56 protein-coding genes and 1 tRNA gene (2 of these 57 only partly in view) are annotated in these 54,852 nt (G+C 64.4%); 14 read left to right on the forward strand and 43 right to left on the reverse strand.

What is annotated here, in order from left to right; translation table 11 throughout:
• On the forward strand, positions 1 to 883 hold the 3' portion of the coding sequence (locus tag SIN08_RS17990; RefSeq protein WP_322452980.1) for a diacylglycerol kinase family protein. It extends 29 nt beyond the left edge of the window; only the last 883 of its 912 coding nucleotides appear in the window; the start codon falls outside the window, past its left edge; the stop codon is at positions 881 to 883.
• Positions 884 to 902: 19 nt separating this feature from the next.
• On the opposite strand, the gene SIN08_RS17995 is transcribed toward SIN08_RS17990, so the two are convergent.
• The 4 genes from SIN08_RS17995 to SIN08_RS18010 are packed head-to-tail and all read right to left on the reverse strand — an operon-like array spanning position 903 to position 2,440.
• A complete protein-coding gene (locus SIN08_RS17995; RefSeq protein WP_322452981.1) occupies positions 903 to 1,406 on the reverse strand; it encodes a DNA starvation/stationary phase protection protein in 504 nt (167 codons plus the stop codon).
• Between the two features lie 28 nt (positions 1,407 to 1,434).
• Positions 1,435 to 1,647, reverse strand: a complete 213-nt coding sequence (locus SIN08_RS18000; RefSeq protein WP_322452982.1) for a hypothetical protein — start codon at positions 1,645 to 1,647, stop codon at positions 1,435 to 1,437.
• A gap of 36 nt (positions 1,648 to 1,683) precedes the next feature.
• Entirely contained in the window at positions 1,684 to 2,124 is a 441-nt protein-coding gene (locus SIN08_RS18005; RefSeq protein WP_322452983.1) for a hypothetical protein, read from the reverse strand.
• Between the two features lie 10 nt (positions 2,125 to 2,134).
• Positions 2,135 to 2,440 carry a DUF883 C-terminal domain-containing protein gene (locus SIN08_RS18010; protein ID WP_322452984.1) on the reverse strand — a complete coding sequence of 102 codons (306 nt, stop codon included), beginning with the start codon at positions 2,438 to 2,440 and terminating at the stop codon, positions 2,135 to 2,137.
• Between the two features lie 126 nt (positions 2,441 to 2,566).
• Here SIN08_RS18010 and SIN08_RS18015 point away from each other — a divergent pair, with 126 nt between their 5' ends.
• Entirely contained in the window at positions 2,567 to 3,688 is a 1,122-nt protein-coding gene (locus SIN08_RS18015) for an AI-2E family transporter (RefSeq protein WP_322452985.1), read from the forward strand.
• Between the two features lie 205 nt (positions 3,689 to 3,893).
• Positions 3,894 to 4,223, forward strand: coding sequence for a response regulator (locus SIN08_RS18020; protein WP_322452986.1), 330 nt, complete (start codon positions 3,894 to 3,896; stop codon positions 4,221 to 4,223).
• Here SIN08_RS18020 and SIN08_RS18025 read toward each other — a convergent pair.
• The gene (locus tag SIN08_RS18025) at positions 4,209 to 4,757 is read right to left on the reverse strand and encodes a sigma-70 family RNA polymerase sigma factor (protein WP_322452987.1); all 549 of its coding nucleotides are present in this window, start codon (positions 4,755 to 4,757) and stop codon (positions 4,209 to 4,211) included. The two genes, SIN08_RS18020 and SIN08_RS18025, sit on opposite strands and share 15 nt — an antisense overlap.
• 2 nt (positions 4,758 to 4,759) lie before the next feature.
• Entirely contained in the window at positions 4,760 to 4,966 is a 207-nt protein-coding gene (locus SIN08_RS18030; protein WP_322453292.1) for a NepR family anti-sigma factor, read from the reverse strand.
• 205 nt (positions 4,967 to 5,171) lie between these two features.
• On the opposite strand from SIN08_RS18030, the gene SIN08_RS18035 reads away from it, so the two are divergent.
• From SIN08_RS18035 to SIN08_RS18050, 4 genes are all read left to right on the forward strand, one after another.
• On the forward strand, positions 5,172 to 5,966 hold the full coding sequence (locus tag SIN08_RS18035) for a response regulator (RefSeq protein ID WP_322453293.1): 795 nt from the start codon (positions 5,172 to 5,174) through the stop codon (positions 5,964 to 5,966).
• Positions 5,967 to 6,085: 119 nt separating this feature from the next.
• Positions 6,086 to 6,253 (forward strand): DUF1328 domain-containing protein, encoded by a 168-nt coding sequence (locus SIN08_RS18040; protein WP_322452988.1) that lies wholly within the window; start codon positions 6,086 to 6,088, stop codon positions 6,251 to 6,253.
• A 24-nt stretch (positions 6,254 to 6,277) separates the two neighbouring features.
• Positions 6,278 to 6,451 (forward strand): hypothetical protein, encoded by a 174-nt coding sequence (locus SIN08_RS18045; protein ID WP_322452989.1) that lies wholly within the window; start codon positions 6,278 to 6,280, stop codon positions 6,449 to 6,451.
• A 74-nt stretch (positions 6,452 to 6,525) separates the two neighbouring features.
• On the forward strand, positions 6,526 to 6,831 hold the full coding sequence (locus tag SIN08_RS18050) for a hypothetical protein (RefSeq protein ID WP_322452990.1): 306 nt from the start codon (positions 6,526 to 6,528) through the stop codon (positions 6,829 to 6,831).
• A gap of 69 nt (positions 6,832 to 6,900) precedes the next feature.
• Here the strand turns inward: SIN08_RS18050 and SIN08_RS18055 are convergent, their stop codons facing one another.
• The 3 genes from SIN08_RS18055 to xylF all read right to left on the reverse strand — a co-directional run bounded on the left by SIN08_RS18055 (position 6,901) and on the right by xylF (position 10,154).
• The gene (locus tag SIN08_RS18055; RefSeq protein WP_322452991.1) at positions 6,901 to 7,686 is read right to left on the reverse strand and encodes an ATP-binding cassette domain-containing protein; all 786 of its coding nucleotides are present in this window, start codon (positions 7,684 to 7,686) and stop codon (positions 6,901 to 6,903) included.
• 10 nt (positions 7,687 to 7,696) lie between these two features.
• Positions 7,697 to 9,010, reverse strand: coding sequence for a sugar ABC transporter permease (locus SIN08_RS18060; protein WP_322452992.1), 1,314 nt, complete (start codon positions 9,008 to 9,010; stop codon positions 7,697 to 7,699).
• Positions 9,011 to 9,110: 100 nt separating this feature from the next.
• A complete protein-coding gene (xylF, locus tag SIN08_RS18065; protein ID WP_322452993.1) occupies positions 9,111 to 10,154 on the reverse strand; it encodes a D-xylose ABC transporter substrate-binding protein in 1,044 nt (347 codons plus the stop codon).
• 170 nt (positions 10,155 to 10,324) lie between these two features.
• On the opposite strand from xylF, the gene SIN08_RS18070 reads away from it, so the two are divergent.
• Positions 10,325 to 11,551, forward strand: a complete 1,227-nt coding sequence (locus SIN08_RS18070) for an ROK family protein (RefSeq protein ID WP_322452994.1) — start codon at positions 10,325 to 10,327, stop codon at positions 11,549 to 11,551.
• Between the two features lie 198 nt (positions 11,552 to 11,749).
• On the opposite strand, the gene phoB is transcribed toward SIN08_RS18070, so the two are convergent.
• The 10 genes from phoB to SIN08_RS18120 all read right to left on the reverse strand — a co-directional run bounded on the left by phoB (position 11,750) and on the right by SIN08_RS18120 (position 22,467).
• Positions 11,750 to 12,439 (reverse strand): phosphate regulon transcriptional regulator PhoB, encoded by a 690-nt coding sequence (phoB, locus tag SIN08_RS18075; protein WP_378621265.1) that lies wholly within the window; start codon positions 12,437 to 12,439, stop codon positions 11,750 to 11,752.
• Between the two features lie 18 nt (positions 12,440 to 12,457).
• Positions 12,458 to 13,162 (reverse strand): phosphate signaling complex protein PhoU, encoded by a 705-nt coding sequence (gene phoU / locus SIN08_RS18080; protein WP_322452995.1) that lies wholly within the window; start codon positions 13,160 to 13,162, stop codon positions 12,458 to 12,460.
• A 40-nt stretch (positions 13,163 to 13,202) separates the two neighbouring features.
• Complete coding sequence (gene pstB / locus SIN08_RS18085; RefSeq protein ID WP_322452996.1) at positions 13,203 to 14,018, reverse strand: phosphate ABC transporter ATP-binding protein PstB; 816 nt, start codon at positions 14,016 to 14,018, stop codon at positions 13,203 to 13,205.
• A 13-nt stretch (positions 14,019 to 14,031) separates the two neighbouring features.
• The gene (gene pstA / locus SIN08_RS18090; protein ID WP_322452997.1) at positions 14,032 to 15,324 is read right to left on the reverse strand and encodes a phosphate ABC transporter permease PstA; all 1,293 of its coding nucleotides are present in this window, start codon (positions 15,322 to 15,324) and stop codon (positions 14,032 to 14,034) included.
• A 4-nt stretch (positions 15,325 to 15,328) separates the two neighbouring features.
• Positions 15,329 to 16,708 (reverse strand): phosphate ABC transporter permease subunit PstC, encoded by a 1,380-nt coding sequence (gene pstC / locus SIN08_RS18095; protein ID WP_322452999.1) that lies wholly within the window; start codon positions 16,706 to 16,708, stop codon positions 15,329 to 15,331.
• 89 nt (positions 16,709 to 16,797) lie between these two features.
• Positions 16,798 to 17,832 (reverse strand): substrate-binding domain-containing protein, encoded by a 1,035-nt coding sequence (locus SIN08_RS18100; RefSeq protein WP_322453000.1) that lies wholly within the window; start codon positions 17,830 to 17,832, stop codon positions 16,798 to 16,800.
• Positions 17,833 to 18,017: 185 nt separating this feature from the next.
• On the reverse strand, positions 18,018 to 21,263 hold the full coding sequence (locus SIN08_RS18105) for a PAS-domain containing protein (RefSeq protein WP_322453001.1): 3,246 nt from the start codon (positions 21,261 to 21,263) through the stop codon (positions 18,018 to 18,020).
• A gap of 263 nt (positions 21,264 to 21,526) precedes the next feature.
• A tRNA-Glu gene (locus SIN08_RS18110) sits at positions 21,527 to 21,602 on the reverse strand.
• A gap of 77 nt (positions 21,603 to 21,679) precedes the next feature.
• The gene (locus SIN08_RS18115) at positions 21,680 to 22,081 is read right to left on the reverse strand and encodes a VOC family protein (protein ID WP_322453002.1); all 402 of its coding nucleotides are present in this window, start codon (positions 22,079 to 22,081) and stop codon (positions 21,680 to 21,682) included.
• Complete coding sequence (locus SIN08_RS18120; RefSeq protein ID WP_322453003.1) at positions 22,078 to 22,467, reverse strand: fimbrial protein; 390 nt, start codon at positions 22,465 to 22,467, stop codon at positions 22,078 to 22,080. The genes SIN08_RS18115 and SIN08_RS18120 overlap by 4 nt, the downstream gene beginning before the upstream one ends.
• 29 nt (positions 22,468 to 22,496) lie before the next feature.
• Here SIN08_RS18120 and SIN08_RS18125 point away from each other — a divergent pair, with 29 nt between their 5' ends.
• Positions 22,497 to 23,531 (forward strand): RluA family pseudouridine synthase, encoded by a 1,035-nt coding sequence (locus SIN08_RS18125; protein ID WP_322453004.1) that lies wholly within the window; start codon positions 22,497 to 22,499, stop codon positions 23,529 to 23,531.
• Positions 23,532 to 23,702: 171 nt separating this feature from the next.
• Complete coding sequence (rpoH, locus tag SIN08_RS18130) at positions 23,703 to 24,623, forward strand: RNA polymerase sigma factor RpoH (RefSeq protein WP_322453005.1); 921 nt, start codon at positions 23,703 to 23,705, stop codon at positions 24,621 to 24,623.
• Between the two features lie 215 nt (positions 24,624 to 24,838).
• Here rpoH and SIN08_RS18135 read toward each other — a convergent pair whose 3' ends face one another.
• From SIN08_RS18135 to SIN08_RS18145, 3 genes are all read right to left on the reverse strand, one after another.
• Positions 24,839 to 25,879 (reverse strand): endonuclease/exonuclease/phosphatase family protein, encoded by a 1,041-nt coding sequence (locus tag SIN08_RS18135; protein WP_322453006.1) that lies wholly within the window; start codon positions 25,877 to 25,879, stop codon positions 24,839 to 24,841.
• A gap of 202 nt (positions 25,880 to 26,081) precedes the next feature.
• Complete coding sequence (locus SIN08_RS18140; protein WP_322453007.1) at positions 26,082 to 27,695, reverse strand: hypothetical protein; 1,614 nt, start codon at positions 27,693 to 27,695, stop codon at positions 26,082 to 26,084.
• A gap of 146 nt (positions 27,696 to 27,841) precedes the next feature.
• Positions 27,842 to 29,140: an adenylosuccinate synthase gene (locus SIN08_RS18145; RefSeq protein WP_322453295.1), complete on the reverse strand. Its 1,299-nt coding sequence runs from the start codon at positions 29,138 to 29,140 to the stop codon at positions 27,842 to 27,844.
• A 210-nt stretch (positions 29,141 to 29,350) separates the two neighbouring features.
• Between SIN08_RS18145 and SIN08_RS18150 the strand changes: the two genes are divergently transcribed.
• Entirely contained in the window at positions 29,351 to 30,277 is a 927-nt protein-coding gene (locus SIN08_RS18150) for a DMT family transporter (protein ID WP_322453008.1), read from the forward strand.
• 65 nt (positions 30,278 to 30,342) lie between these two features.
• Here the strand turns inward: SIN08_RS18150 and serA are convergent, their stop codons facing one another.
• Entirely contained in the window at positions 30,343 to 31,941 is a 1,599-nt protein-coding gene (serA, locus tag SIN08_RS18155; protein WP_322453009.1) for a phosphoglycerate dehydrogenase, read from the reverse strand.
• Between the two features lie 73 nt (positions 31,942 to 32,014).
• Positions 32,015 to 33,187 (reverse strand): phosphoserine transaminase, encoded by a 1,173-nt coding sequence (locus SIN08_RS18160; protein ID WP_322453010.1) that lies wholly within the window; start codon positions 33,185 to 33,187, stop codon positions 32,015 to 32,017.
• A gap of 339 nt (positions 33,188 to 33,526) precedes the next feature.
• Between SIN08_RS18160 and SIN08_RS18165 the strand changes: the two genes are divergently transcribed.
• Positions 33,527 to 34,114 carry an acyloxyacyl hydrolase gene (locus tag SIN08_RS18165; RefSeq protein WP_322453011.1) on the forward strand — a complete coding sequence of 196 codons (588 nt, stop codon included), beginning with the start codon at positions 33,527 to 33,529 and terminating at the stop codon, positions 34,112 to 34,114.
• A 105-nt stretch (positions 34,115 to 34,219) separates the two neighbouring features.
• Here the strand turns inward: SIN08_RS18165 and SIN08_RS18170 are convergent, their stop codons facing one another.
• The 19 genes from SIN08_RS18170 to SIN08_RS18260 all read right to left on the reverse strand — a co-directional run bounded on the left by SIN08_RS18170 (position 34,220) and on the right by SIN08_RS18260 (position 53,514).
• Positions 34,220 to 34,915, reverse strand: coding sequence for an outer membrane protein (locus SIN08_RS18170; RefSeq protein WP_322453012.1), 696 nt, complete (start codon positions 34,913 to 34,915; stop codon positions 34,220 to 34,222).
• Between the two features lie 212 nt (positions 34,916 to 35,127).
• Positions 35,128 to 36,000: an outer membrane protein gene (locus tag SIN08_RS18175; RefSeq protein WP_322453013.1), complete on the reverse strand. Its 873-nt coding sequence runs from the start codon at positions 35,998 to 36,000 to the stop codon at positions 35,128 to 35,130.
• A gap of 189 nt (positions 36,001 to 36,189) precedes the next feature.
• A complete protein-coding gene (gene glmM / locus SIN08_RS18180) occupies positions 36,190 to 37,545 on the reverse strand; it encodes a phosphoglucosamine mutase (protein WP_322453014.1) in 1,356 nt (451 codons plus the stop codon).
• A gap of 482 nt (positions 37,546 to 38,027) precedes the next feature.
• Entirely contained in the window at positions 38,028 to 39,965 is a 1,938-nt protein-coding gene (gene ftsH, locus SIN08_RS18185) for an ATP-dependent zinc metalloprotease FtsH (RefSeq protein WP_322453015.1), read from the reverse strand.
• 121 nt (positions 39,966 to 40,086) lie between these two features.
• The gene (tilS, locus tag SIN08_RS18190) at positions 40,087 to 41,430 is read right to left on the reverse strand and encodes a tRNA lysidine(34) synthetase TilS (protein ID WP_322453016.1); all 1,344 of its coding nucleotides are present in this window, start codon (positions 41,428 to 41,430) and stop codon (positions 40,087 to 40,089) included.
• The gene (gene ybgF / locus SIN08_RS18195; protein WP_322453017.1) at positions 41,424 to 42,389 is read right to left on the reverse strand and encodes a tol-pal system protein YbgF; all 966 of its coding nucleotides are present in this window, start codon (positions 42,387 to 42,389) and stop codon (positions 41,424 to 41,426) included. Before ybgF ends, tilS begins: the two co-directional genes overlap by 7 nt.
• 124 nt (positions 42,390 to 42,513) lie before the next feature.
• Positions 42,514 to 43,029, reverse strand: a complete 516-nt coding sequence (gene pal / locus SIN08_RS18200; protein WP_378625269.1) for a peptidoglycan-associated lipoprotein Pal — start codon at positions 43,027 to 43,029, stop codon at positions 42,514 to 42,516.
• Between the two features lie 173 nt (positions 43,030 to 43,202).
• Positions 43,203 to 44,519 carry a Tol-Pal system beta propeller repeat protein TolB gene (tolB, locus tag SIN08_RS18205; protein WP_322453019.1) on the reverse strand — a complete coding sequence of 439 codons (1,317 nt, stop codon included), beginning with the start codon at positions 44,517 to 44,519 and terminating at the stop codon, positions 43,203 to 43,205.
• Between the two features lie 37 nt (positions 44,520 to 44,556).
• Positions 44,557 to 45,606, reverse strand: a complete 1,050-nt coding sequence (locus SIN08_RS18210; RefSeq protein ID WP_322453020.1) for a hypothetical protein — start codon at positions 45,604 to 45,606, stop codon at positions 44,557 to 44,559.
• Positions 45,607 to 45,611: 5 nt separating this feature from the next.
• On the reverse strand, positions 45,612 to 46,064 hold the full coding sequence (tolR, locus tag SIN08_RS18215) for a protein TolR (protein WP_322453021.1): 453 nt from the start codon (positions 46,062 to 46,064) through the stop codon (positions 45,612 to 45,614).
• On the reverse strand, positions 46,064 to 46,792 hold the full coding sequence (tolQ, locus tag SIN08_RS18220; protein WP_322453022.1) for a protein TolQ: 729 nt from the start codon (positions 46,790 to 46,792) through the stop codon (positions 46,064 to 46,066). The genes tolR and tolQ overlap by 1 nt, the downstream gene beginning before the upstream one ends.
• A 232-nt stretch (positions 46,793 to 47,024) precedes the next feature.
• The gene (gene ybgC / locus SIN08_RS18225) at positions 47,025 to 47,489 is read right to left on the reverse strand and encodes a tol-pal system-associated acyl-CoA thioesterase (protein ID WP_322453023.1); all 465 of its coding nucleotides are present in this window, start codon (positions 47,487 to 47,489) and stop codon (positions 47,025 to 47,027) included.
• A 109-nt stretch (positions 47,490 to 47,598) separates the two neighbouring features.
• Complete coding sequence (gene ruvB / locus SIN08_RS18230) at positions 47,599 to 48,639, reverse strand: Holliday junction branch migration DNA helicase RuvB (protein ID WP_322453024.1); 1,041 nt, start codon at positions 48,637 to 48,639, stop codon at positions 47,599 to 47,601.
• A 66-nt stretch (positions 48,640 to 48,705) separates the two neighbouring features.
• Positions 48,706 to 48,930 (reverse strand): hypothetical protein, encoded by a 225-nt coding sequence (locus tag SIN08_RS18235; protein ID WP_322453025.1) that lies wholly within the window; start codon positions 48,928 to 48,930, stop codon positions 48,706 to 48,708.
• A gap of 53 nt (positions 48,931 to 48,983) precedes the next feature.
• Complete coding sequence (gene ruvA, locus SIN08_RS18240) at positions 48,984 to 49,604, reverse strand: Holliday junction branch migration protein RuvA (protein WP_322453026.1); 621 nt, start codon at positions 49,602 to 49,604, stop codon at positions 48,984 to 48,986.
• Entirely contained in the window at positions 49,601 to 50,116 is a 516-nt protein-coding gene (gene ruvC / locus SIN08_RS18245) for a crossover junction endodeoxyribonuclease RuvC (RefSeq protein WP_322453028.1), read from the reverse strand. Before ruvC ends, ruvA begins: the two co-directional genes overlap by 4 nt.
• Before the next feature lie 66 nt (positions 50,117 to 50,182).
• Positions 50,183 to 50,716, reverse strand: coding sequence for a DUF1465 family protein (locus tag SIN08_RS18250; RefSeq protein ID WP_322453029.1), 534 nt, complete (start codon positions 50,714 to 50,716; stop codon positions 50,183 to 50,185).
• 329 nt (positions 50,717 to 51,045) lie between these two features.
• Entirely contained in the window at positions 51,046 to 52,689 is a 1,644-nt protein-coding gene (locus tag SIN08_RS18255; protein ID WP_322453030.1) for an acyl-CoA synthetase, read from the reverse strand.
• A gap of 51 nt (positions 52,690 to 52,740) precedes the next feature.
• Positions 52,741 to 53,514: a sulfite exporter TauE/SafE family protein gene (locus SIN08_RS18260; protein ID WP_322453296.1), complete on the reverse strand. Its 774-nt coding sequence runs from the start codon at positions 53,512 to 53,514 to the stop codon at positions 52,741 to 52,743.
• 162 nt (positions 53,515 to 53,676) lie between these two features.
• Here SIN08_RS18260 and SIN08_RS18265 point away from each other — a divergent pair, with 162 nt between their 5' ends.
• Complete coding sequence (locus SIN08_RS18265; protein ID WP_322453031.1) at positions 53,677 to 54,360, forward strand: hypothetical protein; 684 nt, start codon at positions 53,677 to 53,679, stop codon at positions 54,358 to 54,360.
• A gap of 158 nt (positions 54,361 to 54,518) precedes the next feature.
• Positions 54,519 to 54,852, forward strand: the 5' portion of a protein-coding gene (locus SIN08_RS18270) for a thiamine phosphate synthase (RefSeq protein WP_322453032.1). Its footprint extends 329 nt past the window's final position; 334 of the gene's 663 nt are visible here — the first part of the coding sequence; the start codon lies at positions 54,519 to 54,521; its stop codon lies beyond the right edge, outside the window.

Here is a 54,852-nt window from a genome sequence, read left to right on the forward strand (position 1 = left end):
CGGCGGCACGTTCAGCACCATGAATCTGGACCGTTTCACAGAAGAGATCGTCCAGGCCTTCACCGAAACCGGCCATTGCGTTGCGGCACGACAGGTCGACGGCCACGAAATCGAGGAAGCCCTGCGCGCGGCTTGCCGGGATGATGGCGTGGATGCGGTGCTGGTGGGCGGCGGAGACGGGACGATTTCGCTGGCGGCGGGGCTTGTTGCTGAAAGCGGCAAGATCCTCGCCGTACTGCCGGCGGGCACGATGAACCTGTTTGCCCGCAGCATTGCGATCCCGCTGGACCTCGAGGCCGCTGTAACCGCGCTGGCGAAAGGCCATGTGCGCGAGGTCGACATCGCACGCCTCAACGGACGCCCCTTCGTGCACCAATTCTCGATCGGCATGCACCCGCAGCTCATCAGACTGCGCACTCAGATGCCGTTCCGCGGTCGCCTTGGCAAGATCGCCGCATCGGCCCGGGCCGCGATCACAACCCTTCTCAACCCGCAGAACCTGCGAGTCTCGCTCACCATGGGTGAATCCGAACTCCTGGCGGAGACCGCCAGCATCAGTGTGACCAACAATCTCTACGGCGAGGGTCATCTGCCCTATACCGACAGTCCCGACGGCGGCGTGCTGGGCATCTATATCACGCGCGCTCGGCGACGCTCCGACCTCATCGTGCACTTTCTCAACATGGCGATCGGGCGGTGGCGGCAGAACGAGCAGGTGGAAATCCACGAGGCCGGAGAGGTGCGGCTGAGGGTTCTCGCTCCGCGGCGCGAGCTCAAATGCTCGATCGACGGCGAACTCTGTCCGCTGGACCGGGACATTCATATTCGCCAGCACCCGAGGGCGCTGCGCGTTCTTGTGCCGACGGAGTCTCAAGAGAGTTAGGCGTCGAAGCGGTGGACACTTACTCCGCCACCGTCGCACGCAGCATCCATAGCGCCTTTTCGTGAAAGGTCATGCGTTCCGTCAACATGTCGGTAGTGACGAGGTCGCCTTTCTCATCGGCCGCGGTCGCGACGGTCCGCATCTTCTTCACCGCTTCCTCGTGGTCCACGATCAGGTCCTCGACCATCTCCATGGCCGAGCGACCCGGCGCGTCGAGTTCGATCGCGGTATCGACGCCGCGGCCGGCGGGCGCATGATGGCCGAGCGCCCGGACCCGCTCGGCAATCACGTCCGTGGCGTTGAAGAGCGCGTTGTACTGCTCCTCGGTCAAGACATGAACCGCGTGAAAGAGCGGCCCGACGACGTTCCAGTGATAGATATGCGTCTTGATCAGCAGCCTGTAGGTGTCGACGAGGATTTCCGACAGGCCGCCGGCAAGCTCCTTTCTGTCCGTAGCGGACAGACCGACATCCATTCTCTCGGCATGCATGCGCGGCTTCAGTACATCTGCAGCCTTGCTCATGGTTCCGGTCCTTCCTTTCGCCGACGCGTCAGTCTTGTGGCTCCATGGATTGCGGCTCGTCGATCGGAATCTCCGTCGATTGCGGCGTCTCGACAGGCTGTTGTTCGTCGATGAAAATGCCATAGATCTCGACGCCCACCCAGACGACGCCCGCCAGAATGATTCCGCCAAGAAGAACCAGAAGAACGGGAAAGCCCTCGCGTCCCTGCCTGGCCTTTTTCGGTGGCACCTTGTCGTTCATGCCTGCACTCCATGTCTTCGGTCGAAGCGGGACCGATCATCGCTCGCGCTTCGACCGACGCTCATACTCGCGGTAGGCCGCAAAACCGGCGAGGCCGGCCAATGCGGTAAGCACTGCAGCCGCGCCGCCCTTCTTGCTCATCAAGGCGGGCAGCATGGCCATTGCCGATGCGCCGGCAAGAGTGCTGGCGTCCGCCGCACGCCGGCGCTGCTGGGCCCGCCGCTGCGCACCGGCGACGATCTTGTAGACGGCAAAGACAATCGCGGTCAGGACGGCAAATCCGACCGCGAAACCTATCGCCGCGTCTATGGCGCCCCAACGAATGGCGGCCGCCAGATAACCGGCGAGGATGACAAAGACGAGCGCGAGAAGTGCCGCGATCCCCGCGATCGTATAGGCGACCACGGCGATCTTGATGCGCCGCTTCAAGACATCGGCTTCGCCGGTGGCGAGCAGCGCGAACAATCGGGCAAGCATAGTTGCCCCGCTAGCGTCGCATGATCATGGCAAAGAGAAAGCCCACCCCGGCCGCCAGCGCAAGCGCGGTAAGTGGCTTCTCCCGCACAGCCTCCGTGAGGTCATGCTGCATTTCCTCCGCACTCCCCCGGAACTGTTCGGCGCTTTCCTTCGCGACTTTGCGCGCCCGCCACATCGAGCGGTTCCCCGTCTCCCGCAAATGCTCGGTGAGCTGGGCGATATCCTCGCGCAGCTGCTGAATGTCGGCGTTGATCGTCTGCGCATCGCCCTGCGCGGTGTCGCTATCCTTCGATCCCTTTGCGCCCGTTGTTGCCATTGTCCTCTCCTTTCATTTTCAACCGAAACGCACAATCCATGGCGAAGTTCCGGGATCCTTGCAACCGCCTCTGGGAACCTTCGCACCCCAGGCCCGTTTTATGTCGTTCAATCCCGCCGGAGCACCATGAGAGCCACCGAGAGGAAAAGGCCTGGCGCCGCGCCCAGCCCACCGAGGCCGGGTTTCGAGGTGTGGCTCGCGCGAAGCGCGCAGGCGGCGTTGGTCTTCCTCGGCGTCACGGCCTTTTTCTTTATCCTCCAGGCCGGCAGCTTCCTGCTTGTCCCCGTCGCCCTCGCAGTGGTTGTCGGCCTCATGCTCTCGCCGATCGCCCTGCGGATGGAAAGGCGCGGTATTCCGCCCGCTTTTTCCGCGACGGCATCGGTGCTGTTGTTCGTCCTGGTGATCGGGTTCCTGGTTGCCGCGCTTGCCGCTCCCCTGACCTCCTGGGCCGGGCGGGTTCCGCAGATATGGAACGAACTGCAGTTTCGGTTGACGAGTCTTTCCGAACCGCTCGCGACGATGCGCAGCCTGCGCGAAGAGATCCGCAACGTCACCGGGGAAGCCGAGGTCACGGTCTCCGTGGAGGAAGGCTCGGCGATGGAGAGCTTCGCGATCCTGGCGCCCACGGTGCTTGCCCAGGTGGTGATCTTCTTCGCCAGCCTCTACTTCTTCATCGCCACCCGGCACGACACGCGCCTGTCCATTCTGAAAATGTGCTCCGGGCGCAACCTGCGCTGGCGCGCCTCTCACATCTTTCGCGATGTCGAGGAGCTTGTCTCCAATTATCTGCTTTCCATAACGATCATCAATATCTGTCTCGGTCTGGCCGTCACCCTAGCGCTGTGGCTGATCGGCGTACCCTCCGCACCCCTTTGGGGCGCGATGGCAGGCATTCTCAACTTCATCATCTATATCGGACCGGCGATCATGGCCGCAATCCTGTTCGGGGTGGGACTGGCCAGCTTCCAGAGTTTCGCGGGCAGCCTGCTGCCGCCGCTGGTCTATCTGATGTTGAACGCCATAGAAGCACAGTTCGTCACGCCCACCGTTATCGGCAAGCGACTGACGCTCAACCCTTTCCTCGTCTTTCTCGCCATTGCCTTCTGGATATGGCTCTGGGGACCGATCGGCGGCTTCATCGCCATCCCCGCCTTGCTCATCGCCTTCGCGATCGCCCGCAACATCATCCCGGGCTTCAACTGGGGATTGACCCACGAAAAGCGCCGCCGCTACTCCCGCCTGCCCTGACACGGCGATCTTTCAGAGCTTCTTTGATCCCTTCCGGCACCTCCTTCACCACCAAAATGCATCGCAGAGGCGTGTCATTTTTAAATGACGGCAAATCCGCATTTGTGAGAACGCCAGGGGGATGAAACGAAGGGGCGGCACCTTGTCGGCAAAATTATTGGAGGGGCTGAATATACTTCTCGTTGAGGAGGAGGCCCTTATCGCCATGGAGGTCGAACAGCTGTGCTACGATGATGGCGCGGCGAGGGTATTCACCATCAATTCGCATGAGAATCTTCGCTCCGAAACGCTCAGCTTCGAGGAAGTCGACGCGGCGATTCTCGACGCACGCATCGGCGAGGAGTGGAACCGTGACCTCGGACTGCACCTCATGCGGAAGGAAATTCCCTTCGTCTTCGCCACAGGCTATGCCGGCAGCGAACCGTTTTTCACCGCATTTCCAGAAATCCCGATCGTCGGCAAACCCTTTGTCGGCCGGGAATTGGTCCAGGCACTGTCAGCGGCGATCGAGCGCACCCGGTCAGGCGACCGCTGATTTCGTCACCTGCGCGCTCAGCGCGTCGGGACCAAAGTCGCTCTCGCCTTCAATCGCGAGAATCTCCTGGAGTCGGGTTCGAGCCCGGCTCACCCGACTCTTGATCGTACCGACGGCACACTCGCAGATCTCGGCCGCCTCCTCGTAAGAGAAACCCGAAGCACCGATGAGGATGATCGCTTCACGCTGGTCCTCCGGAAGCAGGTCCAGCGCCTTGCGAAAATCGGTGAGGTCGGAAGAGCCGTGCTGGCTTGGATGGACCGAAAGCTGCGCCGTGATGCTGCCATCGCTGTCCTCGACCTCGCGCCTGCGCTTGCGCATCTGGGAATAGAACTCATTGCGCAGGATGGTGAAAAGCCAAGCCTTGAGGTTGGTGCCCGGCTGGAAGCTGTCCTGCTTGTCCCAAGCCTTGACCAGCGTCTCCTGAACCAGATCATCGGCCCTGTCGGCGTTTTTCGCCAGCGAGACCGCGAAGGCGCGCAGGGTCGGCACCGCCGCCAGCAAGCCGTCGCGGAAGCTCGGATTCTCACCCATGCTCAATCCTCTTTCGTCGCCGGTTGAGGTATCTCGCGTTCTTCGAGTTCGCTCAGCAGCCGACTGAAACGATCCGGAATATCGTCCGAGACCAATTCGTCGTAATATTGTCTGAGTTTGCGGCCTATCTCGGAGTTGGTACCCAAGGGGTCCTCGGCGGAATTGCGCTTTCCGGAAGTGCGGCTATTTTCGACCTTCTGATGCGTCATGCCCTTCTCTTTACCCGTATTACGCCCCAGTTCCTTGAATGGTTTGGTCATCGTGTATCGCTGTCAACAGTGTCCAAATTCTTTTCCCAACGCGATCCGCCGCGAAATGTTCCAAATGGGATGGAACTTTTGTGGCCACCGGGCGTTCAAGCTTGGTTGTTTGCCGGAAGCACGGTTCCGTTCATTGAGGGAGATCAAGTCAAAAATGAGCTTGTCAGCCAGAATTGCCCCGCATTTGCCGTATCTGCGTCGGTTCTCGCGTGCCGTATCCGGTTCGCAGACCAGCGGAGACGCGCTGGTGGCAGCAACCTTGGAAGCACTGATCGCCGACACTTCGATCTTTCCCAAAGCATCAAGCGACCGCATTGCGCTGTTCAAGCTCTTTGCCAAGCTGTTCGGCACTTTCGAAATTCGCGTGCCCGAGGCCAGGCCCACATCCGCCTGGGAACAACGTGCGATCGCCAACCTGTCCGCCCTTGCGCCGCAGCCGCGGCAAGCCTTTCTGCTTGTCGCGGTTGAAGGGTTCGAGCCGGAGGAAGCCGCCGAGATCCTCGACGTGGACGAAGAGCGGCTGAACACGCTGCTGCGCGAAGCCAGCGACGAGATTTCGCGCCAGGTCGCTACCGACATCTTGATCATCGAGGACGAACCGCTGATCGCGATGGACATCGAGGAACTGGTGGAAAGCCTTGGGCATCGGGTCGTCGGCACCGCGCGCACACATCAGGAGGCCACGGCACTGTTCGAGAAGGCCAAGCCCAGCATGGTGCTGGCCGACATCCAACTGGCTGACGGCAGCTCAGGCATCGACGCCGTCAACGAGATCCTCACGACAACGCCCGTGCCTGTCATTTTCATCACCGCTTTCCCGGAGCGGCTCTTGACGGGCGAGCGGCCGGAACCGGCCTTCCTCGTCACCAAGCCCTTCAACCCGGACATGGTGAAGGCCCTGATCAGCCAAGCCCTGTTCTTCGACCACCAGGCCCGGGCCGCGGCTTGACGAGATAGACCACGACATCGGGGAAAGCCGCCATAAGCCGCCTTCGGGCGGCTTTTCCTTTGCGGAACCAATGCATGCACGCGCGCGTTGGGCGTTCGTGCATGAGGGAGATTCGACAAATGCTCTATTGGGCTCTGATTTTTCTGGTCGTGGCGATCATCGCCGGTGCGCTCGGTTTCGGCGGCATAGCCGGGACGGCAGCAGGAATCGCCCAGATCATCTTCTACATCTTCCTGGCCCTGCTTGCCATTTCACTGATCGCCGGGCTCGTCCGCCGCACCCGCTAAATACCGGTAAAACGGATGGCCAGTATGAATGGACTCCCAAATAACGCGGAGGATGCGGCGCGCCTCGCCATGGGAAGCGAAGAACACGACGATCCCCTGCCCCCCGGGCCGAACTACGGACCTTTCGGCTACTTCAGGCTGGCGCTTCTCATCCTGGCAGCGGTGGTGGCCGTCCTGACCCTGATCAATCTGGTTTGATTTCGCACTTATGTGGCGGGATGCCCGGAACCCGCCCCCGGCGCGGTACGTTTCCATGGCGAGAGGAAAGCGCCATGGAACACTTCACCGCCCTGTTACTGATCGTCGGCTGCAGCGACAATCTGGCGGTCTGCACCGAATTGCCGGCCCCCGCACCCGTCTACGAAAGCGCCGCCGAATGCGAGCAGGCACTGCCACCCGCAATGCGTGAATATATGAGCGATTTCCCGCAGATCCTGGCGAAATGCCTTTCCGTTGATCCGGCGCTCAAGGAGCAGGATGCGGAGCTGGTCTGGGAAATCAACGGGCAAGGAGATCTGATCGCCTCGGTGGAACCAGCCACTGAATACAGCATTGCCGCCCGCCGAACGGGCGACTGATCGTCAAGCACGGGCAGAAGAAAACCGTGCGGTGGCAAGCGGCGACGATCCTCCTGCCTGCACAATGCTCTAAGCAGCGACCTGCAGCGCGCCGGGCCCCGGCACCGCCCCGGGCGGGCACTTGCCGAGGATGATCATGCCGAGCACTTCGTCCTCGGTAACGTCTTCCGTGCTCGCCGCGCCGACCACCTGCCCGTTTTTCATCACCACCACGCGATCGGCGAGATCGAAGACATCGTGGATGTCATGGCTGATCAGGAAGATGCCGATGCCGTCCTTCTTGAGCTGACGGACCAGATCAGAGACCTGGGCCGTCTCCTGCGGCCCGAGTGCCGCCGTCGGCTCGTCCATGATGAGGATGCGCGCGTTGAAATAGATGGCGCGGGCGATCGCGACCGACTGCCGCTGCCCGCCCGAAAGCCGGCTCACCGGCTCCTTGAAGCGCTGGAAGCGCGGATTGAGCCGGCCCATCACCTTGCGAGTCTCCGATTCCATGGCAACGTCGTCGAGCGTACCCCAGGCCGTCCTGAGCTCGCGGCCCAGAAACAGGTTCGCTGCCGCATCCACGTTGTCGGCCAGCGCCAGGGTCTGGTAGATGGTCTCGATGCCGTACTTCTTGGCATCGCGCGGATTGTTGATCTGCGCTTCCTCGCCGTTGACGTGGATGGAGCCCGCGTCACGCTTGTAGGCCCCGGACAGGATCTTGATGAGCGTCGACTTGCCGGCGCCGTTGTGTCCCACCAGCGCGACCACCTCGCCGGCATGAAGATCGACCGAAACGTCCTCCACGGCATGAATGCCGCCGAAGGCGATGGAGATGTTCTTCATCTCCACGAGTGGGGTATTGTCTGCCATGGCCTCCTCCCTACTGCACACGCTTGCGGTAGACCGTGTCGAGCCAGACCGCGACCACCAGCACCGCGCCGACGACGATGTTCTGCAGCGGCGTGTCGACACCGAGCAGGATCATGCCGGTGGCGAGCGACTGCATGAGAACCGCGCCGACCATGGCGCCGGCGATCGTGCCGACACCGCCGCCCAGCGACGTTCCGCCGATGACGGCCGCGGCGATCACCAGAAGTTCGTCAAGCGTACCTTGCGCGTTTGTCGCCGCGTTGAGGCGTGCCGTCGATATGGCGGAGGCGACGGCGACGAGTACGCCCATCAGAATGAAGATCTTCATGATCACCCAGCGGGTGTTGATGCCCGCCAGCTCGGCCGCTTCGGGATTGCCGCCAATTGCGAACACGTAGCGGCCGAAGCGCGTGCGCATCGCCACGAAGGTCATGACGATGCCCACGCCGATGGCGATCAGCACCGGGATGGCGATGCCGTGGGCGATGAAGAGGCCGCCTTCGGGCACGGTGATGTTGTGCGCCTCGGCATAGCGCCGCACGATCCCCGACGGCCAGGGATAGGCGTTGGCCACCGCGACAGCGCTCAGGATGAGCGCGCAGCCGACAGCACCGAGAAAACCTTCCGCCCACAGCGGCCGCAGGGGAAAGTCGAACTTGCGCCTTTGCCGCCGCCCCTGGATCAGCATGAGAACCAGCCCGACACAGGCCACGGCGCCGACGATCCAGCTCGCTGTCGCGCCGATGGCGCCATCCGGTCCCCCGCCCATGAGCCGGAAGGTGGCGTCCATCGGCGCCACGGTCTGGCCGCTCGTTACCCACCAGGCCGCGCCGCGCCAGACCAGGAGCCCACCCAGCGTGACGATGAAGGCCGGCACGCCGAGAAAGGCGATGATGTACCCCTGGAGCGCTCCGATTACCGCGCCGACGACAATGCCGGCGGCAAGCGCCAGGATCCAGATGGCCGGATGGCCGAAGCCCAGATAGTCGGGCAGGATCTGTGCCTGGGTCACGCCCATGATCATGCCGACGAAGCCGAGCAGCGAGCCCACCGAAAGATCGATGTTGCGGGTGACGATCACCAGCACCATGCCGGTCGACATCACCGCGACGGAGGCGGATTGGACGGACAGGTTCCACAGATTGCGCGGCGTCAGGAACAGACCGCCCGAAAGGAAGTGAAAGCCGACCCAGACGATCGCCAGAGCACCCAGCATGCCGAGCATGCGGGTGTCGAGTTCGGTCGCCTTGAGAAAGCGCCCGACCACGGTGTTCTCCGTCGCGGAAGCACCTTGCGAAGCTGCTTGAGATGTCGCGTCCGCCATCAACCCGTCTCCCTGTCGGCCCGGCTGCGCGACACCGGGACGCTTGCAGAAACGCCGCGGTTCGACCGAACCGCGGCGTCCTCAAACCTCAAACCGTCGCTCAGTCACACACCTCGACCGAGCCGGGCTCGACACCCTGGCACACGACGTCCCTGGAGACCCAGCCAGCATCGATGACCACGTCCAGATTGTCCTGCGTGATCGGCACCGGCTTCAGGAAGACGGCGTCCATCTCGATCCCGTTCGGGCCGTCGGACCACTTCACCGCGCCTTCGATCTCTTCCATCGCCGTGCCTTCGGCGAGCTGGTTGGCGATTTCGGCGGCCGCCTTGCCGAGTTCGCGCGCATCCTTCCAGACCGAGACGGTCTGCGTGCCGAGCGCGATGCGGTTGAGTGCGGCATGATCGCCGTCCTGGCCCGAGACCGGCACCGAGCCGGCGAGGCCCTGCGCCTCGAGCGCGGCCACGACACCGCCGGCGGTGCCGTCGTTCGAGGCGACGACCGCGTCCACCTCGTTGTTGTTGGCGGTCAGGATCTGCTCCATGTTGCGCTGCGCGTTGGCCGGCAGCCAGCCATCCGTATAGGCCTCGCCCACATTCTTGATCTTGCCCGAATCGATCGCCTCCTGGAGCACCTCCATCTGGCCTTCGAACAGGAAATCCGCATTCGGATCGGCCGAGGAACCCTTGATGAAGGCGTAGTTGCCTTCCGGCTGCACCTCATAGACGGCACGCGCCTGCATGCGGCCCACTTCCTTGTTGTCGAAGGTGAGATAGAAGGCGTCGGGGTTTTCGATCAGCCGGTCATAGCCGACCACCGGAATACCCTCGTTCATCGCGCTCTCCACCGCGGGCCCGATGGCAGAGGCGTCCTGCGCCAGGATGATGAGCGCATCGGCTCCCTGGGCGATCAGCGATTCCACGTCCGTGAGCTGCTTGGAGGCGGAAGACTGGGCGTCAGCGGAAATGTAGCTGTTGCCGTCGGCCTCGATCTGGGCCTTGATGGCCGCTTCGTCCGTCTTCCAGCGCTCTTCCTGGAAATTCGACCAGGAAACGCCGATCACCTTGCCCTCGGCGAGTGCTGCCGTGGACAGCGAGAACGAAAGCGTAAGACCCGCCAGGATGGCGGTAGCAGCATTTTTCATGATTTCCTCCCAGCGCCGGAATAGCGCGCGACATTCAACGAACGGCAGCCCGAAGATGATTTTTTCGAGCTTCGAAAAAAAGAATGACTCACGTTTTCACCCGTGTCAATATCGCTGGCATGTGGCACGGAGGGGGATAACAGCGCCGATGCCCGAGGGAGGAGCAGCCGATGACGGCGGGAATCCGTCATGACGAGATGCGCAAGCGCAACCGCGCCTTGGTCATCGCCGCCGTGCGGCAGACCGGACAGCCCTCGCGCACGGAGATCACCGGTCTCACCGGCCTCAGCCATTCGACCATTTCCGCCATCGCATCCGATCTCATAGACGAAGGCATCATGTGCGAGGCCGGCCAGGGGGAGAGTGCGCCGGCCCGGCGCGGCCGGCCCCAGGTGGCCATTGCGCTCAACCCGCGGGCCGCCACCGTGGTGTGCCTGCACCTGTCCTTCAACAGTCTCACGGCGGCACTGGTCGACTACTGCGGTAACGTGATCGACCGCAAGGTGCATCGCCTGGCCACCCTGGCCATGGAAAGGCAGGGCCTTCTTGATGCAGCAGTGCGCGCCGTGCGGGAAATCGCCCACGGGCGCGGGGGCTTCCAGCGCATCGCCGTGGCGGTGCAGGGCATTACCGACGCGGCGGGCACGGAAATGCTGTGGTCACCGATCACGCCGCACGACCGTTTGCGCCTGGGACCCGCCCTGGCGGAGGCGTTCGGCGTCCCCGTTACCGTTCAGAACGATTGCAACATGATCGCCGTGGCCTTGCGCTGGCTCTATCCGGAGCGCTATCGCGACAACTTCGTGGCCATTCTCCTGTCGCACGGCATCGGCATGGGACTGATGTTGAACGGACGGCTGTTCACCGGCACCGATTCCTCGGGCGGCGAGTTCGGCCACATGATCCACCGCCCGCAAGGCGCGCTGTGCCGCTGCGGGCGCCGCGGCTGCATCGAGGCCTATGCCGGTAGCTACGCCATCTGGCGCAGGGCACGCGGCCGGGACCTTTGGGAAAAGCCGATCGCCGACATCGACACGGCCGAGATGGGAGCTCTGGCCGGGCAGGCGCGCCAGGAGCAGGGCCCGGCACGCGCGGCGTTTCGGGAAGCGGCGGAAGCCATCGGCTTCGGCATCGGCAACCTGTTCGCCCTGATCGACCCCGCTCCGGTGGCCATCATCGGTCAGGGCACGGCGGCCTTCGATATCCTGGAGCCGAGGATCCGCGCCGCCCTTTCCGAAACGGCCGGCGGCCAGAACACCGGATCCGCGCATTTCGAGACCTGGCCGAACGAAACCCCCTTCATCCAGCACGGCAATGCCATGACCGCGCTGACCAGCCTCGACCGAGAGATGTTCGGTCCGGGCCTGCACGTGAACGGCAGCAGAAGCATCGCCTGAGGCAGCGTTTTCTCGGGACGCAGGTCAGGCCCGCTCCTCGCCGACGAATTTGCAATGCTCCACCATCGTCGACCAGGCGGAGCGGAATGAACCGGTGGTCGCAGTATTCCTCAAGATATCCCGAGGGAGCCGGAACGGCGCGTTGCGAAGATCCTGACCTTGCGAGATCAAAACGCGCGGCAGCAAGGGGTTTTCTCCTCAACTCTCCCTGATTGCGTAGCCGGCCCCGCGTATGGTGCGGATGACGTCGGGCAACCGGCCCTGGTTCACCGCCTTGCGCAAGCGGCCGACATGCACGTCCACCGTCCGCTCGTCGATATAGATCGTCTCGCCCCAGACATTGTCCAGAAGCTGACTGCGCGAGAAGACGCGGCCGGGATGCTGCATCATGAATTCCAGGAGGCGGAATTCTGTGGGCCCGAGCCGGATCTCGCTCTTGCGTCGATAGACGCGGTGGGATTCGCGGTCGAGCACGATGTCGCCGACCTTGAGCACAGTCGACAGCACCTCGGGCTTCGCCCGCCGCAGGAGCGCGCGGACCCGGGCGACGAACTCCGGCGTCGAGAACGGCTTGACCAGATAGTCGTCGGCGCCGGTGGAAAGCCCGCGCACACGGTCGCTCTCCTCGCCGCGCGCCGTAAGCATAATGATGGGCAGACGCTCGGTCTCCGAGCGCATCCTGAGACGCCGGCAAAGCTCGATGCCGGAGATCGCCGGCACCATCCAGTCGAGCACGAGCAGGTCCGGCACGTTCTCCTGCAGGCGCACCTCCGCCTCGTCGCCACGGTTGACCACCTCGACCTCGTAACCTTCGGCCTCGAGATTGTAGCGCAGCAGCACGCACAGCGGCTCGTCATCCTCGACAAGCATTACTTTCGGAGCGATCATCCCGGACCCTCCCGCTACTCATCGATCAACCGTCATCTGCGTCTCGTCCAGCTTGGGGCGCTGAACGGGCAGTTGTTCGCCGGTCAGGATATAATAGGCGTTCTCGGCGATGTTGGTTACGTGGTCACCCACGCGCTCCAAGTTCTTGGCGCAAAACAGGAGATGCGTGCATGCGGTGATGTTGCGCGGATCTTCCATCATATAGGTGAGCAGTTCGCGAAACACCGAGGTGTAGCGGGTGTCGATCTTCTCGTCCTCGTCGCGCAGCGCCGTGAGTGCAGCGGCGTCGCGCTCAGCGTAGCGCTCGACAACGGCCTTGACCTGGCTGAGAACCATGCCGGCCATGGTGTCGATCGAATGAGAAAGCTTGCGCGGGGCCGCTCCCTGCCCGACGGCGCCCACGCGCTTGGCGATGTTCTTGGCAAGGTCGCCGATCCGTTCCAGGTCGGCGGCCATGCGGATCCCGCCCACCACGGCGCGCAGGTCCTGCGCCATGGGCTGGCGCTTAGCGATCAGCGTGATCGCCCGCTCGTCGAGTTCGAGCTGCTTGGCATCCATAATTGCATCGTCGGAGACGACGCGCTGTGCCAGCCCGGTATCCGAGGTAAGCAGCGCCCGGGTGGCGGACTGCGTCATGGCGCCGGCAAGATCGCCCATATCGCGCAGCAGTCGATCGATATGCTCGAGATCCTCATCGAAGGAGGCGACGATATGCTCGGCCATGGATCTGTTCCCTTCTGAAATGCGTGGCGCGGCGGTCGGCTTAGCCGAACCGGCCGGTGATGTAATCCTGGGTGCGCTTGTCTTCCGGATTGGTGAACATGCGGTCCGTCGGTCCCTCCTCGACCAGATTGCCGAGATGGAACATGGCGGTGCGCTGCGAAACGCGAGCCGCCTGCTGCATCGAGTGCGTGACGATGACGATGGTGTAGTTCTCACGCAATTCGTCGATCAGTTCCTCCACCTTGGCCGTGGCGATCGGGTCGAGCGCCGAGCACGGCTCGTCCATCAGGATCACTTCCGGCGAGACGGCGATGGCGCGGGCGATGCACAGGCGCTGCTGCTGGCCGCCGGAAAGGCCGGTGCCCGGCTCGGTCAGCCGGTCCTTCACCTCATTGAACAGGCCGGCCTTCTGCAGGCTGGTCTCGACAACTTCGTCCAGCGCGGCCTTGCCGGAGGCGAGGCCGTGGATGCGCGGCCCGTAGGCGATGTTCTCGTAGATCGACTTCGGGAACGGGTTCGGCTTCTGGAAGACCATGCCGACCCGCGCCCTGAGTTCCACCACGTCGATACGCGGGCTGTAGATATCTTCGCCGTCGAGCGTGATCTCGCCCGTCACGCGGCAGATATCGATGGTGTCGTTCATCCGGTTCAGGCAGCGCAGAAAGGTGGACTTGCCGCACCCCGAAGGGCCGATGAGCGCAGTCACCTGGTTCTGGCGCACGTCGAGGCTGACACCGAACAGGGCCTGCTTTTCCCCGTAGAAGACGTTGACCCCCGAGCCGCGCATCTTCACGGTTTCGGTCCCGGTCGTTTCCTCGAGAGCGGTTTCGACGGCTGCTTCTGTCAACATGTTCATTTCCCTCACTCCGTTACCAGCGACGCTCGAACCGTTGCCGGAGATAGATGGCCACCGCATTCATGAATATGAGAAAGCCCAACAGCACGAGGATAGCAGCCGAGGTGCGCGAGACAAAACCGCGCTCCGGGCTGTCGGCCCAGATGAAGATCTGGGTGGGAAGCGCCGTGGCCGGCTCCATGATGCCCCCGGGCGGTGAGGTCAGGAATGCGTTCATTCCGATGAGCAGCAGCGGCGCCGTCTCGCCCAGAGCCTGCGCCAGGCCGATGATCGTGCCGGTGAGGATGCCCGGCAGCGCCAGCGGCAGGACATGGTGGAGGATGACCTCGTGCTTGGAGGCGCCGATGCCGAGCGCGGCCTCGCGGATCGACGGCGGGATCGACTTCAAGGCGGCGCGCGTGACGATGATCATGGTGGGCAGCGTCATGAGCGAGAGCACGAGCCCGCCGACGATCGGCGCGGAACGCGGCAATCCGAACACCTGGATGAACACCGCCAGACCCAGAAGACCGAAGACGATCGAGGGCACCGCCGCCAGGTTGTTGATGTTCACCTCGACGAGGTCGGTCCAGCGGTTCTTCGGCGCGAACTCCTCCAGATAGATCGCCGCGGCGATGCCGACCGGGAATGAGATCAGGAAGCAGACGAGGAGGGCATAGAAGGAACCGACGATGGCGCCGGCAAGGCCGGCCAGCTCCGGGAAGCGGCTGTCGGCGTTGACGAACAGCGCCCAGTTGAACGGCGCCGAGACGAGCCCGCGCTCCTCGAGCGACTGGAACAGCGCGATCTCCTCGTTCGAGACCCTGCGGCGGTCCTCCGGCAGGTCGCGGTCGATGACCCCCTTGTAGAGCTGGTCGTAGGGATCCGATGCCGGCACTTCGAGGACGAATGACTGGCCGACAAGCTCGGGATGCGCGGCCACGTGGTTGCGCACCACATTGACGGCGCCGTTCGACAGGATGCCCGAGGCAGCGCGCAACGCGGCCGGACCCTCGATCTGCGGGAAAAGCTGCTGGACGGCGTTGCTGACCACGGCGCGGAAATTGCCGTCGCCTGGATCGTCCGCCGGCACGTTCTCCGGATCGGCAGTGAACTCCACGGCGATCTTCGTCTGCACGAAGGCGCTGTGGCCGGTCGCGATCAGCGAGGCGATCAGCACACCGAGCAGGCCGATGGCGATAAGAATGGAGGCAAGCCCGTACATCTTGAGGCGGCGGTCGGCCGCATAGCGGCGCTTGCGCTTTGCCAACGCCTCCGGAGAGGACCAGTCGAACGGCTTGGAAGCTGAGGCGGTCGTATCGGACATTGGCCTACTCGTATTTCTCGCGGTAGCGGCGCACGATGCGCAGCGCCAGTACGTTCAGGCAGAGGGTCACCACGAACAGCACCAGCCCGAGCGCAAAGGCGGAGAGCGTCTTGGGATTGTCGAAAGCGGTATCACCGATCAGGAGCGTGACGATCTGCACGGTCACCGTCGTCACCCCTTCGAGCGGGTTCGCCGTCAATGTCGCGGTGAGCCCGGCCGCCATGACCACGATCATCGTCTCGCCGATGGCACGGCTGGCAGCCAGCAGGATGCCGCCGACGATGCCGGGCAGCGCCGCCGGAAGCAGAACCCGCGTCATAGTCTCGGCACGCGTGGCGCCCATCGCCAGCGAACCGTCGCGCATGGACTGGGGCACCGCCCGCAATGCGTCGTCGGAAAGCGACGAGATGAAGGGGATGATCATGATTCCCATCACGCCGCCGGCGGCGAGCGCGCTGTTGGGCGAGATGGCGATGCCCATCAGGCCGCCAGCCTGGCGAATCGCCGGTGCGACGGTAAGGACAGCGAAGAAGCCGTAGACGACGGTCGGCACGCCGGCCAGGATTTCCAGGATGGGCTTGACGATCCTGCGGATGCGGTCATTGGCGAATTCCACGAGGTAGATCGCCGAGAAAAGGCCGACCGGAATAGCCACGATCAGCGCGATTGTGGCGATCAGCAACGTGCCGGTGAAGACGGGCACGGCGCCGAAGGCGCCCGTACCGGCCACCTGGTCCTCGCGGATGGCGATCTGCGGCTCCCAGTTCAGCCCGAAGAAGAACTCCTGCGGCGGCACCAGCATGAAGAACTGCATCGCCTCGTAGGTGAGCGACACGATGATGCCGATGGTGACCAGGATGGCCGCCCCGGCGGAAAAGATCATGAGGAAATCGAGCGTGCGCTCGAAGGTCTGGCGTGCACGAAAGCGCGGCGCCATGCGCGAGCGCGCCATGTAGAACGCCAGCGCGGCGACTGCCAGGGCCACCACCACCATCGCCCATTGGGCAATGGTCTGCCAGGTCTGGTAGCGCTCCGCCGCAGCGAGGATCTCCGGCGAGGGCTCGCTGAAGATGCGACCGGACGCGACGTTCTTGATCTCGCTGAGATAGAGCGACAGGCGCGAGGCCGATGCGCCCTCCGTCAGGCTTGCCGGCAGCCAGGCCAGAAGCAGGCGGTCGATGATGGCGTCCTGAAAGAGAAGCCATAAAAGAACGAGAACGAGAGCCGGAACCCCCACCCAGACGGCGGCGAAGGCGCCGTGATAGATGGGGCGCGAATGGACACTGGTCCCGTGCGCAGCGACGAACTGGTTCGCCGTGGACCGCCCGACATAGAAGGCGACGAGCGACAGAGCCAGAATTGCGAGAAAGAGATATCCGGTCACGGCTGCATGTGCCTGCTTTTCTGTTGAACCAAGCAAAGCGCCGCACGCCGTGTCCTTCAGCAGGCCCGGCGTGCGGCAGCAAAGCGAACTTAGTTCGTGTAGCGGGTCAGGTGCTTGCCTTCCGTCGCCGCATTACGGACCTCTTCGCGCCGCTCGTCGGAGAGCGGAATGAGGCCGCGCTCTTCCAGATAGCCGCCGGGGCCCATCGCCTCCTCGGAGACGTACTCGTCGACGAACTCCTGAAGGCCGGGGATCACGCCGCGATGCGCGTTCTTCACGTAGAAGAAGAGCGGACGTGAAACCGTGTAGCTCTCGTCGGCGATGGTCTCCGGCGTCGGCTTGACGCCGTCGATGGCGACAGCCTTCAGGGTGTCCTGGTTCTCGTAGAGGAAGGAGTAGCCGAAGATGCCGAGCGCGTTGTGGTCGGCCTGCAGGCGCTGAACGATGAGGTTGTCGTTCTCGCCCGCCTCGATGAAGGGGCCGTCGGTGCGCATGCGCTGGCAGACTTCATCCTTGCGATCACCCTCGAGCGCCTCGATGGCGGGGAACTCCTCGCACCCCTCTTCCATGACGAGTTCGACGAAGGCATCACGCGTGCCGGAGGTGGGCGGCGGGCCAAAAACGGTGATCTCGGCGTCCGGCAGCGACTCGTCGATCTCGTTCCAACGCGTGTAGGGGTTGGCGACGACTTCACCATCAACCTCGACTTCCGAGGCGAGTGCCTGGAAGATCTGCGCCTTCGTGAGGTCAATTTCCGGACCCTCGGCGGAGTGGGCGATCGACAGGCCGTCGGAGCCGATCTGCACCTCGGTGACGCTGTCCACGCCATTCTCGAGGCACAGCTCGTACTCGCTCTCCTTCATGGCACGCGAAGCACCGGTAATGTCGGCGTGCTCCACGCCGACACCGCCGCAGAAGATCTGCATGCCGCCGCCGGTGCCGGTCGATTCGGTCACGGGAGCCGGGAAGTCGGTGGTGTTGCCGAATTCCTCGGCCACCGCCTGGGTGTAGGGGAACACGGTCGAAGAACCGACGATACGGATCTGATCGCGCGCGGCAGCGACGCCGGCCGACAACGACACGGCAATTGCCGTCGCCGATGCCGTGAGAATGAGTCTGCTCATGGGGCTACTCCCTGTTCGGAATTCAATGGTCGCCGGTCGAGACGACGGGAGTGCCATAACGCTCCTCTGTGACACTTGGATGACAGTTTCGTGTCGGCACGATTAAGATCGATTTACCTTTCAAGGCACGGCGTGCGCGGTGAGGAGCGAGGTCGACGCCGGAGCTGCAGATCGGTTTCCGAAAATCAGGAGGACATGGTGCCCGTGGCGTCCTGCGCGGGTGCCCAGCGGTCGATCTTCTCCATCAGGGCCCGTGGGCTGATGGGCTTCGACAGATAATCGTCCATGCCGGCCTCCATACAGCGTTCGCGATCTCCCTTCAACGCATGGGCGGTCACGCCGATGATCGGGACACGCCACCGATCGCCGTCGATGCGGCGGATCTCCGCCGCGGCCTCGAGCCCGCTCATCTCCGGCATGGAAACGTCCATCAGGATCAGGCCCGGGGAGAGGCGGCGGTAGGCTTCCACGGCCTCCCTCCCGTTCTTGACGATCTCGAAGCGCAGCGCGCTGTCGCGCAGGATCTGCGTGAAGACCAGTTGGTTGACTTCGTTGTCTTCCGCCACCAGCACATCGACCTTACTGCCCGAGGAACCCGTCGGCGCGCCGCGCCGGAAAGTGGGCAGAGCCCGCGGGACACGCTCCGCGGGCGCGACCGCCGCATCTTTCTTCGCGGGCACCTCCGTACCGTCTTCCCCGGCACCCCGCCTACGCTGAATGGTCTGCACCAGGGTTTCGAGCAGCTTCGCCGTGCGCGCGGGCTTCAGAAGCTGGGCGTCGATGCCCAGATCCTGCGCGCCGACGGCAAGCGACTGATCGACGGAACTGAGAAGGATGACGGGCACCTGCGCGTCTCCTCCGCCGGTGCGGATCGCCCGCACCATGTCTATGCCGCTCATTTCCGGCATCTGATAGTCAATCACCGCGCAGTCGACCTGCACGCCGAGGCGCGCAGCCGCGCTCAGCACGTCGAGCCCCTCCTGCGCACTTCTGGCGGCGCAGGCGTCGAACCCCCAGTGGGTCATCTGCTCGGACAGGATGGCGCGGTTGATCTCGTTGTCGTCGACGATGAGGACACGCGCGCCACTCACGTCCTGCGGCGCCACCTTGGCGATGGCGGAACGATCGGCATTGGGCAGGGTTACCCTGAACCAGAAGGTGGAGCCGTGGCCCTGCCGGCTTTCCACGCCCATCTCCCCGCCCATCAGGGCGACGAGATGCGAACTGATGGCCAGTCCCAGGCCGGTTCCCTCGTACCGCCGGGTCGAGGATGCGTCCACCTGGCTGAACTGGTCGAAAATGAGCTCGAGCTTGTCCTCGGGGATGCCGATACCACTGTCGGCCACCCGCACCTCGAGCCGCGTCTCCTCTTCCAGGAGGTCACCCTTCACGTCGACGAGCACGTGGCCGCTGTCGGTGAACTTGATGGCATTGCCGAGGAGGTTCGTCACGATCTGGCGGATGCGTCCGACATCACCGACGAAGGATTTCGGCAGTCCCGGATCGACGCGCACGATAAGTTCGAGGTCCTTCTCCCTGGCTCGTGCCGAGACAAGCGTGGCAACATCCTCCACCGCCTCGGCGAGGTTGAAGGGCTGCGGGTCCAGCACGAGTCGCCCGGCATTGATCTTGGAGAAATCGAGAATGTCGTTGATGATCGTCAGCAGCGCGTTGCCCGACTTCACGATGATGTCGATGAAGGTGCGCTGCTTGCCGGTGAGGTCTGTCTTCGCGAGAAGCTCGGCCATGCCGAGAACGCCGTTCATCGGGGTGCGGATCTCGTGGCTCATATTGGCCAGGAATTCCGATTTCGCCCGGTCGGCCGCCACCGCTTTCTCCTGCGCTTCGCGCAGTTCCTGCTCGCGCCGTTTCATCTCGGTGACGTCGGTCGTCGAGCCGATGAGATAGGGCGAGCCGTCGGAGGCGATCAGGGTGTCCTTGCGGGCGATCTGGTGGCGCACGGTTCCGTCGGGAGCCGTCTGCGCCTCCTCGACCTCCAGCCGCTCTCCCGATTCGAGCACCGCGACGTCGCTCTTCATGAAGGCCTCGCCGGCGGCGCCGAACAGCTCCAGATCCGTCTTGCCGATGGCATCATCCTTCGAAACGCCGAGCAGGTCGCACCAGCCCTTGTTGACATACATCAGCCGGAGATCGGGTCGCTTCGCGTAGATGGCCACGGGCACGTTGTCGACGAGATTGCGAAAGACCTCGTTCTCGCGCATGCTCTCCTCAAGCTGCTGCTCGCGCTCCTTCAATTCGGTGATGTCGACGCGCACGCCGACAAAGGTGCCGTCCTCCCGGCGCATGTCGAACGCCTTGAACCAGCGCCCGTCGGGGTTGCATCGCTCGTAGATCCGCTGCCCCTGCCAGTAAAGCTTCAGATGAGCTTCGATCCAGCCTTCGCGGTCCGTATCGTAGAGCCGATCGACCTCCGGATCGCCGCTCTCGCGCAGATATCCTGCCTTGTGTGCCAGTTCCAGCGCCTCGCGCATCGGCCGTCCCGCCTGCATGGCCGGCACCATTGCCGGCAGCGCGTCATGGATCTTCCTGTTGGCGAGCACGAAGCGATCGTCGCGGTCATAGATGATGACGCCTGCCGGCAGCGTCTCCAGAAGATGGGCCAGCTGGGCGCGCGCCTCCTCCGCGTCCGCCTCGCGCCGTTTCAGGTCCGTGACGTCGTAGTAGGTCAACATCCGCCGGCCGCGGGTGAGCGGCGTCAGCGTGTAGACTACCGTGCGTCCGTCGGCCCTCTTCAACTCGCGCGGCGGGGCGTCGCCCTTGCGGATTTCCGCCAGGCGCTCCTCGACATAGGCGGGCCAGGACTCCTCCGGCATCTGGTGAAAACCGCTCTGCCGGGACTGTTCGAGCAGCGTGCGCATGGGAAGGCCGATCAGGTCTTCCTCGGGGGAAAAATCACACAGCGTGTGATAGGTCCGGTTTGCGATCGCCGCCGTCAGGTCCGCTTCCAGGACGACAACGCCGAACCGCATGCTGTCGATGGTGCGCCTGAGGTCATCGAGCGCGGCTTCGGACTCCTCGCGCGCCGCCTCGACCTCCATTTCGCGACGTTTCAACGCCGTCACGTCGGTGCAGATGGCCACGGTGCCGCCATCCTCGGTGGGCTGCTCGCGGTGGATGACGTAGCGGCCGTCCCGAAGCGCGATGACGCTTTCGATCTTCCGGCCGTGCCGGCGCATTTCCAGAAGCCGGTCGCACCATTCGCGCCCGCTCATGCGGTCGAGCGTCCAAAGACCGCGCTCGGTCCCCTTTTCCAGCAGCGTGCGGAAGGTGACTCCGGGGCGGATGACGTCGGCGAGGCCGTCATATATCTCCAGCATCGCCCTGTTGTAGAACACGAGACGGTCGTCGCTGTCATAGCAGGCGAAGCCCTCGCGCGTGACGTCCAGCGCCGCCCGCAGCGTCGCGTCCATGTCCTTTCCGGAAACCTTGTCCGCCGTCCGGCCGATTTTTCCCTCCGACCCCAAAGAGCACCCCCCGATTCAACCCGTCTCCCGCCGTGGCGAAAAGATGGCGTTCGAACCGTTAAGGATTGGCTAAGCATAACCACGTTGCGGGCGATGGCGGGACAAGGACCGCTGCGAGGCTGCACCGCGGAGTGCAAAGAGACGGCCCACCCCATCCAGCCGGGAAGACGGCGCGGCACGGGATTTCTGATATCGTTCTCGGAGAAAAATGGCACTCCCAAGGGGACTCGAACCCCTGTTTCCGCCGTGAGAGGGCGGCGTCCTGGACCGCTAGACGATGGGAGCGTCTGTCGAGGCCGCGATATAATCGCGAATTGCGGCGAATGCAACAGCCCCGGTGCCGGGGGATGCGCAGATTCTTTTCACGCCGGCTGCAGGAGATCCCAGAGGTTTCCGTAAAGATCGGCGAAGACGGCAACCATGCCGTAATCCTCGTGCCGCGGCTCCTCTTGAAAGACGACCCCGCGCGCCCGCATGGAATCGTAGTCGCGCCAGAAGTCGTCCGTGTGGAGAAACAGGAAAACGCGTCCACCGGCCTGCCGACCGACGGCCGCTTCCTGTGCCGGCCCGTCGGCCCGCGCAAGCAGCACGCACGCGCCCTTCGCCCCTTGCGGTCCCATGACCACCCAGCGCTTGCCGGCCTCCTCGAGGCGCTTGTCCTCCACGAGCGTGAAGCCGAGCTTGTCGCGATACCAGACAATCGCCTCGTCATAGGCGGCCACGAGCACGGCCGTCAGCGCGATCCGGCTTCCGCCGCCGCTCATGGCGTCTCGCGGACGATATCGAGACGCCCCGTCGGGTGCGCGCCTTCCCGCGTTTCATAGACGAGAATGGCCTCGCTCCCGTCGGCGCGCCGGACATGCAGCGTCAGGCGGTCACCGACGAGGGAATGGGAGACAATCACCGCACCGTCCGGCAGGACGACCTCTCCCGAGGTGGTCTGGCGCTGCTCCCCGGCCGGCCCGACCACCGCATCGGTGGATGGCTGCGTCATCGTCCTGTAGACAAGCGCAAGCACCACGGCCATAACGGCGACGAAGAGAATGGCGAGATTGACGGCCATGAAACGTACGAGCTTGCGGCGTACCCGTTCGGCGGCCGGGTCCAGCGGCTGCTCCTCGTCGTTCTCGTACGCTGCCGGTCCGGCCATGGTTTTACCGATCGCAAGATGTGTCCCGAATGAGCGGTCCTGATAGCCGAGCCGTCGGCGAAATGAAAGAGCTCGCCGTCGACGCCGCGTCCGAAGGCAGGAGGCTCGACCAGTGGCTGGCCGCGGCACTCGCGCCGGACGTCTCGCGCAGCCGTGTGCAGGCACTCATCCGCGCCGGTGCCGTGACACTGGCGGGCACCGCCGTCACCGAGGCGAAACGCAAGGTCGCGAATGGAGAACGCTACGCGATCGCGCTGCCGGAAGCCGAGGCGCCCGAGCCGCGGGGCGAAGCCATTCCGCTCGACATCCTCTACGAGGACGATTCGCTCATCGTCGTCGACAAGCCGGCCGGCCTCGTCGTGCATCCGGGGCCCGGCAACTGGACCGGTACACTGGTCAACGCGCTGATCCACCATTGCGGCGACACGCTGTCGGGGATCGGCGGCGTCCGCCGCCCGGGCATCGTGCACCGGCTGGACCGGGAGACGAGCGGGGTCATGGTGGTGGCCAAAACCGACCGCGCCCACCGGGCGCTGGCCGCGGCCTTCGCCGATCATGGCCGCTCCGGCGACCTGGAGCGCGCCTATGTCGCCCTCGTCTGGGGTGTGCCCGAGCGCGCGAGCGGCGTCATCGACGCACCGCTCGGCCGTTCGACGCGCGACCGCACCCTGCGCGCGGTCGTGCCGGCGGGCCGCCCTGATGCCCGCCGCGCACTCACCCGCTACACCGTGCTGGAGCGTTACGGCGCCGGTCCACCGGACGAACAGATCGCCGCCCTCGTGGAATGCCGTCTCGAGACCGGCCGCACGCATCAGATTCGCGTGCATATGGCGCATATCGGCCATCCGGTCGTCGGCGACCCGGATTATGGCCGCGCCTTCCGCACGAAGATGAACCGGCTGCCGCCCGACATGGCCGAAAAGGTTGCGACATTTCCGCGCCAGGCGCTTCATGCGCGCCTCCTGGCCTTCCGCCACCCGGAAACCGCCACAATTATGCGCTTTGAGGCCCCGATACCGAGCGATATGGTGGAACTCATACGGTGTTTCGCCGCTTTGGCGTAAAGGCAACGCGGAATTTTCAGCGTTCACGAGGGCGTAACGGTTTGTTGACCGCTGACGGAAGGTTTTGCCTTTCGGAATAAGTTCCTATATATAGAGTGACGCGGTGCGCACTGGTGCGGCCGCGTTTTTCGCCCGCCTGCCAGGGGGCGACCAGAGAGGAGGGTGCTTTACATGGCCCAGACACTACCAAGCATTGTTTCGGGGGAAGGCGGTCTTACCCGGTATCTCGAGGAGATCCGCCGGTTTCCCATGCTGCAGCCGGAAGAGGAGTACATGCTTGCGAAACGCTATCGCGAGCATGGTGACCCCGACGCCGCACACAGGCTCGTTACCAGCCATTTGAGGCTCGTGGCGAAGATCGCCATGGGCTATCGCGGCTACGGCCTGCCGATCGGCGAGGTCATCTCCGAAGGCAATGTCGGCCTCATGCAGGCCGTGAAGAAGTTCGAGCCCGAACGCGGCTTCCGCCTGGCCACCTATGCGATGTGGTGGATCAAGGCGTCGATCCAGGAATATATTCTGCGCTCGTGGAGCCTCGTCAAGATGGGCACCACGGCGAACCAGAAGCGGCTGTTCTTCAACCTGCGTAAGGTGAAGGGCAAGATCCAGGCGCTGGACGAGGGTGATCTCAACCCCGAACAGGTCTCGGAGATCGCCACGCGTTTGAATGTGAGCGAGGAGGAGGTCGTCTCCATGAACCGCCGGCTTTCCGGCGACGCCTCGCTCAACGCGCCGATCCGCGCCACGGAAGGCGAGTCCGGCGAGTGGCAGGACTGGCTCGTCGACGAACAGGACAGCCAGGAAGACATGCTGGTCGAGCAGGACGAGCTCGAATCGCGGCGCCGCATGCTGGGCGAGGCGATGGGCGTGCTCAACGACCGCGAGCGGCGCATCTTCGAGGCGCGCCGCCTGTCCGACGAGCCGCTGACGCTGGAGGAGCTTTCCGGCGAATTCGACATCAGCCGCGAGCGCGTGCGTCAGATCGAGGTGCGCGCCTTCGAGAAGGTGCAGGAAGCGGTACAGGCCTCGGCCAGGGAACAGGCCCAGGCCGGCCGCTCTGCCCAGGGCGCGGGCCAGGCCGCGGCGCTTTGAGCCTCCCCTGAAAGTTACCGCTCTTACTGAAAGGGCGCTCCCGAACGCATTCAGGTGCGGGAGGAGAGCGCCCTTTTTGCTTCTACGCGAAGAAGTTCCAGGAGAGCGGGCACTGACTTGAAAAGGTCTGGAGCGCCGGGCGAAACTCGGTTGCAGACTGCACGGTGGAACGTTCCGAAACGAGTGCCGCGGCGGGGATCGCGGAACGGGCTCCGTCAGGATCCCGGCGCACCGCGCGCCGGCTTCCATTTGAAGGCGGCGCGGATGACTCCGTGATCGCACGTCCCGCTGTTCTTGTGATCGTCGTAGTTGAGGTGGTCGTTCTCGACCGTCATCTCCTTGAAGGCCCAGAGCCGATCAGAAGAGTTGTCGTAAAACTGCTCGCTGACGAGGATATGGTCGAGGCTCTCGCGTTGCTTCTCGAAGACATACGTATAATACACGTCGCGGATCGAGCGGTACTCCTGCAAGGTCTGGGCAGTGTAGAGGGCGTTGTCGCCACCACCGGTCGAGAGCGGACCGAGATACCGCGGCTGTTCGGTGAGGATGTTCAGTGTGTTGGACGCCTTGCCGTCGTTCATATCGCCCAGGACAATGATCGGCTCGGCCGTGTCCTTGGCAATCTTGGTGATGACCACGCGCAGCGCCGCCGCCTCTGCGGTGCGCCGGATCGTGGAAATCGCATAGCCCAGCGCGGTTCGGTGATCGCCGTGCACGTCGCGGTCGTACCAGTCCCGTTCGCGCCAAATCTCGGCGGGCCGACGCGACTTGAAATGACAGACGAAGACGTGGATAACCGGCGTCGCCGGATCAGGACGAATCCGCGCATGCAGCACCGGACGGGAAAAGCGCGACAGGTTGACCGCGATTGCGGGCTGCTGCGGATCGTCGCCGGTGCTCTTCAGGACGGTCTCCGGCGGAAACTCCGTAATCCATTCGGGATCAGCGACCAGCATGTCCGTTCGCACCGCACCCGCACAGACGATCCGGTCGCCTTGATGTCCGGGTGGCACGAGCGGCTCGTGCGAGCCCGCCAATCCCGCCTGATCCAGGACCTGGTCGAGCGCTTCGCCCGCCCAGAGCTCTTGGAAACCGATGAAATCGGCGGCAAGGCGTGCCAGCATCCGGCCCGTCCACGCGACCTTGCGCTCGTATACGGACGTGTCCCACCCGTCCGTATCGCCGTAAACGGCCCTTCCGGGAAGCTGGAGATTGTAAAGGTTGAAGCTGGCGAACGAAATGTCACGACTGCTCATGACAGCCTCGTCTGGATGGAAACGAGTCAGGGACGCCCCGAGCGGGGTAGAAGTACCAGAGTATTGAGCAATCGCAAAACGAATGCGCTACCGCAACGCCACTGATGAACGGTGGCTGCCGCCTTCGGGAGCAGCGCCGCCGGTATGCAGCCCAGGCAAACGGTGAACTGAACGGAGCGAAGAAAGCCTCCGCGCGGGCCGGTCACCCGCTCGAAGCGCGTTCCCAGGCGGCAAGCGCTTCGTCGAAGACTTCCTGGCCGGGCGTGCCCTTCTCCATCGTGATGAGCGCGCGGCGGCCCGAGGCGTAGACGATGGGAATATCGATCCAGCTCTGACGCCGCATGAGAAGGCGGTTGGTTTCCATATCCGCCCTGTTGTCGCTCAGCGCCACCAGGAAGAAGCCGTCGGCGATCTTGGCCGGGATGCCCAGCAGCGGGCTGCCCGTATCCTGTTCCGAGCGCTTCATCGCAAGGCGCCGGACATCCTGAATGCCCCCGCCCTCGAAATCGTCAGGCGTGAGGAAGATCAGCTCGACGATATGGCTTGCCGGCAGCGACTGATCGACATTGCGCCGGATCGTCATCTTGAGCTGGACCCCCTTGCCCGGAACCGTCACCTCGCCGCGAACGGCCGGCTCGGCCGGGAGATTGTCGCCGGGCGATTCCTCGACGAGCGACCAGACCACGGTGCCGCGCTCCGCCGAGCCTTCCGAGACACTGGTGCGCTCCTCGTAGAAAATCGCCCTTTGGCCAACCGGCAACGCGGCCCCCGCGTCCGGGGCGGCCTCGTCGGTCTGCCCCGCTTCCGCCGGGGAGCCGTCAGGCACCGTCGCCTCGGCGACCGAGGTGCCCTCGCCCAGCTCCGGTTCGTCGCCCGCCGGTCCCTCGTCCACTTCACGGCCGTCCGGCAGGAGACGCTGGGTGAACTTGCGCGCCTGTGCGGCCGGCTCGCTCCCCGCCTCGGCGGTCTCTTCCCCGGTAGCCGCGGCCTGCTCGGCCTCGGCCGTTTCCGCCGGCGAAGCGGCCTCGTCCGTCTGCCCCACCATCTGCTCGAAGCTCTGGAAACCCGCCAGTGTTGCGAGATCGTCGCGATAATGCCAGCCGCCATAGCCTGCGGCGGCAAGCGCGATCAGAACAAGGGCGGTCACGACCAGCGCGCCGACGCCGCGGCGCGCGCCGCGCTCCTCCTGCCGCGCGAATGCGGGCCCGGCATCCTCGGCTTCGGTCTCGGAAGCCGGCGCCAGCGGCGCCATGCTCTGTTCGTCGATGGCCCGGTATGTCGTGCCGGGCTGAAGCCATTCCAGCGCCTGCCCGTCTTCATCGCCGCCGACGGGGTCCGACGGCGGGGGCTCCTGCCCGCGCTCATCCGCCGCTTCCCAATGCGCCAGATCCTCATGCACAGGGTCCGCCGGCGGTAGGGGCGTGCTCCCCACTTCGACCGCTGACGCTTCGTCACCAGGCAAAGGCGCCGCCGGCGCCGGCTCTTCCGTCTGGGATTCGGCGACCTCGGCCTCCTCGGTGCGATCGGTCGCGGAGCCGTGTGCCGCCGCGGCGTCGAGTTCGGCGAAGATGCTTTCGAGATCGTCCTCCGGCGCCTCCGGCGGCGGCGCGGCATATTCGCTCTCGACGTTGGCGATGGCGTCCTCGAGCAGCGCCCGCTGACGGTCGGCGAGCTGCTGGGACGGCGGCGGCGAAACCGCGGCGAGCTTGGCCTCTATGGTGGCGCGAGCCTTTTCATAGACCTTCGCCCGCGTCTCGGGCGTGTTCTCGCTGAGCGCCCCAATCGTCTTGCGCAGTACCGCCGCAAAATCCGCCATTCTTGAGTTATCCGTTCCTGCCTCTCGCCGCCCGAAAGCCACCTGCTAGTGCGAAATTGTGATGACACTACAGCATGGGGGCTAAGATTGGAATCGCCTTCCGGTAAGATCGACTCACAGTTTCAATGTGTTAGCACGTCACTCCCTCAATCCTGGAATGGATCGGTCACGAGGATCGCATCGTCGCGTTCCGGGCTGGTGGACAGAATGGCCACCGGCGCGCCGATCAACTCCTCGATGTGCCGTACATATTTCACCGCCTGCGCCGGCAGGTCGTTCCAGCTGCGGGCCCCGCGCGTCGTTTCCTTCCAGCCATCGAGCCGCTCGTAGATTGGCTCGAGCCGCGCCTGTGCGCCCTGGCCCGCCGGCAGGTAGTCGATGACCTCCCCGTCGAGCCGATAGCCCGTGCAGACCCGGATCTCGTCCAGCCCGTCGAGCACGTCGAGCTTGGTGAGGGCGATGCCGTTCATGCCGTTGGCCACCACAGCCTGGCGCACCAGCACCGCGTCGAACCAGCCGCATCGCCGCTTGCGCCCGGTTACGGTGCCGAACTCGTGCCCCTGGGTGCCCAGGAAATGGCCGATCTCGTTGTCCTGCTCGGTGGGAAACGGTCCCTCGCCGACCCTCGTCGTATAGGCCTTGGTGATGCCCAGCACGTAATCGACTGCGCCCGGCCCAAGCCCCGAGCCCGTGGAAGCCTGACCGGCCACCGTGTTGGACGATGTGACGAAGGGATAGGTGCCGTGGTCGATATCCAGAAGCGTGCCCTGCGCGCCTTCGAAGAGGATGCGGCTGCCGGCGCGCCGTGCATCGTCGAGGATCTTCCAGACGCGGTCCACATAGGGCAGGACCTGGTCGGCGATGGCGGAAAGCTCTTCCATGATCGCCTGGTGGGACACCTCCTCGTGCCCCAGCCCCCTCCGCAGGGCGTTGTGGTGCGTCAAAAGCCGATCGATCTTGGCCGGCAGCGTCTCCATGTTGGCCAGATCCATGGCGCGGATGGCGCGCCGGCCCACCTTGTCTTCATAGGCGGGGCCGATGCCGCGCCGCGTGGTGCCGATCTTGGTGCCGGAATTGGAGGCCGCGTCCTCGCGGAAGGCGTCGAGTTCCCGATGCAGCGACAGGATCAGCGCCGCGTTTTCCGCCACCTTCAGATTGGCCGGCGACACCTTCACGCCCTGCTCCTCGAGGCGCTTGAGCTCACTCACGAAGGCGTGCGGATCGAAAACGACGCCATTGCCGATGACCGACAGCTTGCCCTCGCGGACGACCCCGGAGGGCAGCAGCGAAAGCTTGTAGCTGACACCGTCGATGACCAGCGTATGGCCGGCATTGTGCCCTCCCTGGAAGCGCACCACGACATCGGCGCGCTCCGAGAGCCAGTCAACGATCTTGCCTTTCCCCTCGTCGCCCCATTGCGAGCCGACGACCACCACATTCGCCATTGCCAAAGTCCTCTTCCCGGCATCGCGGAATTTCCGCGGTCGCCTTGAAATTTCTGACGGCTCTATACCGTCATGCGGCCCGCGATGCGACCATTCTTTCGCGCGCGCCCGGTGTGCCGCCCGATTTCCCCAGACTGGCTCGATTTACCCGAGGCGGCGAACGGGCTATTGCCCACTGGTCTGGAACATGTCCAAAGGCCGAGCCAAAACATGCAGAACAGAGCCTACGCCCTCCTCCTGCTGACGACGCTCTTTTGGGGCGGGAACGCGGTGGCGGGTAAGCTGGCGGTCGGTCAGGTCTCTCCGTTTGCGCTCACCTTCCTGCGCTGGATCATCGCGCTCGCCATCCTCTTGCCGATGTCCTGGAAGCCGCTGCGCCGCGATTGGCCGCAGATTCGGGCCAATCTGCCGCTTCTCTTCCTCCTCGGCACGGTGGGATTCACCTTTTTCAACGCGGCCCTTTACAGCGCGCTCACCTATACCTCTGCGGTCAACGTCTCGATCGAGCAGGCGGCCATTCCGATGGTCATCATCATCCTGAACTTCCTGATTTTCGGCGAAAGGGCCACCTGGCTGCAGCTCACGGGCTTCGTCTTGTCCCTTGCAGGCATCTCGCTGACGGCAAGCCATGGCGATCTGTCCCGCATTGCCGAACTCGACATTAATTTCGGCGATTTCCTGATGCTGCTCGCCGTTCTCTTCTACGGCATCTACACCCTGTTTCTACGCTCGAAGCCCGACATCCATTGGCTGAGCACGATCTCGGTGCTGGCGACGGCGGGCTTTGTCAGCGCGATCCCGTTCGTGGCGTGGGAATATGCGGCGGGCGACTTCATCACGCCGACCCTGAAGGGCTGGATCATCATCCTTTACACTGCGTCCCTGCCCTCGGTGCTGTCGCAGATCTTCTATATCCGAAGCAACGAGATCATCGGTCCCAACCGCGCCGGCCTGTTCGTCAACCTCGTCCCGATCTTCGGCACGATGCTGTCGATCATTATCCTCGGCGAGGCGTTTTACCTCTACCACGCGATAGCGCTGGTGCTGGTGTTCTGCGGAATTTCGCTCGCCGAATACAGCGGCCGCAAGGCGGCAAACGCGCCGCCGCGCGTGCGCGCCCCGCTCGACAGCCGGTAGGTGGCCGTACCGGGGCACTGCAAGCCCCCGGTACGGTGATCGGAACGAAGGAACGCTGTGCCCGGTCAGGCGCCGATATCGAAATGCAGCGGCTTGGCCGAGATGATCGAATCGGTCGCCCGGAGCTCTTCCAGCACCGGCTGCGGGAACGGAGCGTCCAGATAAAGCAGCGCGATCGCGTCGCCCCCCGGCCGGTTCCGGCCGAGCTGGAAGTTGGCGATGTTGACGCCATGCTTGCCGCAGATGCTGCCCAGGAGACCGATGATGCCCGGCGTGTCGTAATTGGTGGTGTAGAGCATGTATTCGCCCACCTCGGCGTCCAGATTGATGCCCTTGATCTGGATAAAGCGCGGCTTGCCGTCGGAGAACACGGTGCCGGCGATCGAGCGCGTCTTGGCCGATGTCTTGACCGTCAGCTTGATGTAGCCGTCGAAGACGCCGGACTTGTCGCGCTTGACCTCCGACAGGATCACGCCGCGCTCCTTGGCCATGATTGGCGCGGAGACCATGTTGACGTCTGAGACCTGCGGCCGGATGAGGCCGGCGAGCGCCGCGCTGATGAGAGCGCGCGTGTTCATGTTGGCGGTGGAGCCGTCGAACACGACCTCCACCTCGCGGATGGCTTCCTCGGTCACCTGGCCGACGAAGGTGCCCAACACCTCGGCGAGCTTGATGAAGGGCTTCAGCCGCGGCGCCTCCTCGGCGCTGATGGAGGGCATGTTGATGGCGTTCGTCACCGCGCCCTTGATGAGGTAGTCCGACATCTGTTCGGCCACCTGCAGCGCGACGTTCTCCTGCGCTTCGGTCGTGGCCGCGCCGAGATGCGGCGTGCACACGACGTTGGGCAGGTTGAACAGCGCGTTCTCTGTCGCCGGCTCCGTTTCGAACACGTCGATGCCGGCACCGGCCACCTTGCCCGACTTCAGAGCCTCAACGAGATCGGCTTCCACGACCAGACCGCCGCGCGCGCAATTGATGATGCGCACACCGTCCTTCATCTTGGCGATCGCCGCGGCATTGATGATGCCGCGCGTCTTGTCGGTGAGCGGCGTGTGGAGCGTGATGAAATCGGCGCGGGCGAAAAGCTCGTCGAGCTCGACCTTCTCGACGCCGAGTTCCTCCGCCCGCTCCTCGGACAGGAACGGGTCGAAGGCTGCCACGTGCATCTTCAGGCCGATGGCACGCATGGCCACCACGGAGCCGATGTTGCCGCAGCCGATCACGCCCAGCGTCTTGCCGGTGATCTCCACGCCCATGAAGCGATTCTTCTCCCACTTGCCGGCATGGGTGGAGGCGTTGGCTTCGGGAAGCTGCCGCGCCACGGCGAACAGCATGGCGACGGCATGTTCGGCTGTCGTGATGGAATTGCCGAAGGGCGTGTTCATCACGATAATGCCCTTGCGCGAGGCGGCGGGGATGTCGACATTGTCGACGCCGATGCCGGCCCGCCCGACCACCTTGAGATTGGTCGCGGCGTTGATCAGCTTTTCCGTCACCTTGGTGGCGGAGCGGATCGCCAGTCCGTCATACTGGTCGATGACGGAAAGGAGCTTTTCCTTGTCCTTGCCGAGGTCAGGCTCGTAGTCGACCTCAATGCCATGCTGCCGGAAGATGTCGACGGCCGTCGGTGAAAGCTTGTCGGAAACGAGTACGCGCGGTGCCATTTCAGGGCTCCATCTGAATACGGAAACGGGTGGAAAAGGGGGTGCAGCGCGTGCGGCGCGCTGCCCGGCATGTTCAGGCGCTCTGCAGCGCCGCCTTCTGCTCGTGAAAGGCCCAGTCGAGCCAGGGCATGAGCGCTTCGAGATCGGACGTCTCGACGGTCGCGCCGGCCCAGATTCTCAAGCCGGGGGGCGCGTCGCGATAGTGGCCGATGTCATAGGCCACGCCCTCCTTGTCGAGCCGAGAAACGATGCCCTTCGCGAAGGCCGCCAGGGCTTCCGCGTCCAGCTTCGTCACCTCCTGGTCGACGATGGTGAGGCACACGGAGGTGTTGGAGCGCGTCGCTGGATCTTCCGCCAGATGGGCGAGCCAGCCGCTCTTTTCCACGAAACGGTCGATGGCGGCGAAATTGGCGTCGGCGCGGGCGATCAGCCCGTCGAGCCCGCCCACCGACTGCGCCCAGGTGAGCGCGTCGAGATAATCTTCCACGCACAGCATGGAGGGCGTGTTGATGGTCTCGCCCCGGAAGATGCCCTCGTTCAACTTGCCGCCCTTCGTCAAGCGGAAGATCTTCGGCAGCGGCCAGGCTGGCGTGTAGCTTTCCAGCCGTTCCACCGCGCGCGGGGAAAGGATGAGCACGCCATGCGCAGCCTCCCCGCCCAGCACCTTCTGCCAGGAGAAGGTGACGACGTCGAGCTTGGCGAAATCAAGGCGCTGCGCGAAGGCTGCCGACGTGGCGTCGCAGACGGTGAGGCCCGCGCGCTCCGCCGGGATGAAGTCGCCGTTGGGCACGCGAACGCCGGAGGTCGTACCGTTCCAGGTGAAGACCACGTCGCGGTCGAAATCGACCTGCGTCAGATCGGGCAGCTTGCCGTAGTCCGCCTCGATGCGGCGCACGTCCGGGAGCTTGAGCTGCTTGATGACGTCCGTCACCCAGCCGGAGCCGAAGGACTCCCATGCCACCATGTCGACGCCGCGCGCACCGAGCAGCGACCACAAAGCCATTTCGACCGCGCCCGTGTCGGACGCCGGCACGATGCCGATGCGATAGTCTTCGGGAACCTGAAGGACCTCACGCGTCAATGCGATGGCGCGAGCAAGCTTCTCCTTGCCGATCTTGGCACGGTGCGAGCGACCGAGCGCCGCGCCTTCCAGCACCTCCGGCGTCCAGCCGGGGCGCTTCGCGCATGGTCCTGATGAAAAATGGGGATTGGCCGGACGGACGTCCGGCTTCGTAAGCGTGGTCATGATGTTTCTACCCTTCCAGATAGCTCGCCCCTCGTTGGGGAGGGGTGGCCCACGGAGGGGATTAGCGGAAAGGGGGCGGCCATGCAAGGGTTGGCCGGGAAATCTTCACCGACGGAATGTGCCCGCCGCGACGTTGGCTTTGGTCGGCATTCGCGACCGGCGCAATTTACCAAGCGTAAACCATGTTCGTTAATACTGCGGTTCTGCCCATTCTGACCTTTCTTCCGTGCACCCGCGTCCCAGATAGGCAGATCTTGCCCCGCCGTTGCATTTGCGCACTACCGCGCGCTGGCGAATCAGGGGAAAGAGGATCATTCAATAACGGGCCGATGAGGGGATATGACGAACCTTCGCTTGTTTTCGCCGCTGACGGCGCTTCTTCTTCTCACCTCCGCCTTCTCCGCCAAAGCCGAAGACTTGCAGGCACCATCTTCCTTTCTGGAGTTCGGAAGGAATGCCGACCGGTGGGAAGCGCGTGCCGGCGGAGCGATCTATGATTTCGGCCCGTTCACGCCGCAATCCTTCTCGGGCGGCGTGATCAACGGCGAGTTGCTGGCACCGTCGCCGAAGTTCCTGCACGGCATCGGCGCCCCGAGGCCCTATATCGGAACCGACATCGCCATCTCGGACGACCCGATCCACGTCTTTTACGCCGGACTCAACTGGGAGGCCTATGTCTCGCGCAAGGTCTATTTCGGCTTCAGCGCCGGCGGAGCCGCCCTCAGCCGGCGGGCGGAAACGAATGACGAGGGCGAGGAGAAGGATCTGGGCTCGCAGGTGCTTTTCCACCTTCAGGCGAGCGCCGGTGTAGACTTGACCGAAAACCTGACGGCCCAAGTTTATTTCAATCACTTCTCGAACGCCCAACTCGGCGAATCGAACGACGGGCTGGAATCCATCGGCGTGCGGTTGGGCTTCCGCTTCTAGCTGGCTTTCGCCAGCCTTTCAGAGAGGGGACGACATCCCCTCTCCTGCGCCGTCGACACGTCAGGAAGCGCCACCGATTTCCGAACGCCGCCGGGATACTTGCGCCTACCAGAGATCATAGCGCAGCCCGACGCGGATCTGGTGATAGTCCAGCCCATCCTCCACCGTTCCCGCCTCGAAGTCGAGATACTCCATGCCGGGCGCGCTCAGGTACTGATAGCCCACATCCACCGAAACATTGTCGGCAAAGCGATAACTGACACCGGCATTGAGCGAATAGGCGAATTCGTACTGCCGGTCGGAGAAGCTGGCATCGATGCCTGAGCTCGTCCAATCGACCGAGGCTTCGTGCTTCGAATAAAGCATGCCCACGCCAGCGCCGATATAGGGCGTGAAACCGACGACGGTGCCCAGGTCCAGATAGCCGTTGACCATCGCCCCCAGGACCCTGTTCTCCAGCTCAGCCGCGTTGATTCCGTCGTCGTAGTCGAACTTGTCGCGCGAGACATAGCTGAGGTTGACGTCGGCCCGCAGCAGATCGTTGAAGTGGTAGCCGATGCCGATGCCGCCGCCGAACCGGTTGTTCTCCACGTCCAGCCCGAACGGATCGTCATAAACGGACGTGCCGACGTTGTAGGACAGGTCCCCGCGCAGATACCATCCGGAGCCGACTTCCACCGGCACATATTGCGGGGCCTCCTCGATGATCATCGGCGGATCGTAATCCGCCGCGCCGGCCGGCGCGGCCAGGGCGAGCGAGCCGGCAATCGCAGCGAGAACAAGACTGGGAAACTTGCACATGGTTCCGTACTCCGCATGGGCGGCGAAGCTGTCAGTTGCCCCCGCCGCAAGTCGGATGCCATTGTTAACCATCGTGGTTAAACACCGGTTAAGGGTAACCATTCGTTATCCATCGCCCCGCGGCAATCCTGGAGCTCTCGCGCAAAAGAAAACCGCCCGGCGAAACCGGGCGGAGAGGAAGGAGAGGAAGGAGAGGAGAGAACGCTGGCTGGCTACTTGTAGGCCGGCGGGGAGTACTCGTAGGCCGGCGGCTCGTAGGCGACGGTCTGCGGCGTCATGCAATTCACATTGCCGCCGAAGGTATAGCGCACGCCGGCGCGGGCCTCGTGCACGTTGAAGCCGTCATCGAAGCCCGGTCCGGCGCCGATGCCGCCCCCCGACGGGGTGGCGTATTCGAACATGCGCCCGCCCTCAATCCGCGTATAGCGATAGCCCGCGTCGAGCTGCAGGTTCTCCGTCAGGCAGTAGGACGCGCCGGCCATCAGCGACCAGGCGAAACGCCAGTCGCTGACGCCCTTGTGGACGTCGGTCGAGCTGCCGATCGTGTTTTCTAGGTCGTCCCACTTGACGTATGCGCCGCCGATGCCCGCCCCGAGATAGGGCGTCAGGCCGTGATAGGTGCCGAGGTCGACATAGGCATTGGCCATCAGAAGCAGCGCCGAATAGGCGGACTCATCGGTCGAACTGCACGGCCCTGCGCCGCAGGCAACGCTGGAGGTCGTGCCCCGGAAATCCGACTTGAACCAGTAGTCCGCCGTCAGGTCGGCACGGAAATGGGGCGTCATCTGATAGCCGACGCCGGCGCCGAGCGATAGCGCTCCCTTAAGGTCGGTACTGTCGAACGCATGCGTGCCGGGATCGGGCGTACAGGTCGGGCACCCGTAGGTGATGTACTCCAGGCCGCGCAGATCGGACCAGCGGTAGCCGAGATCGCCGCGCAAGTACCAGCCGCCGACAGCGATCTTCTTGACCTCCACCGGCGGCGGTGCCTCATACACCGGCGGCTGGTAGAGGTCGGCGGCAAACGCGCTTGACGTGAAGCCAAGCGCGGCCGCTGCGACAAGCGGCTTGATCGTCTTTTGCATGAATCCATCCCCACGTGCCGGCATGCGGCTGCGCTCCCCGGTTGACCGAAACACGCGAAGATTGCAGGAAAAAGGTTAAGCACTACTTAACCTTAACTTGTAAATTCAGACAGCATCACCGCATGCAATGCGGCCCCGTCTACGGGACCGCGACAGCCAACGGATTATCGCAAATGCGATGGCCGGGCCTCAGGCAGCAGACCGGGCGTCCCCGATGACGCCGACGATTTCTTCCACAATGGCCTTCACCAGTTCGGGGTCGTCCCCTTCCGCCATTACGCGGATAAGCGGCTCTGTGCCGGAGGGACGGATGACCAGGCGTCCCCCGCCGGCCAGCTTCGATTGTGCATCGTTGATGGCCGCCTTGACGGGCGCGCTCTCGAGCGGCTTGCCGCCACTGTTGATACGCACGTTGCGCAGGACCTGCGGAACCGGCTCGAACTTGCGGCAGACCTCACTCGCCGGGCGGTTCTCGCGCTTGATGCAGGCCAGCACCTGAAGCGCGGTGACGAGCCCGTCACCGGAAGTGGTGAAATCCGACAGGATGACGTGGCCGGACTGCTCGCCGCCGACATTCAGACCATGGGCGCGCATGTGCTCCACCACGTAGCGGTCGCCAACCTTGGTGCGGTGGAGTTCCAGCCCACGCCCCTGCAGGAAGCGCTCGAGCCCGAGATTGGACATGACGGTTGCCACGATGCCGCCGCCGGCAAGCCGCTCACGTTCGTGCATGGACTGGGCGATCAGCGCCATGATCTGGTCACCGTCGATTACCGTTCCGTTCTCGTCCACCATGACGACCCGGTCGGCGTCGCCGTCGAGCGCGATACCGATATCGGCACGCACCTCGTGCACCTTCTTGGCAAGGCTCAAGGGATTGGTCGAACCGCAGTCCTGGTTGATGTTCAGGCCGTTCGGCTCGACATGAATGGGCACGACCTCCGCCCCGAGTTCCCAGAGTGCTGCGGGCGCCACCTTGTAGGCGGCTCCATTGGCGCAATCGACGACCACGCGCAGGCCCGAAAGCGACATGTCGCGCGGCAGCGTGCGCTTCGCCGCCTCGATGTAGCGGTCGTGGACGCCGTCGACGCGCTTGGCGCGGCCCAGCGAATCCGCATTGGCAAGCGCCAGCTCGATGTCCTTGTCGAGCATCGCCTCGATGCGGCCCTCGATCTTGTCGGAAAGCTTGTAGCCGTCGGGGCCGAAAAGCTTGATCCCGTTATCCTCGAACGGGTTGTGGGAGGCTGAAATCATCACGCCGATATCGGCCCTGAGCGAGCGCACCAGCATGGCCACCGCCGGCGTGGGAATGGGGCCCAGCAGGAAGACGTCCATTCCCGCCGCGCAGAACCCGGCCACGAGCGCGTTCTCGATCATGTAGCCGGAAAGGCGGGTATCCTTTCCGAGCACCACGCGGTGGCGATGATCGCCGTTCTGGAAGGTCAATCCGGCGGCCATGCCCACCTTCATGGCCACTTCCGCCGTCATGGGAAATCTGTTGGAACGGCCGCGGATACCGTCGGTCCCGAAATATTTCTTCGTCATTTTCTTCTTTGTCCGCACCGATTTGGAAGTCTGTCGCAAGGCTGCGATCCCCCTCCTTATCTGCCACGATTGTCAGCGCCGCTGCGCATCACTTTATGTGAGGAATTGTAATCGATCCATATGAACAGCTGCTTGTCTGCCATACCCAATAATCCGTAAACATACCACCTCCTCTCGCCCGTGAGATCAAGGGCGGAGACGCGGCATCCGCCGGACCGACCGTCGCGAGGTGTCCTGTTCCGGAACGTGCGGCTGGTTTGGTCGAAGTGGCGCCGGGCGAGGGAAGCGAAGGCCCGGCATTCCGTTACGCCCGGCTTCCGCAATGGATTCCGTGCGCTCCCCTTTCTTTGATGACGGCAGGATACGGGCCGGTGATCAGGCGATCATCGGGCCCTCTGGGGTTCGGCTCCAACGGCTGCGCGAAGACCCCTTCCGGGCCGGAGCCCCTCTGGCTCCGGCAGGTCCCCGGCGTTCGAGGCATCTCACCCCTGCGGCTGGGGCTCCATTCCGGCATCGGGCTCCTCGCCGCCCTTCTTGCCTTCCTTGCGCGTGCCCGCCTTGGGCACGGTGGAGCCACGCGAGGGCGGTGTGTCGTCTCCGAGATCGCGCGAAGGCTTCTCGCCGCGAATGATGGCGCGGATCTCGTCGCCCGAAAGGGTTTCATACTCGAGCAGCCCCTCGGCGACGGCGATCCATTCCTTCTTCTTGGTGCTCAGGATCTCGCGCGCCTTGTCATAGGCTTCGTCGATGAGCCGGCGGACTTCCTTGTCGATCTTCTGCTGCGTCTCCTGCGACATGTTCTGCTGACGCGCGACGGAGTGGCCGAGGAACACCTCTTCCTGGTTCTCTCCATAGGCGACCTGGCCGAGCTCGTCGGAAAAGCCCCACTGGGTAACCATGGCGCGGGCGAGCTTCGTCGCCTGCTCGATATCGGACGCAGCACCCGAGGTGATGTTCTCCTTGCCGAATTTGATCTCCTCGGCGACGCGCCCGCCCATCATGATGGCGAGGCGGGAGATCATCCACTTGTAGGTCATGGAGTAGCGGTCGCCCTCGGGCAACTGCATGACCATGCCGAGCGCACGCCCGCGCGGGATGATGGTCGCCTTGTGGACGGGATCGGCCGACGGCACGTGGAGCGCCACGACGGCGTGGCCCGCCTCGTGGAAGGCCGTCAATTCCTTCTCTTCCTGCGTCATGGCGTGCGAGCGCCGTTCGGCACCCATCATCACCTTGTCCTTGGCGTCCTCGAACTCCTGCATGGTGACGAGACGCTTGTTGCGCCGCGCCGCCATGAGTGCGGCCTCGTTGACAAGATTGGCAAGGTCGGCGCCGGAGAAACCCGGTGTGCCCCGCGCCACGATCTTCAGATCCACATTGGGCGCCAGCGGGACGTTGCGGCAGTGCACCTTGAGGATTTTCTCGCGGCCGGCGATGTCCGGATTGGGCACCACCACCTGCCGGTCGAAGCGGCCCGGACGCAGGAGCGCCGGGTCGAGCACGTCGGGCCGGTTGGTGGCGGCAATCAGGATGATGCCTTCGTTCGACTCGAAGCCGTCCATCTCGACGAGAAGCTGGTTCAGCGTCTGCTCGCGCTCATCATTGCCGCCGCCGAGCCCCGCGCCGCGGTGCCGGCCGACTGCGTCGATCTCGTCGATGAAGATGATGCAGGGTGCGTTCTTCTTCGCCTGCTCGAACATGTCGCGCACACGCGACGCGCCGACACCGACGAACATCTCGACGAAATCCGAGCCGGAGATGGTGAAGAACGGCACGTTCGCCTCGCCCGCGACGGAGCGGGCAAGCAGCGTCTTGCCGGTTCCCGGCGGGCCGACGAGCAGCACGCCGCGCGGGATCTTGCCACCGAGGCGCTGGAATTTCTGCGGGTCGCGCAGGAACTCGACGATCTCCTCCAGATCCTCCTTGGCCTCATCGACACCCGCCACGTCCTGGAAGGTGACGCGGCCATGGGTTTCGGTCAGGAGCTTTGCCTTGGACTTGCCGAAGCCCATGGCGCGGCCCGAGCCCGACTGCATCTGCCGCATGAAGAATATCCATACGGCCAGGATGAGGATCATCGGCAGCCAGGAGATGAAATAGCCCAGAATGGAGTTGGACCCGTCCGATTCCGGCCGCGCGTTGATGGTCACACCCCGGTCCTCCAGCCGCTGGACCAGGTTCGAATCGCCCGGCGAATAGGTCTGGAAAGGCGTGTTGTTGTCCACATAGCTGCCGGTAATGCGGTTGCCGGTGATGGTGACGCTTTCGACGCGGCCGTTATCGAGCTCCTGAAGGAACTGGGAATAGGCGACATCCCGCGTCGCACCCCGCTGCTGCGGCGCCTGGAAGAGGTTGAACAACGCGATGAGCAGAACGGCGATGATCGCCCACAGCGCAAAATTTCTGTAATTTGGATTCATGTGTGTTCCATATGTGCGCCGAGGCCGGCATCGTCCATAGCACTGGTTTTGACTAACATAGGGAGCCTGCGCAACCTTGCCAAGCGCAAGGCGCCGATTGCTGCGCATCTCGCTGCGACGGCTATTGATGCTGTCCTTTGTGGCGTCGCAGTGGCAGGTCGGGCCCGCGGGCGGTGCCGATCACCCGCGCGACCGCGCGTGCCGGCGCAAGATCGAAGCATGGCAGGAGCCATGCCCACGGCCCGGCGAGCGGACGCACCGAGAGATCTGGCCGCTGCGCAGCAAGGGCGAGGCAGCGCTCGCCCTTCCACAGCGCGGGCTCGGCGGCGAGCGCGGCGCGCACCAGGCCGGAGGGCGCTTCATGGCCGGCAATGTCCGCTGCCCGCGCATTCTCCGCACCGTACGGACCGAGGAGAACGCCCGCGCCGCCGCCGAGGCCCGAGATGCGGTAGCGTCCGTCCCAGACGATCTCGTCGGCCGCGGCACACCGTGGAAGATTACGCCGCTCGCGATGGAGGAAGATTTGTTCCCCGCGCAGGGAGACGACCGCGCGAGAGAGGCTGGCGCGTCCCCGCGTCCTTTCCGCCCGCTGCAGCAGCTTCGCGGCGCGCATCGCCTCGGGCAGATGCGGCGTGCCGCCGGCGACGGCCAGCAGGAGACGAAGCGTGTCGTTTGCGGTCTTCTCGTCCGCTACCTCGAAGGCGGGCCGCGACAGGCGTAGAAGTCCGGGAGCCGGCCGGTCGGCGGATGCGACGATCAGCGCCGCCACCTTTTCGCCGGCATCCTTTCGTTCCGCAGCCATTTGCCGCGCCCTATGCACCAGGCGCCCGATCTCCTTTTCGCCAAGCCGGCCGCGCACCCGAACGCGCTCGAAGCGCGGGTCGCGGTTGCTGGGGTCTTCGATCCAGGAAAGCCCGCGCCCGCGCAGGAAACGCCGCAGGTCCGCCCTGCGCGTTCCAAGAAGCAGCCTGACGAACCAGACCCGCCCCGCATACAGCGTCGCCGGCGCGATGCCGGCCGCGCCACGCCCTTCCCCGCGGGCAAGGCGCATGGCAAGCGTCTCCGCCTGGTCGTCCGCCGTATGGCCGGTCATCACGAGATCGCTTCCCGCCTCCCCCGCGACCTCGGCCAGGAGCGCAAGACGCGCTTCTCGCGCCGCCGCGGCAACGCCCGTCGAAGGCTTCGGTCCTCTCCAGGTGACCACTCGATGGGCGATATCGTATGCGCCGCAGACCTCCGCGACCCGGCGCGCCTCGCCGGCGGATTCGGCGCGCAACCCGTGGTCGACGGTCACAGCCAGGAGCGAAGGCGCGTTGTCGACGGTCTGCAGATAGTCGCGAAGAAGAAAGAGGAGGGCCAGGGAGTCGCCGCCCCCGGAGACAGCCGCGACGAGGGATTTACGCCCGGCAAGGTCGAGGTCGGCGAAAAACGCGCGCGGATCGGGCGCGAAAGCCTGGCTCAGCAACCAGCCTTTTCCTGTTCCTGCCGGATACGCTCGCGCAGCGCATCGGAAACCTGCGGATAGCGTTGGCCGATCTCGGTGAAGGTCGCGCAGGCGACGTCGCGCTGGTCCAAGGCCGCGAGCGAAACGCCGAGCTTCAGGAGCATGTCCGGCGCTTTCCCGGCATTGGGATGGTTGCGATTGGCCTGGAGAAAGGTTTCGGCCGCTTCGCGGTAGCGATGCTGGGCAAGCAGCGCCTCACCCAGCCAGAATTGCGCGTCGGCTGCATGTGCACCGTCCGGAAACCCGTCCAGATACTGCCGAAAACCCGCCTCCGCCGTGTCGTAGTCCCCCGACAGGATGAATTCGTAGGCGTTGCGGTAGATCTCGTCGGGATTGTCGGAAGGCGGTAGCGCGGCGACCACCGACCCGTCGCTCGGCGCGCCGCTGCCTTGCACGTCGCCGCCCTGCAGGAGGTCGATAGGTTCTCCGCTGCCTTCGCTCACCACATTGCCGTTTTCGTCGAAGGTAATGGTGCCGAGTGTGCGCGGCGGCTCACCCTGTGCCGGTGCCGTCCCTGCGGAGTCGCCGCCTTCCGATCCATTTGCGGGAGCCGGCGCGGATTCGGCCCGTTGTGTGGCCGCGCTGCCGCCGGCATCGGATCGTTTCTCCTCAAGTTGCTGGAAGCGGAACTCGTTGTCCTCCTGCATACGCCGGATCTGATCCTGCATCTGGAGGATCTGGAAGTTGAGTTCTTCGACACGGCCGTTCAGGCGCCGCAGTTCTTCCTCGAGGTTGGAAACCCTGGGGTCGGCCGCCTGGGCCAGGATGACGGGCGCGCCGCGCCGGTCTTTCAGGGAGTCTGCCGTGCCCCCATGACCAAGATCATCGGCGCGCGGCAGAAGGGCCGCGTGCCCCGGCACCGCGAACGCAAGCGAAAGAGCCAGGATGGCCAGGCCGTTCAGATAGGTTCGGAAATGCATTCCCGTCTCGCTCTCGAAAAGAGATGATGACGGCGGCACTTCGATGCCGCCGTTCTCTCTTTAACAGGCCCCGAGACTTCGGCCAAATTTTGATTGTGTCTGCAGCGCCGGAAGCCCCGCGGCCTCAGCTCTCCCCGTCGCCGCCGAGCGCGGTGACGGCGCGCCTGTTCTGCGACCAGCAGGAGATGTCGTCGCATACGGCGACCGGCCGCTCCTTTCCGTAGGAGACGGTGCGGATGCGGTTGGCCGCCACGCCCTGCCCGACGAGGAAGTCCCGTGTGGCGGCCGCACGCCGTGCGCCCAGCGCCAGGTTGTATTCGCGCGTGCCACGTTCGTCGGCATGACCCTCGATGGTGATGGAGTAGGAGGGATATCTGTTCAGCCACTGCGCCTGACGGGTGAGCGTGGCCTGCGCATCCGAACGGACCACCGAGGAGTCGGTATCGAAGAAGATGCGATCGCCGACGCTGACCGTGAACTCCTGTCGGGAGCCGGGCTGGGCGGCATTCGCACCCGCGCCGAGGCCGAGGTCGGCCGCCGTGTTCGGGACCTGCTGATTCGAACGGCATCCGGCGATCGCCAGGGCGGCAACGAAAGCGATAACGGCAGGATTTCTGGCCAGAGTTGCGATACGGCGCATGGCCGTCACTCCTTCAATTCGATTGGGTTTGGTCAAGACTGAAGTAACCATGATGCGGTTAACGCGCGCTCAAGGAACAAGGTTAACGCCTTTCAACCGGCCGCCCCTCCGCATCGAACACGACAAACCAGTGATTCGAACGGTAACGCCAAATGAGGCTGAAAGGCGGCGATCTACTGGCGAAGCGGCGACCAGGCCGGATCCGAGGCGAAGTTGGGGCTCGGGATGTGTTGCTCGTTACGTCCCGTCAGGTCGATGGAATAGAGCTTCGGCCCGGCCGCGCCGGCATCCTGGCGGAAGAACAGGATGACCCGCCCGTTGGGCGACCACGCGGGACTCTCGAGCAGAAACCCGGTGGAAAGAATCCGCTCGCCCGAGCCGTCCGTGCGCATCACCCCGATCTGGAATTCCCCGCCGGTCTGCTTGGTAAACGCGATGAGATCGCCGCGCGGCGACCATACGGGCTGGGAATAGTTGCCGTTCCCGAAGGAAATCCGGTGCTGGTTGGAGCCGTCGGCATTCATCGCGTAGATCTGCGTCCGCCCCCCGCGATCGGAGGTGAAGGCGATCTGCGTGCCGTCGGGCGAATAGGACGGCGACGTATCGATCGCGTTGGTGTTGGTCAGCCGCGACGTCGTGCGTGTCCTCAGGTCCATCGTGAAGATGTTGGAATTGCCGTCCTCGCGCCCCAGGCTCAGGATCACCTTGTCGCCGTTCGGCGAAAACCGCGGCGCGAAGGTCATGTTGGGGAAATCGCCGATCAGCTCGCGCTGCCCGGTCTCGAGCTGCAGCAGATAAACCCGCGGTTCGCCGCTTTCGTAGGACGTATAGGTGAGTTCCTGGCGCCGCGGAGAGAAACGCGGCGTCATGACCAGCGTGCTGCCATCCGAGAGGGTCCGGAAATTGGCGCCGTCCTGGTCCATGATGGCGAGGCGCTTCACCCGGTTGTCGCGCGGCCCCGACTCGTCGATGAAAACGATCTGGCTGTCGAAATAGCCCTTTTCGCCCGTGAACTGCTCATAGATCGTGTCGGCGATGATGTGGGCCACACGGCGCCAGTCGTTGGCGTTGGCATAGAACTGCTCGCCGACGAGCTGCTGGCCCGCGAATATGTCCCACAGCCGGAATTCCGTGCGCAGCCGCCCGTCCGGCTCTTCGGTCACGCGCCCGGTCACCACGGCCTGGGCGTTGATGACCTTCCAGTCCTCGAAACGCGGCGCGACATCGGGATTGGAGATCTTCTCGATGAAAGCATTCTTGTCGATCGGCGCGAAAAGGCCGGAACGCCGCAGGTCCGCCGCCACGACGCTGGTGATCTCGGCCCCCTTGCCGCCGGCCGACAGGAAATCGGTCAGGGCGATCGGCACCGGCTCGACCACACCTTGATTCACGTCGATTTCCACGAGCGCGCGCGCCGGCGTCACGGCCAGCACGACCAGCCCCAGGACCAGACCCCCCACGGCCAGGGCTGTTCTCAGGAATGTCTGCATTTCTTCAAGCCTCTTGGATATCTTTCGGTGTTCCGCATCAGAACATGTCGGTGGGATCGAAGTGGACGATGACGTCGGCCCAGGCACTGTATTTTTCTGCGGGCAGATTGTAGGGCGCGCATTGGAGAATGGCGCGCCGCGCCGATTCCGCCGCCGCGCGCTCCACGCTGGAGCCGCTGCCGCCGGCGATGATCTGCGGACTGCCTTCGATCGCCCCGCTCGGATCGAGCCGGAATTTGAGGGACACCTTGAGATTTTCCGCGTCGAGCGCGCCGGCGGGAACGTTCCAGCAGCGCTGGATCTGCCCGCGCAGCGCGTCCATCTCGCTCTGCGTCAGCGTCTCGCCGGTGGTCGTTCGCTCGCCGCCGAGCGCCGCCTGTTCGGTGGAGCGCTCCGCGCCGCCGCCGGAGGCTTCCTCCTTGTTCAGGAGAGCGGCCACCTCGTCGAAGAGCTCGTCGTCCTTCTTTTCGCTGCGGGCCTGCTGTTTCTGCGCCGGCTTTTCGGCCTCTTTGCGCTCCGGAGCCTTGGCGGTCTGCGCCTTGGGCGGCTGCGGCCGGGCCTGCGGCAACGGCGCCGACTGCGGCAGCTTCACGCTCTCGGCCTCGGCGTTCTCCGCCACCAGGGATTCCTCGGCCGGTTCCGGCGCCACCTCCTGCTGCGGCTGCGGCTCGGGTTCCCTTTCCGTGGCCGGCACCGCCTCGGCATCGGCTTGCTGCGCCGCCTCCGTCGGCCGCTCCGCCGGCTCCGGCGCGGGCGTCGGCGCCGATGTCGGCTGCGCGGCCTGCTCCACCGGCCGCGCCTTCGGCTCCGGCGTCGGCGGGGCGTCAAGATCGGTGTCCGCCTCGCCCACCGTCTGCGCGTTCTCCACCGGGTCCGGCCGCTGGGTCGGCATCGGGGCCGGCCGTTTCTCGGCCGGAGCCTCCTTCGCGCCTTCTTGGACCTGGGTAAGATCGCCGACGGGAATGATGTCGACCGGCAACGCCTCGACATCGGCCACTTCATAGGCGCGCGGGCCCGACAGCGAGAAAAGCCCGACGCCGAGGAGGATCGCATGCAAGGTGACCGATGTGGCGAGACCGGCCTTCATGGAAATCAGCTGTCCTGTTCCTGGAGCGTGACCAGACCGAGATTGCGGAAGCCTGCGGCCGAGATGCGCGCCATCACGCGCATGACCGTTCCGTAGTCGGCCGCCCTGTCGCCGCGCACATAGATGCGTTCATCGTAGCCGGCCTGGGCGATCGCCTGAAGCTTCGCCACCACCTCGTCGATCGGGACTTCCGTTTCCTGCAGGTAGATACGCCCTTCATTGTTGACGGAGATGGTGATCGGCTGGGTCTCGGAATTCAGCGCCTCGGCCTGGGTCTCCGGCAGATCGATCGGCACGCCCACCGTCAGCAGTGGGGCGGCGACCATGAAGATGATGAGCAGCACCAGCATCACGTCGACGAAGGGCGTGACGTTGATTTCCGACATCAGCGCGTGCCGGCGCCCGCGGCGCCTGCGCCCGTTTCCGCCCCCGCGGGCGGAGGCCACCGACATCCCCATCAGGCGTACTCCTCTGCCCTGGCTTTCGGCGCCACCTTCTCATCGATTTGCCGCGAGAGTATGGCGGAAAACTCGTCGGCGAAGCCCTCCATGCGCGCGCTCAGCCGGCCGGCGTCCGCCGTCAGCTTGTTGTAGGCGATGACGGCGGGAATGGCCGCGAGCAGGCCCATGGCGGTGGCCAGCAGCGCCTCGGCGATGCCCGGCGCCACCACGGCCAGGTTGGTCGATTTGGAGCCGGCGATGGCCTGGAAGGAAGTCATGATGCCCACAACCGTGCCGAACAGGCCGATGAAGGGAGCGGAAGAACCGATGGAAGCGAGAAAGCCGAGCCGGCCCTCGAGGCGTTCCATCTCGCGCGCCAGCGCCAGGTCCATCGCCTTGTCGACGCGCGTCTGCAGGCCGAGCGGCGAGCGCGCACCCTTTTCGAACGACTTCTTCCATTCGCGCATGGCGGCCACGAAGATCGAGCCCATGCCGCTGGTCTTGCGTTCCGAAAGCGTGCGATAAAGCTCTTCCAGCGACTGGCCAGACCAGAAGACCTGCTCGAAACGGTCGAGCGCGACACGCATGCGCCCATAGGCGACCAGCTTGTCGACGATGATCGCCCAGGTCCAGATCGACGCCCCGAGCAGGCCGATCATGACCAGCTTCACCACCCATCCCGCTTGCCAGAACAGCGCCCAGATGGACAGATCCCCACCCGGCGCGGTGAGCGCTACACTTTCCATGGATAAACGTCCTCGTAAAATCTGGGCAGCATCTCTGTGCCGTTCCGTCCGCCCGCGCGCCTGCACCACTTCGCGGAAGCCGCAGTGTCCCCCGCGGGTCTCAGCGCGCCTTTTTCCGTTAAAATTTGGTCAAAGGAAGGCGCGAAGAGGCCCCGTGGCACCATGAAGCTTATGGTCCTTCATGGTTAACGTGGTGTTACGGAGTCGCGAATATTTGCACGAAAGTCCCGTTTTACTCGGGCTGGCGCAGAAACGCCGCCGCCCATTCCCTGGGGAAGCGCCGCGGCTTGCCCGACGCGCCGATGATCGCCGCTTCCACGCCCGCCGCGACGAGCAGTTCTCCCTGCCGCGTCAGTTGCTGCGCCATGAAGATGCGCGCACCGGAGATCCGCTCCACCTTCGTGTCGACCGTAATGATGTCGTCTATGCGCGCGGGCTGGCGGAAGTCGATCTCCATGCGCCGCACCACCCAGGAAAGCTTCTCGCCATGCTTGCCGTCGGCAAGCTCCGTGTGATGCACGCCGGCCAACCGCAGGAAATCCGAGCGCCCTCGCTCGAGGAATTCGAGATAGCGAGCGTGATAGACCACACCGGTGAAATCCGTGTCGGCGAAATAGACCCGCGCCATCAGGCGATGGCCTTCAGACGTCAGAGCGCCGCTGAGGCCTGCCGCGAGATCGTCGCCGCGATCGGTCATGCGCCGTTGCCCTCAGATTGACCCGTTCTGCGGTGGGGCCGGTTCAGGCGTGGATCCTCGGATCCATGCCCGACCATCGACAATCCATCGGCATCGACGGCAACCCGCACTATTCCTCCTCCTGGAACAGGCTGATCTGCGCCTGGGTGATCTCCCGCGGCGCCTCCAGCCCCAGATGCTTCCATGCCCTTGCGGCCAGCACCCGCCCGCGCGGCGTACGCTGGATGAAGCCCTGCTGGATGAGATAGGGCTCGATGATGTCCTCGATGGCGTCGCGCGGCTCCGAAAGCGCGGCCGCGATGGTCTCGATGCCGACCGGACCGCCGCCGAAGTTTTCCACGATCATGGTGAGATAGCGCCGGTCGAGCTGGTCGAGGCCGAGCGCGTCCACTTCCAGCCGCGACAGCGCGTCGTCGGCGACCGGCCGCGTCACCTTTTCCGCCCCCGCCACGGAAGCGAAATCGCGCACCCGGCGCAGAAGCCTGCCGGCAATGCGCGGCGTGCCGCGGGCGCGCCGGGCGATCTCCTCGGCACCGTCTTCCGTCAGCGGCAGGCCGAGAATGCGGGCGCCGCGCGTGACGATCGCCTGCAGTTCCTCGACCGTGTAGAATTCGAGCCGAACGGGAATGCCGAAACGGTCGCGCAACGGCGTGGTCAAAAGGCCGAGCCGCGTCGTCGCCGCCACGAGCGTGAACTTGGCGAGATCGATCTTCACCGAGCGCGCCGCCGGCCCCTCGCCGATGATGAGGTCGAGCTGGTAATCTTCCATGGCGGGGTAGAGGATCTCCTCCACCGCCGGGTTCAACCGGTGAATCTCGTCGATGAAGAGCACGTCGCGCTCTTCCAGGTTGGTGAGCAGCGCGGCGAGATCCCCCGCCTTGGCGATCACCGGGCCCGATGTGGCGCGGAAATTGACGCCGAGTTCGCGCGCCATGATCTGCGCCAGCGTTGTCTTGCCGAGTCCCGGCGGTCCAACGAAGAGTACATGGTCCAATGCCTCGCCGCGCCCGCGCGCCGCCTCCACGAAGACCTTCAAGTTCGCCCGCGCCGCCTTCTGCCCGACGAACTCGCCGAGCGTCTGCGGCCGCATGCCGGCATCGACATCCTCGCCACGCTGGTCGGCCGAGATGAGGCGGTCGGCCTCGCTCATGTGAGAAGCTCCATTCCAGGCACCGATTCACCGTCACGCGTGAAAAGCCGGACGATCACACTGGTATCAACGCCGAGCACGCAGGCGCTCGTATCTTTCCGTTGCGGCTTCGGCAATCGACTCGTTCACATCCTCGATCGATACCGCCTTGCGGACCGGACCGTACAAGGCTCCGGCGAGATCGAGCACACTCCTGTTTTTCGGCACAAGCACGACCTTCCCGTCGACAATTTCATAGCCGATTCCATCGTCGGCGCTTCGATTCCCATTTCCTGTCCCCGGCCGGGTCACTTACCATCCAATAGTAAGGAACACCGCGCTTAACAAGGAAGATCCCAGGCCCCTTACCGCGCCAACTCCTTCAGCCCCAGCCGGATCAGCGTTCCGGCATCCGCCCCCTCGCCCGCCGTCTTCAGCGCCGCGGCCACCGCGTTGGCGGCCATGTCGCGCGAATAGCCGAGATTGGCGAGCGCCGAAACCGCGTCTGCGACCGGCGCCGGCGCCGCGTTTTCGCCGAGGTCCTGCTTGAGCCCGATGGTCTGCGCCGCCTCCCCGGCATAGGCGGGCGCCTTGCTCTTCAGTTCCGTCACGATCCGCTCGGCCACCTTGCGGCCCACGCCCGGCGCGCGGGCCACCATGGCCGCGTCCTTGAGCGCGATGGCGTTGGCGAGTTCGGCCGGGGAAAGCGTCGACAAGACCGACAGCGCCACCTTGGCGCCGACGCCCTGGACGTTGTTCTGCAGGAGCCGGAACCATTCGCGCTCCAGCGCGCTCCGAAACCCGTAGAGGCGGATCATGTCCTCACGCACATAGGTCTCGATGAACAGCGTCACGACCGTCCCCACTCCTTCGAGCGCGGTGAGCGTGCGGGCCGAACAGTGCGCCACATAGCCGACCCCGCCCACGTCGATAATGCAATGATCCTCGCCGATCTCGTCGACGATGCCCTTGAGCTTGCCGATCATTTCAGCGCCTCAAGGGCGAGGCGGGCGGTCGCGGACTGCCGATGATGGGCGTGGCAGATGGCGATGGCGATGGCGTCCGCCGCGTCGTCGGTGTCGAAGCGCGCCCTGGGCAAAAGCACCTTCACCATCATGTGGATCTGCTTCTTGTCTCCGTGGCCGACGCCGATCACCGCCTTCTTCACCGCGTTGGGCGCGTATTCGGCCACCCGCAGCCCCGCGCGCGCCGGCACCAGCATGGCGATGCCGCGCGCCTGGCCGAGCTTCAGCGTGGCGGCGGCGTCCTTGTTGACGAACGTCGCCTCCACTGCCGCTTCCTGCGGCATGTGCGCGTGCAGCACGTCGGCAAGACCGTCGTGGAGCTGGCAAAGACGCGAGGCGAGGTCGGCCTTGTCGTTGGAGCGTACGGTCCCGGCATGCACGAAGCGCAGCGAATTGCCGAGCGCCTCGAGAACCGCCCAGCCGGTGCGCCTGAGCCCCGGGTCGATGCCGATGATGCGAATCGCTTCTGCCATGGCCACACCATAGCTACGGTCCGCACCAATGCCAGCGCGAAGCGCCGCCCGTGCCGCGTTTGGCGATCAGTTCCGGCCGAAGGCCGTTTGCAAGAGCGTGATCTGATCGGAGACGGGATTGAAGGCGAAGGTCTCGTCGACCGGCGGCTCCGTGTCCGCGCCGCCGTAGATCGCCTCGTCCATGCGCCGCACCAGCGCCTCCAGGCGCAGGGACCGCCGTACCAGACTGCGGAAGGTTTCCGGAAGTTCGCTCCAGCCGGGCGCATCCGCCTGCGACGAGGCCGTGTCGAGCCGCACCTTGGCCTTTTCGGCCGCGACCTGCTCCCGTGTCATCTCGCCGGAATTGGCCGCCCGTTGCAAGAGCAGCCACGAGGCAAGCTGCATCAGGCGCGTCGTCAGCCGCATGGACTCGGCCGCATAGAGCCCGGCCGCCACGCGCGGCAACGTCTTGGCCGCAACCCTGCCTTCGCCGTCGAGATATTCGGCCGCCTCTTCGACGAGCCCCATGCCATCGTTGTAAAGCGGCTTGAAGGAATCCGTGAAGATCCGCCTTTCAGCCAAGCTGACCGGATTCGCGGCACCCGTACTCCCGGTGATCATCCGTGATACGCCCCACCAAGTTTCAACGGCACCGGGGGAGCCCCGATGCGCTATATGTCTGTCCACGTCCCGCGATGGAAAATGCCTTTCAAGGAACCCGAAGGCAAGCCCCCGCTTAACGAACGGTTAACAGCAGTTGGGGACAAAAAAAGAGCCGCGGATGGCGGCTCTCAGGAGTTTAACAGGGAGGCGTCAAACAGAATGGCTCCAGCCACTCGGTAAGAATCCAGATCACTGGATACGCACAGTAAACGCACGTAAAGCTTAACAAGCTCTTAACGAACACCGGATTCTTTGATTAAAAAACGCCTTTCGATGCGATTTTTTCCCTAGAGCGACTTGGCCTGCTCGCGCAGCCGGAACTTCTGTATCTTGCCCGTGGAGGTCTTCGGGATCTCGGCGAAGATCACGTGCCGGGGACATTTGAAGGCGGCCAGGAGCTGCCGGCAATGGGCGATGATTTCCTCCGCGCTCGCCTCCCGCCCCGGCTTCAGTTCCACGAAGGCCACCGGGGTCTCGCCCCATTTGTCGTCGGCGCGCGCCACCACGCCGCATGCGGCGATCGCCGGGTGCCTGTAGAGCGCCTCCTCCACCTCGATGGACGAAATGTTCTCGCCGCCGGAAATGATGATGTCCTTGGACCGGTCCTTGAGCTGGACATAGCCGTCCCGGTGCAGAACGCCGAGGTCGCCGGAATGGAACCAACCGCCGGCGAAGACCTTCTCCGTCGCCGCCTTGTTCTTGAGATAGCCCTTCATGACGATGTTGCCGCGGAACATCACCTCGCCGAGCGTCTCGCCGTCGGCAGGCACCGGCCGCATGGTCTCCGGGTCCATGACGGTCAGATCCTCGAGCGCTGCGTAGCGCACGCCCTGGCGTGCCTTGCGCGCGGTCTGCCCCGGTCCGTCGAGACCGTCCCATTCCGTCTTCCACTCGTTCACCACGGCCGGCCCGTATGTCTCGGTCAGCCCGTAGAGATGGGTGACGGCGAAACCGGCCTCGGCCATGCCCGCCAGCACGGCTTCGGGTGGCGGCGCCGCCGCGGTGTTGAAGATGACGGTCTGCGGGAAGGTGCGCTTGTCCGATTCGTCGGCATTGATCAGCGTGGACATGACGACCGGCGCGCCGCACAGATGTGTCACGCGATGGTCGGCGATGGCATCGTACATGGCCTTCGCCCGCACCCAGCGCAGGCACACATGGGTGCCCGCCTGCAGGGCCAGCGTCCACGGGAAGCACCAGCCGTTGCAGTGGAACATGGGCAGCGTCCACAGATAGACGGGATGGCGGCCAAGCCCGGCATGGATGGTGTTGGAATAGGCCATCAGCGTTGCCCCACGATGATGGGAGACCACGCCCTTGGGATTGCCGGTGGTGCCGGAGGTGTAGTTGAGCGCGATCGCGTCCCATTCGTCATCCGGCATAGACCAGGCGAAATCCGGCTCGCCCGCCTCGACGAAGGCGTCGTAGTCCTCGCTGCCGATGCACTCCCCCTTCGGATACGGCGCGTCGGCCGGATATTCCGGATCGTCGCAATCGATCACCAGCGGGTTCACCCTGGCTTTCGCCAGCGCCTCCTTCATCACCCCCGAGAACTCGCGGTCGACGATGACGACCTTGCTGTCGGCGTGGTCGAGCTGGAAGGCAATGACGGCCGGGTCCAGCCGCGTGTTGATCGAGTGCAGGACGGCCCGCGTCATCGGCACGCCGAAATGCGCCTCCAGCATGGGCGGCGTGTTCGGCAGCATCACCGAGACCGTGTCGCCCTTGCCGACACCGTGCCGGTCAAGCGCCGAGGCCAGCCGCCGGGCGCGCTCCCAGAAGACGCCGTAACTGCGCCGCAACCGGCCGTGGATGACGGCCGGATGGTCCGGAAACGTCATTGCCGCCCGCTCCAGGAACGTGATCGGTGTCAGCGGCTGGAAGTTGGCCGGATTGCGGTCGAGATCCTGCTCATAGGGGTTCGTGCTCAACGTGTTTCCTCCCTCCACGTCGTGACGATTTTAACCACAGGCGCGTTCGTCTCACCAGCCCCAGAGGTTCGTCACGCCGTCATGGATGAGCTTGAGCGAAATGATCAGCACCATGGCGTACATGAAAGGGTAGAAGACCTGCGGTTTCATGCGCTTGACGACCCACACTCCCGCCAGGGTCGCAAGCGGCGCGAGCGGTGAAAGCACAAGCGAGGCGGTGAGGTTCGTGGCGTCGAACTGGCCGAGGGCGAAATAGGGAACGAGCTTCACGGCATTGACGACGGCGAAGAAGACGACGCTGGTGCCCGTATAGACCCGAGGATCGTGCTTCAGAGGCAAGGCGTAGATCTGGTAGGGCGGCCCGCCCGCATGCGCCACGAAGCTGGTGAAGCCGGCCACACCGCCCCAGAAGAATCCCTTCACCGGCTTCTGCGGTGCCGCGCGCTCGCCGGTGAGGAGCTTTTGGCGCACCCAGCGCAGGAAGAACAGGAGCGTGATGACGCCGACGATCAGCCGCACATGTCCGTCGGTCACGACCGCCGCCGTCATCCAGCCGATGGTGATGCCGACGAGCGCGCCCGGCAGCATGATGGCGAGCACCCGCCGGTCGAAATAGCCGCGCCAGGCCCACAGCGAAACCACGTCCATGACGATCAGGATCGGCAGCAGGATCGCGGCCGCCTGCACCGGCGGCACCACCAGCGCGATCAAGGGAACGCCCAGCAATGCCATGGCCCCGCCGAACCCGCCTTTCGACAGGCCGACCAGAATGACGGCCGGAATCGCGGCCATGTAGAACAGCGGATCGCCGAGAATGGGAGTCATGCTCAAGAAGGATCAACGTTTCGGCCGACATAGACCGCGCGCCGCCGCTTGACGAGGGGCAGGCGAAAAATTCGACATCAATTAGCAAAGGTATCAAACAGAAACGAGAACGCTGACTCTCGCGAGTAGTTAATGGACTCCACAACCTGAAAGATTCCGGGCATGGTAGTTCGCATGTTTCGGGGCATTTTTAAGCGTATCCCCTTCGTCGAAAGCCTGCGCGCTTTCCTTGAACAGTGGGGAATGTGGAACGCGATTGCTGGTGCAGTTGGCGTCGCCGGAGCGGGTATTATGACCGCTTGGGCCTGGCTGGAATCCAATCTCCCCTACTGGGGAATTGCCAGTGTTTTCGCCATGACACTCGTTGTAATCCTTGCCGGGATGAATTTTGCCTACGGTCTATTCCTCAAGCGAAAGCAGTCAGCCTTTCTGGACCGCGTGGTAACAATCGACCGGGATGCGCTCGCTGATGAACTAGAAGATATGAGCCGGAAGGTGGCAGGGTTGGTTGGAGAATTCCGCGGCCCCATGCAGGAGGCGTGGTGGAAGGACTCGGCAAATCGAGACCCTAGTACGCTTCGCGAATCCCACACCCGCATTGAAGGTCAACTTATCGAAAAATATTCATATCGGCACGGTGCCGATGTGTGGCGCCTGATCCGCCGCGCGTCCAAAGTAGTGCCGGTCGACCGCGGCGACATCTGGCAAATCCAACATGGTGTTCGGGGCGAGCATGATTTGATCAACGTTTATATGTTTCTCGCCTCACTTGCGGACGATGTGCGTTCCCCCAAAGCGCCCATTCCTATGACTGACCGCCGCACAGTGGAAAAGGTTACGGGCTAGTTTCTGTTTTGAGGGATTTGCGCCGCTCCGGCAGCGGGGTTGGTGCCCTTTCCACAAAGGTCAGAAAATCCAAGATCCTTGTCGCCCGCGCGCCCCTCCGCTATGCCCCAATCAGACCAAAATGGGTGGCCAGAAGGAGAGCCGGGCAATGGAAATCCATGAGTGAAACCAGCACACCCAACCGCTGCCGCCTCGTGCTGATCGCCCCGCCAGCGGGCGAGGGCATGCTCGAGCGCGTCGACGGCGCGCTTGCCGGCGGAGACGTCGCTTCGCTCGTCATTCCCACCTACGGCGCCGACGAAGCGGCCTTCCAGGAACATGCGGAGCGGCTGACCCGAATGGCGCAGGCCCGCGGCGTTGCCGCCATTATCGCGGGCGAGCCGCGCATCGCCGCCCGTGTCGGCGCCGATGGTGTCCACATCGAAGGAACGAAGGCGGAGCTTGCCGAGGTGATCGGCAAGCACCGGGCGAAGATGATGGTCGGCTGCGGCG

Source organism: Chelativorans sp. M5D2P16, from assembly GCF_034427935.1.
Classification (GTDB): domain Bacteria; phylum Pseudomonadota; class Alphaproteobacteria; order Rhizobiales; family Rhizobiaceae; genus Chelativorans.

What these genes read in the sequence shown, in the direction of transcription:
- SIN08_RS17995 (WP_322452981.1), bottom strand. Translation starts at nt 1,406, where the DNA reads ATGAGCAAGGCTGCAGATGTACTGAAGCCGCGCATGCATGCCGAGAGA.
- SIN08_RS18000 (WP_322452982.1), bottom strand. Translation starts at nt 1,647, where the DNA reads ATGAACGACAAGGTGCCACCGAAAAAGGCCAGGCAGGGACGCGAGGGC.
- SIN08_RS18005 (WP_322452983.1), bottom strand. Translation starts at nt 2,124, where the DNA reads ATGCTTGCCCGATTGTTCGCGCTGCTCGCCACCGGCGAAGCCGATGTC.
- SIN08_RS18010 (WP_322452984.1), bottom strand. Translation starts at nt 2,440, where the DNA reads ATGGCAACAACGGGCGCAAAGGGATCGAAGGATAGCGACACCGCGCAG.
- SIN08_RS18015 (WP_322452985.1), top strand. Translation starts at nt 2,567, where the DNA reads ATGAGAGCCACCGAGAGGAAAAGGCCTGGCGCCGCGCCCAGCCCACCG.
- SIN08_RS18020 (WP_322452986.1), top strand. Translation starts at nt 3,894, where the DNA reads ATGGAGGTCGAACAGCTGTGCTACGATGATGGCGCGGCGAGGGTATTC.
- SIN08_RS18025 (WP_322452987.1), bottom strand. Translation starts at nt 4,757, where the DNA reads ATGGGTGAGAATCCGAGCTTCCGCGACGGCTTGCTGGCGGCGGTGCCG.
- SIN08_RS18030 (WP_322453292.1), bottom strand. Translation starts at nt 4,966, where the DNA reads ATGACGCATCAGAAGGTCGAAAATAGCCGCACTTCCGGAAAGCGCAAT.
- SIN08_RS18035 (WP_322453293.1), top strand. Translation starts at nt 5,172, where the DNA reads ATGAGCTTGTCAGCCAGAATTGCCCCGCATTTGCCGTATCTGCGTCGG.
- SIN08_RS18040 (WP_322452988.1), top strand. Translation starts at nt 6,086, where the DNA reads ATGCTCTATTGGGCTCTGATTTTTCTGGTCGTGGCGATCATCGCCGGT.
- SIN08_RS18045 (WP_322452989.1), top strand. Translation starts at nt 6,278, where the DNA reads ATGAATGGACTCCCAAATAACGCGGAGGATGCGGCGCGCCTCGCCATG.
- SIN08_RS18050 (WP_322452990.1), top strand. Translation starts at nt 6,526, where the DNA reads ATGGAACACTTCACCGCCCTGTTACTGATCGTCGGCTGCAGCGACAAT.
- SIN08_RS18055 (WP_322452991.1), bottom strand. Translation starts at nt 7,686, where the DNA reads ATGGCAGACAATACCCCACTCGTGGAGATGAAGAACATCTCCATCGCC.
- SIN08_RS18060 (WP_322452992.1), bottom strand. Translation starts at nt 9,010, where the DNA reads ATGGCGGACGCGACATCTCAAGCAGCTTCGCAAGGTGCTTCCGCGACG.
- xylF (WP_322452993.1), bottom strand. Translation starts at nt 10,154, where the DNA reads ATGAAAAATGCTGCTACCGCCATCCTGGCGGGTCTTACGCTTTCGTTC.
- SIN08_RS18070 (WP_322452994.1), top strand. Translation starts at nt 10,325, where the DNA reads ATGACGGCGGGAATCCGTCATGACGAGATGCGCAAGCGCAACCGCGCC.
- phoB (WP_378621265.1), bottom strand. Translation starts at nt 12,439, where the DNA reads ATGATCGCTCCGAAAGTAATGCTTGTCGAGGATGACGAGCCGCTGTGC.
- phoU (WP_322452995.1), bottom strand. Translation starts at nt 13,162, where the DNA reads ATGGCCGAGCATATCGTCGCCTCCTTCGATGAGGATCTCGAGCATATC.
- pstB (WP_322452996.1), bottom strand. Translation starts at nt 14,018, where the DNA reads ATGAACATGTTGACAGAAGCAGCCGTCGAAACCGCTCTCGAGGAAACG.
- pstA (WP_322452997.1), bottom strand. Translation starts at nt 15,324, where the DNA reads ATGTCCGATACGACCGCCTCAGCTTCCAAGCCGTTCGACTGGTCCTCT.
- SIN08_RS18100 (WP_322453000.1), bottom strand. Translation starts at nt 17,832, where the DNA reads ATGAGCAGACTCATTCTCACGGCATCGGCGACGGCAATTGCCGTGTCG.
- SIN08_RS18105 (WP_322453001.1), bottom strand. Translation starts at nt 21,263, where the DNA reads ATGGACGCGACGCTGCGGGCGGCGCTGGACGTCACGCGCGAGGGCTTC.
- SIN08_RS18115 (WP_322453002.1), bottom strand. Translation starts at nt 22,081, where the DNA reads ATGAGCGGCGGCGGAAGCCGGATCGCGCTGACGGCCGTGCTCGTGGCC.
- SIN08_RS18120 (WP_322453003.1), bottom strand. Translation starts at nt 22,467, where the DNA reads ATGGCCGGACCGGCAGCGTACGAGAACGACGAGGAGCAGCCGCTGGAC.
- SIN08_RS18125 (WP_322453004.1), top strand. Translation starts at nt 22,497, where the DNA reads ATGAGCGGTCCTGATAGCCGAGCCGTCGGCGAAATGAAAGAGCTCGCC.
- rpoH (WP_322453005.1), top strand. Translation starts at nt 23,703, where the DNA reads ATGGCCCAGACACTACCAAGCATTGTTTCGGGGGAAGGCGGTCTTACC.
- SIN08_RS18135 (WP_322453006.1), bottom strand. Translation starts at nt 25,879, where the DNA reads ATGAGCAGTCGTGACATTTCGTTCGCCAGCTTCAACCTTTACAATCTC.
- SIN08_RS18140 (WP_322453007.1), bottom strand. Translation starts at nt 27,695, where the DNA reads ATGGCGGATTTTGCGGCGGTACTGCGCAAGACGATTGGGGCGCTCAGC.
- SIN08_RS18145 (WP_322453295.1), bottom strand. Translation starts at nt 29,140, where the DNA reads ATGGCGAATGTGGTGGTCGTCGGCTCGCAATGGGGCGACGAGGGGAAA.
- SIN08_RS18150 (WP_322453008.1), top strand. Translation starts at nt 29,351, where the DNA reads ATGCAGAACAGAGCCTACGCCCTCCTCCTGCTGACGACGCTCTTTTGG.
- serA (WP_322453009.1), bottom strand. Translation starts at nt 31,941, where the DNA reads ATGGCACCGCGCGTACTCGTTTCCGACAAGCTTTCACCGACGGCCGTC.
- SIN08_RS18160 (WP_322453010.1), bottom strand. Translation starts at nt 33,187, where the DNA reads ATGACCACGCTTACGAAGCCGGACGTCCGTCCGGCCAATCCCCATTTT.
- SIN08_RS18165 (WP_322453011.1), top strand. Translation starts at nt 33,527, where the DNA reads ATGACGAACCTTCGCTTGTTTTCGCCGCTGACGGCGCTTCTTCTTCTC.
- SIN08_RS18170 (WP_322453012.1), bottom strand. Translation starts at nt 34,915, where the DNA reads ATGTGCAAGTTTCCCAGTCTTGTTCTCGCTGCGATTGCCGGCTCGCTC.
- SIN08_RS18175 (WP_322453013.1), bottom strand. Translation starts at nt 36,000, where the DNA reads ATGCAAAAGACGATCAAGCCGCTTGTCGCAGCGGCCGCGCTTGGCTTC.
- glmM (WP_322453014.1), bottom strand. Translation starts at nt 37,545, where the DNA reads ATGACGAAGAAATATTTCGGGACCGACGGTATCCGCGGCCGTTCCAAC.
- ftsH (WP_322453015.1), bottom strand. Translation starts at nt 39,965, where the DNA reads ATGAATCCAAATTACAGAAATTTTGCGCTGTGGGCGATCATCGCCGTT.
- ybgF (WP_322453017.1), bottom strand. Translation starts at nt 42,389, where the DNA reads ATGCATTTCCGAACCTATCTGAACGGCCTGGCCATCCTGGCTCTTTCG.
- pal (WP_378625269.1), bottom strand. Translation starts at nt 43,029, where the DNA reads ATGCGCCGTATCGCAACTCTGGCCAGAAATCCTGCCGTTATCGCTTTC.
- tolB (WP_322453019.1), bottom strand. Translation starts at nt 44,519, where the DNA reads ATGCAGACATTCCTGAGAACAGCCCTGGCCGTGGGGGGTCTGGTCCTG.
- SIN08_RS18210 (WP_322453020.1), bottom strand. Translation starts at nt 45,606, where the DNA reads ATGAAGGCCGGTCTCGCCACATCGGTCACCTTGCATGCGATCCTCCTC.
- tolR (WP_322453021.1), bottom strand. Translation starts at nt 46,064, where the DNA reads ATGGGGATGTCGGTGGCCTCCGCCCGCGGGGGCGGAAACGGGCGCAGG.
- tolQ (WP_322453022.1), bottom strand. Translation starts at nt 46,792, where the DNA reads ATGGAAAGTGTAGCGCTCACCGCGCCGGGTGGGGATCTGTCCATCTGG.
- ybgC (WP_322453023.1), bottom strand. Translation starts at nt 47,489, where the DNA reads ATGACCGATCGCGGCGACGATCTCGCGGCAGGCCTCAGCGGCGCTCTG.
- ruvB (WP_322453024.1), bottom strand. Translation starts at nt 48,639, where the DNA reads ATGAGCGAGGCCGACCGCCTCATCTCGGCCGACCAGCGTGGCGAGGAT.
- ruvA (WP_322453026.1), bottom strand. Translation starts at nt 49,604, where the DNA reads ATGATCGGCAAGCTCAAGGGCATCGTCGACGAGATCGGCGAGGATCAT.
- ruvC (WP_322453028.1), bottom strand. Translation starts at nt 50,116, where the DNA reads ATGGCAGAAGCGATTCGCATCATCGGCATCGACCCGGGGCTCAGGCGC.
- SIN08_RS18250 (WP_322453029.1), bottom strand. Translation starts at nt 50,716, where the DNA reads ATGATCACCGGGAGTACGGGTGCCGCGAATCCGGTCAGCTTGGCTGAA.
- SIN08_RS18260 (WP_322453296.1), bottom strand. Translation starts at nt 53,514, where the DNA reads ATGACTCCCATTCTCGGCGATCCGCTGTTCTACATGGCCGCGATTCCG.
- SIN08_RS18265 (WP_322453031.1), top strand. Translation starts at nt 53,677, where the DNA reads ATGGTAGTTCGCATGTTTCGGGGCATTTTTAAGCGTATCCCCTTCGTC.